59 protein-coding genes (2 of these 59 cut by a window edge) are annotated in these 57,671 nt (G+C 38.8%); 9 read left to right on the forward strand and 50 right to left on the reverse strand.

Translation table 11 applies throughout. The features are described 5' to 3' along the window. Positions 1 to 395: the 3' portion of a manganese catalase family protein gene (locus PQ478_RS10155; RefSeq protein WP_012958760.1), read on the forward strand. The gene continues 463 nt to the left of window position 1, outside the view; 395 of the gene's 858 nt are visible here — the last part of the coding sequence; its start codon lies off the left edge, out of view; its stop codon occupies positions 393 to 395. A gap of 145 nt (positions 396 to 540) precedes the next feature. Here PQ478_RS10155 and PQ478_RS10160 read toward each other — a convergent pair whose 3' ends face one another. The 7 genes from PQ478_RS10160 to PQ478_RS10190 all read right to left on the reverse strand — a co-directional run bounded on the left by PQ478_RS10160 (position 541) and on the right by PQ478_RS10190 (position 4,565). Further along, a complete protein-coding gene (locus tag PQ478_RS10160) occupies positions 541 to 786 on the reverse strand; it encodes a hypothetical protein (protein ID WP_289236773.1) in 246 nt (81 codons plus the stop codon). A gap of 294 nt (positions 787 to 1,080) precedes the next feature. After that, positions 1,081 to 1,326 (reverse strand): hypothetical protein, encoded by a 246-nt coding sequence (locus PQ478_RS10165; protein ID WP_289236774.1) that lies wholly within the window; start codon positions 1,324 to 1,326, stop codon positions 1,081 to 1,083. Positions 1,327 to 1,544: 218 nt separating this feature from the next. After that, positions 1,545 to 1,781: a hypothetical protein gene (locus PQ478_RS10170; protein ID WP_075682391.1), complete on the reverse strand. Its 237-nt coding sequence runs from the start codon at positions 1,779 to 1,781 to the stop codon at positions 1,545 to 1,547. 222 nt (positions 1,782 to 2,003) lie between these two features. Then, entirely contained in the window at positions 2,004 to 2,789 is a 786-nt protein-coding gene (locus PQ478_RS10175) for an SDR family oxidoreductase (protein WP_289236775.1), read from the reverse strand. 89 nt (positions 2,790 to 2,878) lie between these two features. Further along, positions 2,879 to 3,280, reverse strand: a complete 402-nt coding sequence (locus PQ478_RS10180) for a hypothetical protein (RefSeq protein ID WP_289236776.1) — start codon at positions 3,278 to 3,280, stop codon at positions 2,879 to 2,881. An 18-nt stretch (positions 3,281 to 3,298) separates the two neighbouring features. After that, the gene (locus PQ478_RS10185) at positions 3,299 to 3,835 is read right to left on the reverse strand and encodes a GNAT family N-acetyltransferase (RefSeq protein WP_289236777.1); all 537 of its coding nucleotides are present in this window, start codon (positions 3,833 to 3,835) and stop codon (positions 3,299 to 3,301) included. Position 3,836: 1 nt separating this feature from the next. Continuing rightward, positions 3,837 to 4,565 carry a hypothetical protein gene (locus tag PQ478_RS10190; RefSeq protein ID WP_289236778.1) on the reverse strand — a complete coding sequence of 243 codons (729 nt, stop codon included), beginning with the start codon at positions 4,563 to 4,565 and terminating at the stop codon, positions 3,837 to 3,839. Positions 4,566 to 4,728: 163 nt separating this feature from the next. Between PQ478_RS10190 and PQ478_RS10195 the strand changes: the two genes are divergently transcribed. Continuing rightward, entirely contained in the window at positions 4,729 to 5,004 is a 276-nt protein-coding gene (locus tag PQ478_RS10195) for a hypothetical protein (RefSeq protein WP_289236779.1), read from the forward strand. Between the two features lie 78 nt (positions 5,005 to 5,082). Here PQ478_RS10195 and PQ478_RS10200 read toward each other — a convergent pair whose 3' ends face one another. From PQ478_RS10200 to PQ478_RS10315, 24 genes are all read right to left on the reverse strand, one after another. Then, positions 5,083 to 5,520 carry a VOC family protein gene (locus PQ478_RS10200; protein WP_012958768.1) on the reverse strand — a complete coding sequence of 146 codons (438 nt, stop codon included), beginning with the start codon at positions 5,518 to 5,520 and terminating at the stop codon, positions 5,083 to 5,085. A gap of 29 nt (positions 5,521 to 5,549) precedes the next feature. Next, the gene (locus tag PQ478_RS10205) at positions 5,550 to 5,882 is read right to left on the reverse strand and encodes a DnaJ family domain-containing protein (RefSeq protein ID WP_289236780.1); all 333 of its coding nucleotides are present in this window, start codon (positions 5,880 to 5,882) and stop codon (positions 5,550 to 5,552) included. A 100-nt stretch (positions 5,883 to 5,982) separates the two neighbouring features. Continuing rightward, positions 5,983 to 6,240: a hypothetical protein gene (locus tag PQ478_RS10210; protein WP_012958770.1), complete on the reverse strand. Its 258-nt coding sequence runs from the start codon at positions 6,238 to 6,240 to the stop codon at positions 5,983 to 5,985. A gap of 305 nt (positions 6,241 to 6,545) precedes the next feature. Beyond that, positions 6,546 to 7,208: a hypothetical protein gene (locus PQ478_RS10215; RefSeq protein ID WP_289236781.1), complete on the reverse strand. Its 663-nt coding sequence runs from the start codon at positions 7,206 to 7,208 to the stop codon at positions 6,546 to 6,548. A gap of 395 nt (positions 7,209 to 7,603) precedes the next feature. Next, positions 7,604 to 8,887, reverse strand: coding sequence for a hemolysin family protein (locus PQ478_RS10220; protein WP_289236782.1), 1,284 nt, complete (start codon positions 8,885 to 8,887; stop codon positions 7,604 to 7,606). A gap of 39 nt (positions 8,888 to 8,926) precedes the next feature. Further along, positions 8,927 to 9,733 (reverse strand): DUF368 domain-containing protein, encoded by an 807-nt coding sequence (locus tag PQ478_RS10225; protein ID WP_435521078.1) that lies wholly within the window; start codon positions 9,731 to 9,733, stop codon positions 8,927 to 8,929. Between the two features lie 578 nt (positions 9,734 to 10,311). Further along, positions 10,312 to 11,669 (reverse strand): IS3 family transposase gene (locus PQ478_RS10230; protein ID WP_435521046.1). Its coding sequence is split into 2 segments (ribosomal slippage): positions 10,312 to 11,198 and positions 11,198 to 11,669, totalling 1,359 coding nucleotides; the frame shifts between segments, so codons are not numbered across the junction. A gap of 319 nt (positions 11,670 to 11,988) precedes the next feature. Continuing rightward, positions 11,989 to 13,215 carry an ABC transporter permease gene (locus PQ478_RS10235; protein ID WP_289236784.1) on the reverse strand — a complete coding sequence of 409 codons (1,227 nt, stop codon included), beginning with the start codon at positions 13,213 to 13,215 and terminating at the stop codon, positions 11,989 to 11,991. Continuing rightward, the gene (locus tag PQ478_RS10240) at positions 13,208 to 13,897 is read right to left on the reverse strand and encodes an ABC transporter ATP-binding protein (protein ID WP_012958776.1); all 690 of its coding nucleotides are present in this window, start codon (positions 13,895 to 13,897) and stop codon (positions 13,208 to 13,210) included. Before PQ478_RS10240 ends, PQ478_RS10235 begins: the two co-directional genes overlap by 8 nt. Beyond that, positions 13,881 to 15,086 (reverse strand): efflux RND transporter periplasmic adaptor subunit, encoded by a 1,206-nt coding sequence (locus PQ478_RS10245; RefSeq protein ID WP_289236785.1) that lies wholly within the window; start codon positions 15,084 to 15,086, stop codon positions 13,881 to 13,883. The genes PQ478_RS10240 and PQ478_RS10245 overlap by 17 nt, the downstream gene beginning before the upstream one ends. Before the next feature lie 163 nt (positions 15,087 to 15,249). Further along, positions 15,250 to 16,497, reverse strand: a complete 1,248-nt coding sequence (locus PQ478_RS10250; RefSeq protein ID WP_289236786.1) for a hemolysin family protein — start codon at positions 16,495 to 16,497, stop codon at positions 15,250 to 15,252. A gap of 114 nt (positions 16,498 to 16,611) precedes the next feature. Next, positions 16,612 to 17,034, reverse strand: a complete 423-nt coding sequence (locus PQ478_RS10255) for a VOC family protein (RefSeq protein ID WP_289236787.1) — start codon at positions 17,032 to 17,034, stop codon at positions 16,612 to 16,614. Between the two features lie 89 nt (positions 17,035 to 17,123). Then, complete coding sequence (locus PQ478_RS10260) at positions 17,124 to 17,945, reverse strand: hypothetical protein (protein WP_289236788.1); 822 nt, start codon at positions 17,943 to 17,945, stop codon at positions 17,124 to 17,126. Positions 17,946 to 18,054: 109 nt separating this feature from the next. Continuing rightward, the gene (locus PQ478_RS10265; protein ID WP_289236967.1) at positions 18,055 to 18,858 is read right to left on the reverse strand and encodes a metallophosphoesterase; all 804 of its coding nucleotides are present in this window, start codon (positions 18,856 to 18,858) and stop codon (positions 18,055 to 18,057) included. 407 nt (positions 18,859 to 19,265) lie between these two features. Beyond that, complete coding sequence (locus PQ478_RS10270; RefSeq protein ID WP_289236789.1) at positions 19,266 to 20,051, reverse strand: ABC transporter ATP-binding protein; 786 nt, start codon at positions 20,049 to 20,051, stop codon at positions 19,266 to 19,268. Continuing rightward, positions 20,048 to 20,869, reverse strand: a complete 822-nt coding sequence (locus PQ478_RS10275) for an ATP-binding cassette domain-containing protein (RefSeq protein ID WP_289236790.1) — start codon at positions 20,867 to 20,869, stop codon at positions 20,048 to 20,050. Before PQ478_RS10275 ends, PQ478_RS10270 begins: the two co-directional genes overlap by 4 nt. Next, complete coding sequence (gene nikC, locus PQ478_RS10280) at positions 20,866 to 21,690, reverse strand: nickel transporter permease (RefSeq protein ID WP_289236791.1); 825 nt, start codon at positions 21,688 to 21,690, stop codon at positions 20,866 to 20,868. Before nikC ends, PQ478_RS10275 begins: the two co-directional genes overlap by 4 nt. A gap of 14 nt (positions 21,691 to 21,704) precedes the next feature. Continuing rightward, positions 21,705 to 22,664, reverse strand: coding sequence for a nickel ABC transporter permease (gene nikB, locus PQ478_RS10285; protein WP_083633425.1), 960 nt, complete (start codon positions 22,662 to 22,664; stop codon positions 21,705 to 21,707). A 68-nt stretch (positions 22,665 to 22,732) separates the two neighbouring features. After that, positions 22,733 to 24,286 (reverse strand): nickel ABC transporter substrate-binding protein, encoded by a 1,554-nt coding sequence (nikA, locus tag PQ478_RS10290; protein ID WP_289236792.1) that lies wholly within the window; start codon positions 24,284 to 24,286, stop codon positions 22,733 to 22,735. Between the two features lie 162 nt (positions 24,287 to 24,448). Next, positions 24,449 to 24,982 carry a dCTP deaminase gene (gene dcd / locus PQ478_RS10295; RefSeq protein WP_289236793.1) on the reverse strand — a complete coding sequence of 178 codons (534 nt, stop codon included), beginning with the start codon at positions 24,980 to 24,982 and terminating at the stop codon, positions 24,449 to 24,451. A 15-nt stretch (positions 24,983 to 24,997) separates the two neighbouring features. Then, positions 24,998 to 26,197, reverse strand: a complete 1,200-nt coding sequence (locus PQ478_RS10300; protein ID WP_289236794.1) for a GTP-binding protein — start codon at positions 26,195 to 26,197, stop codon at positions 24,998 to 25,000. Between the two features lie 156 nt (positions 26,198 to 26,353). Further along, complete coding sequence (locus tag PQ478_RS10305; RefSeq protein WP_289236795.1) at positions 26,354 to 27,781, reverse strand: aldehyde dehydrogenase family protein; 1,428 nt, start codon at positions 27,779 to 27,781, stop codon at positions 26,354 to 26,356. A 720-nt stretch (positions 27,782 to 28,501) separates the two neighbouring features. Next, positions 28,502 to 30,220, reverse strand: a complete 1,719-nt coding sequence (cysI, locus tag PQ478_RS10310) for an assimilatory sulfite reductase (NADPH) hemoprotein subunit (protein ID WP_289236796.1) — start codon at positions 30,218 to 30,220, stop codon at positions 28,502 to 28,504. A gap of 27 nt (positions 30,221 to 30,247) precedes the next feature. Beyond that, positions 30,248 to 32,068, reverse strand: coding sequence for an assimilatory sulfite reductase (NADPH) flavoprotein subunit (locus PQ478_RS10315; RefSeq protein ID WP_289236797.1), 1,821 nt, complete (start codon positions 32,066 to 32,068; stop codon positions 30,248 to 30,250). Positions 32,069 to 32,396: 328 nt separating this feature from the next. On the opposite strand from PQ478_RS10315, the gene PQ478_RS10320 reads away from it, so the two are divergent. From PQ478_RS10320 to PQ478_RS10330, 3 genes are all read left to right on the forward strand, one after another. Beyond that, positions 32,397 to 34,457 carry a HelD family protein gene (locus PQ478_RS10320; RefSeq protein WP_289236798.1) on the forward strand — a complete coding sequence of 687 codons (2,061 nt, stop codon included), beginning with the start codon at positions 32,397 to 32,399 and terminating at the stop codon, positions 34,455 to 34,457. Positions 34,458 to 34,477: 20 nt separating this feature from the next. Next, entirely contained in the window at positions 34,478 to 35,224 is a 747-nt protein-coding gene (locus tag PQ478_RS10325) for a MerR family transcriptional regulator (protein ID WP_289236799.1), read from the forward strand. A gap of 91 nt (positions 35,225 to 35,315) precedes the next feature. Then, positions 35,316 to 36,683, forward strand: coding sequence for a hypothetical protein (locus PQ478_RS10330; RefSeq protein WP_289236800.1), 1,368 nt, complete (start codon positions 35,316 to 35,318; stop codon positions 36,681 to 36,683). A gap of 108 nt (positions 36,684 to 36,791) precedes the next feature. Here PQ478_RS10330 and PQ478_RS10335 read toward each other — a convergent pair whose 3' ends face one another. The 14 genes from PQ478_RS10335 to PQ478_RS10400 all read right to left on the reverse strand — a co-directional run bounded on the left by PQ478_RS10335 (position 36,792) and on the right by PQ478_RS10400 (position 49,324). Further along, positions 36,792 to 37,760 (reverse strand): sugar phosphate isomerase/epimerase family protein, encoded by a 969-nt coding sequence (locus PQ478_RS10335; RefSeq protein ID WP_289236801.1) that lies wholly within the window; start codon positions 37,758 to 37,760, stop codon positions 36,792 to 36,794. Between the two features lie 15 nt (positions 37,761 to 37,775). Continuing rightward, on the reverse strand, positions 37,776 to 38,801 hold the full coding sequence (locus tag PQ478_RS10340) for a Gfo/Idh/MocA family protein (RefSeq protein WP_289236802.1): 1,026 nt from the start codon (positions 38,799 to 38,801) through the stop codon (positions 37,776 to 37,778). A 23-nt stretch (positions 38,802 to 38,824) separates the two neighbouring features. Next, the gene (locus PQ478_RS10345) at positions 38,825 to 39,919 is read right to left on the reverse strand and encodes a Gfo/Idh/MocA family protein (RefSeq protein ID WP_289236803.1); all 1,095 of its coding nucleotides are present in this window, start codon (positions 39,917 to 39,919) and stop codon (positions 38,825 to 38,827) included. 30 nt (positions 39,920 to 39,949) lie between these two features. After that, the gene (locus PQ478_RS10350) at positions 39,950 to 40,780 is read right to left on the reverse strand and encodes a carbohydrate ABC transporter permease (RefSeq protein ID WP_289236804.1); all 831 of its coding nucleotides are present in this window, start codon (positions 40,778 to 40,780) and stop codon (positions 39,950 to 39,952) included. Then, positions 40,777 to 41,712: a carbohydrate ABC transporter permease gene (locus tag PQ478_RS10355; RefSeq protein WP_289236805.1), complete on the reverse strand. Its 936-nt coding sequence runs from the start codon at positions 41,710 to 41,712 to the stop codon at positions 40,777 to 40,779. Before PQ478_RS10355 ends, PQ478_RS10350 begins: the two co-directional genes overlap by 4 nt. Positions 41,713 to 41,778: 66 nt before the next feature. Continuing rightward, positions 41,779 to 43,089, reverse strand: a complete 1,311-nt coding sequence (locus tag PQ478_RS10360; RefSeq protein ID WP_289236806.1) for an ABC transporter substrate-binding protein — start codon at positions 43,087 to 43,089, stop codon at positions 41,779 to 41,781. Between the two features lie 94 nt (positions 43,090 to 43,183). Further along, the gene (locus PQ478_RS10365) at positions 43,184 to 43,936 is read right to left on the reverse strand and encodes a sugar phosphate isomerase/epimerase family protein (RefSeq protein WP_289236807.1); all 753 of its coding nucleotides are present in this window, start codon (positions 43,934 to 43,936) and stop codon (positions 43,184 to 43,186) included. Between the two features lie 67 nt (positions 43,937 to 44,003). Beyond that, the gene (locus PQ478_RS10370; RefSeq protein WP_289236808.1) at positions 44,004 to 45,008 is read right to left on the reverse strand and encodes a LacI family DNA-binding transcriptional regulator; all 1,005 of its coding nucleotides are present in this window, start codon (positions 45,006 to 45,008) and stop codon (positions 44,004 to 44,006) included. 186 nt (positions 45,009 to 45,194) lie between these two features. Continuing rightward, on the reverse strand, positions 45,195 to 45,551 hold the full coding sequence (locus PQ478_RS10375; RefSeq protein WP_289236809.1) for a nucleotide excision repair endonuclease: 357 nt from the start codon (positions 45,549 to 45,551) through the stop codon (positions 45,195 to 45,197). 272 nt (positions 45,552 to 45,823) lie between these two features. Further along, positions 45,824 to 46,024 carry a cold-shock protein gene (locus tag PQ478_RS10380; protein WP_012958796.1) on the reverse strand — a complete coding sequence of 67 codons (201 nt, stop codon included), beginning with the start codon at positions 46,022 to 46,024 and terminating at the stop codon, positions 45,824 to 45,826. Positions 46,025 to 46,242: 218 nt separating this feature from the next. Next, positions 46,243 to 46,974 (reverse strand): hypothetical protein, encoded by a 732-nt coding sequence (locus tag PQ478_RS10385; protein ID WP_289236810.1) that lies wholly within the window; start codon positions 46,972 to 46,974, stop codon positions 46,243 to 46,245. A gap of 78 nt (positions 46,975 to 47,052) precedes the next feature. Beyond that, the gene (locus PQ478_RS10390) at positions 47,053 to 47,679 is read right to left on the reverse strand and encodes an alpha/beta family hydrolase (RefSeq protein WP_289236811.1); all 627 of its coding nucleotides are present in this window, start codon (positions 47,677 to 47,679) and stop codon (positions 47,053 to 47,055) included. A 92-nt stretch (positions 47,680 to 47,771) separates the two neighbouring features. Further along, a complete protein-coding gene (locus PQ478_RS10395; protein ID WP_289236812.1) occupies positions 47,772 to 48,545 on the reverse strand; it encodes a Cof-type HAD-IIB family hydrolase in 774 nt (257 codons plus the stop codon). A gap of 215 nt (positions 48,546 to 48,760) precedes the next feature. Then, positions 48,761 to 49,324 (reverse strand): NAD(P)H-dependent oxidoreductase, encoded by a 564-nt coding sequence (locus PQ478_RS10400; protein ID WP_289236813.1) that lies wholly within the window; start codon positions 49,322 to 49,324, stop codon positions 48,761 to 48,763. A gap of 114 nt (positions 49,325 to 49,438) precedes the next feature. Here PQ478_RS10400 and PQ478_RS10405 point away from each other — a divergent pair, with 114 nt between their 5' ends. The 4 genes from PQ478_RS10405 (at position 49,439) to PQ478_RS10420 (ending at position 54,454) form a co-directional block, all read left to right on the forward strand. Next, on the forward strand, positions 49,439 to 50,323 hold the full coding sequence (locus tag PQ478_RS10405) for a LysR family transcriptional regulator (RefSeq protein ID WP_289236814.1): 885 nt from the start codon (positions 49,439 to 49,441) through the stop codon (positions 50,321 to 50,323). Positions 50,324 to 51,024: 701 nt separating this feature from the next. Continuing rightward, entirely contained in the window at positions 51,025 to 51,864 is an 840-nt protein-coding gene (locus PQ478_RS10410) for a MerR family transcriptional regulator (protein WP_289236815.1), read from the forward strand. Between the two features lie 100 nt (positions 51,865 to 51,964). After that, positions 51,965 to 52,558, forward strand: a complete 594-nt coding sequence (locus tag PQ478_RS10415) for a flavodoxin family protein (protein WP_289236816.1) — start codon at positions 51,965 to 51,967, stop codon at positions 52,556 to 52,558. A 657-nt stretch (positions 52,559 to 53,215) separates the two neighbouring features. Next, complete coding sequence (locus tag PQ478_RS10420; RefSeq protein ID WP_289234220.1) at positions 53,216 to 54,454, forward strand: IS110 family RNA-guided transposase; 1,239 nt, start codon at positions 53,216 to 53,218, stop codon at positions 54,452 to 54,454. A gap of 252 nt (positions 54,455 to 54,706) precedes the next feature. Here the strand turns inward: PQ478_RS10420 and PQ478_RS10425 are convergent, their stop codons facing one another. From PQ478_RS10425 to PQ478_RS10445, 5 genes are all read right to left on the reverse strand, one after another. Beyond that, positions 54,707 to 55,081 carry a hypothetical protein gene (locus PQ478_RS10425; RefSeq protein ID WP_289236817.1) on the reverse strand — a complete coding sequence of 125 codons (375 nt, stop codon included), beginning with the start codon at positions 55,079 to 55,081 and terminating at the stop codon, positions 54,707 to 54,709. Positions 55,082 to 55,273: 192 nt separating this feature from the next. Beyond that, a complete protein-coding gene (locus PQ478_RS10430; protein ID WP_289236818.1) occupies positions 55,274 to 55,510 on the reverse strand; it encodes a hypothetical protein in 237 nt (78 codons plus the stop codon). Positions 55,511 to 55,710: 200 nt separating this feature from the next. After that, positions 55,711 to 56,367, reverse strand: a complete 657-nt coding sequence (locus PQ478_RS10435) for a YdbC family protein (protein WP_289236819.1) — start codon at positions 56,365 to 56,367, stop codon at positions 55,711 to 55,713. 236 nt (positions 56,368 to 56,603) lie between these two features. After that, positions 56,604 to 57,377 carry an alpha/beta fold hydrolase gene (locus tag PQ478_RS10440; RefSeq protein ID WP_289236820.1) on the reverse strand — a complete coding sequence of 258 codons (774 nt, stop codon included), beginning with the start codon at positions 57,375 to 57,377 and terminating at the stop codon, positions 56,604 to 56,606. A gap of 135 nt (positions 57,378 to 57,512) precedes the next feature. Beyond that, on the reverse strand, positions 57,513 to 57,671 hold the 3' portion of the coding sequence (locus PQ478_RS10445) for a hypothetical protein (RefSeq protein WP_289236821.1). 48 nt of this gene lie beyond the right edge of the window; only the last 159 of its 207 coding nucleotides appear in the window; the start codon falls outside the window, past its right edge; its stop codon occupies positions 57,513 to 57,515.

A 57,671-nucleotide genomic window follows, 5' to 3' on the forward strand; every position in this document is an offset into this window, starting at 1 on the left:
GGGTTTTGCAAAAATCTAGAATTTATGAGATGAGCGATAATAAGACATTACGTGAGACGATCGCTTTTCTGATTGTACGGGATAACGCTCATCAAAATGCCTTTGCTAAAGCGCTAGAAACATTAGGTGTTGATTGGGGTAAGCTCTTCCCTGTTCCAAATTATGATCTTAATAAATACCCTGAGTGCCGCAAATATGTCGAGATGGGATTCCATAATGCTCAGTTTAACTTCCGTTTGGATGAAACTCGCATGGGAGAAATCTTCCAAGGAACGTCTCCAAGCAGAAATGACGGTGAATTGGCTGTTACCCCGCCGCCTAAAGGGCATCCTGTTCCAGAAATGCCTGATATGCCAAATGAACACGCACCAGGTTTAACGGATTTAAATAATTAATGTAACATGTATGAGCACCCATGCTTAAGTGGGTGCCTTTAGCTTATTTTCAACCTGCTAAACCAGGACTGCCAGCAAGATCATCAGCATAAACAAAAAAGAAATTGGTACAAACCATTTCGTATGTATTCAAGATTGACGCCTCTTATTTTTCTAGGAATTCATCGGAAAAGCTCCCACCATGTGAGAGCTTCTTTTTTCTACCAGAAGAAAAGGTTACAGAAACATCTACGTCTATGGCAGCAGCGGCAGCAGCACTTTTTGCAGCAATGGTGATGGTGATGGCGACGGTCGTCACGCCTGTCATCGCGTCTATCACAACGATGGTCACGCCTGTCATCACGACGATCATCACGACGGTCGTCACGTCTATCATGGCATCCACAGTCATGGTGGTAACACATATCTACACCTCCTAAAAGAGAGATACTATATTATATAAACTCATATAATAGATGTATCCGCTATTGCTAGAGGTGTGAATAAATTGTGCTGATTACCATAGTGGTTCGTCTAGTAGTTAAACTATCTTTTCGGTTTCAGCCGTTGAAATAAACTGCATTATTCTTCTTTCATCGGTTGTTTTTTCTCGAAGGTAGTCTTCTTTGTCAAAATAGAGAATGGTGCTTATAGTAGCTAGGGATCCTTTAAACTCGTGTACACTCACGACACCACTCCTTTTTTTCTATTGCTCGGGAGTTTTCCTAACCTTTTCTCGAAGGAATAAAAGCACATAAACCGCTACACTGCATATGAGCATAATTCTCACGGCCCCAACCGTCACATCGAAATTTTGTTCAAGCACATAGAAAGTTTCATTTGGGTGCACATACGGTATATAGAAAAAGACCTCTTCTCCCCTGTACACGTACAATGAAATAATAAGACCGAAAATGATACCGCTAAAGAGAGACAGCCAACTCTTCTTCATCACCAATCCCCCTTCAAACGGAATTGTTAAGCCTTTGTTTTAATCAACTTTCTCAGTTTACCATCAATAAGTGGAAAATTTAAGAATAAATGTGCTATTTTAACTTCTTATTCTATGTTAAAATCATCGATACCTTCTATTTTTATCGATGGCAAGGATTTGATTTCATTAAAACTTTATGTAATCTTGAGCAAATGAAACCGCTCAAGAATGAAGTGTTATTCATTACAAATGACCTGGCAATTACCTGCATCATCACAGACAATATCGCAGTGAATCGTCTCTCCACCCTCCGCATAACAAACGAGTATACAAAATGGTCCATTACAAACTAGTTCACAATTATCAGGAATGTCTGCAATTGGGATGGTTCTAATGTTTAAAAGAGACTTAAACTGTTTTAATAGTTCACGAATCGTCTTTTTACAGCAGCAGCTCTTTCTTTTCTTAGACATGACTCTATCACCTCCTCTCTCTTAACCTATGCATCGCACAAGAGAAAGGTATAGATGTTTTAAAGAAGGATAAACAAAACGGGCTGCCCTCTCTTTTACATCTACTAGTAATAGACGAAAGAGACCTAATCATAGTAGATTTGGTCTCTTTATAGAGATTAGTATAGGTGATCTGAAAAATTTTAAAAGACGCAACAGTGATCCTGTTGCGTCATACCTTTCTTATATTTCTTTCGTCCAATTTTCTGCTTCCTCTTCACGCATTTGCTTTTCAGTTTCTGCTGGATAAACCGTTCTAAATTTATGAGAATCTTTTGGTATGATCTCGACCATTTTCGCAATCATTTCTTCAGGGTCAAATTGATCTTCTACACCTTTATCCTTTTCTTTCATCTCATCAAACGGCGAGTAATGGATGCCTTCACGCAGCCAGTCCCATTTCGCTTCAACCGCACGATCATTAAATCCTGTCGCAAACGGTCCTGGATTAATGGTAGCTACTTGAACACCAAAATAGTCCATTTCCTTTTGTAATGATTTAGCCACAGCTTCAAGTGCATGCTTGGTTGATGCATAAAGCCCTGCATAAGGACCCGCCATCGATCCGGCCATGGATGACATAAAGATGATCTTTCCTTTTCCTTTCTTTACAAACTTTTTCGCCGCAATTTGCGCAGTTTCAAGCGTACTAAATACATTTACCTCAAACATTTCACGAAAAATAGACATTGGTACTTCGCCTAGAGGTCCCCCTTGATTAATTGCTGCATTGGCAACAAAGATATCGAAGTCTCGGCTAGCCATCTTCGCTCTTTCTTCTGGGCAAGTAATGTCCATTTTGAACACATCAAGCTCAACCCCTTCAGCTTTAGCAGCCTCTCTAAGGGAAGTGACCTGGGCATCGATCTCTACTCCTGCCATAACTTGATGCCCAGCTTTCGCAAGGCCGATAGCGGTTCCTTTGCCAAGTCCTGTGCCAGCTCCTGTAATAAGAATTGATTTTGTCATATGTACCGCCTCCTTGAAATAGATGCTAATACCCATCTATTCCCTGGTAAGGATGAGATAAACGTATAATCAGAGGCGATGAGTTATCATTAGTTCGTTCTGCTTTTTTTGTCTAAGAACCATACGTTCACTTCACCTGCATCACCTATAGTGAGGGGAACTTGATCAACGGATGTGTTGTCATCTTGCTCCGAAAATCCCGCAATGATAAACTGTCCTTCCTTAACGGTGTCTATGTTGTCTAAGGAAGCTTCACCTAATTGTAATTCTTCTAATACAAACCAGCTTCCGCCTTGTTTCTGGACAGTAGATACGTTGATGGTCTCATTTGCGGAATAAGCGATTGCCATTGTTTCTTCATTAAGTGCAGCTTGAGAAAGAACGCTATCTGGTTGAGCAGGTAACGCGTCCTCTGGTGTTTCCCCTGCTTGCATACAGCCAGCTAACATAATAAATATCATAGAGGTTACAAAGATCGATTTTAGTTTCATTTGAATCACGTCCCAACATCATTTGTTGTTACTATATTCCCCAGACAGCACTCCCATATGTATAAGGTCATGCCATTTGCCTTCCCGGAATAGAACTTCTCGGCTCACACCTTCTTCTTTGAAACCGAGCTTTTTATATAAATGAATAGCCTTTTCATTCATTGAATAAACCTTAAGAGAAATACGATGTAGATTCACCTCATAAAAGGCATAGTCAAGCAATACAGTGAGAGCTTCTTTAGCGTAACCCTTTCCCCAATACTCTTTATTGCCAATGTCAATAATACATTCAGCATTTCTATTTTTCATATCAAGTTGAACTAAAGAAATGATACCTAGAGTTTCTCCGCTGGAAATGTCAACAATCATATAGCTTTTAGAATCAACAGAACCGATAAGAATATGTTGAACAAAGTTCCTAGTTTCTTCGAGTGTATAGCTATCTATATAAGGGCTCGTTGTTTTCATTACCTCCACGTCATTCCGCCAGCTGTGATATAACTCAACATCACCTTCTGTTACTTTTCTGAGGTGAATTCGTTTTGAACGCAACATGCTATTCCTCCACTCTTTTAGGTATTAATGAATTTCCCTTAACAAATGAAATACTTAAGATCGTAAGCCAGACAAAGAAAAGAATCCCAATGACCTCTGTTACATCGTGCATCACTTGGCTGCCTTGCATTAAGAAAAACCATGCAATGAAATAACCTACGATTAATAACCCTCCAACAATATAACCAAATAGCTTAAACCGATATGAAAAGCCCACCTCTTTAAGGGCTTGAGAATGTAAAATGATCCATATCCCAATCAAAAAGTTAGCTAATATGTAGATGCTTGTTGATAAACCACCTTCCATCATAGACCACTCTATGAGAAGGGCTGCAAATTGTTTAGTGGTTTCATCGACTGCTTGACTGTATAACTTAATGGCATAACTCACAGCAGCGGCTTGTAGAATGAATGATAAGGCATACACGATAAACCCAGCACTGCCACATATAAGAGCGATAAGGTTTTTCATCTGAAAAGAACGAATCCCGCTGCACAAGTGGTAGATTCCGATTGGTATGACAGAACTTATTAAAAGAATAATAGCTTTTGAGCCATGGTCAAACCCAAAATAACCTGGAAATTGACTGTAATAGTCAAGCACAGAGATTGAAAGTCTTGCTTCTTGATCAATAGCTATAGGATTCTGTATCTGAAAAACAATGTTTATCACCATCCACGTAACGAATCCTGCTACGTGGAATAATCCGATCCAACCAATAATCCTCAATGATGCTCACCTCTTCAATATGTATAAATATTATCTCACTTTCCTTATATTAGCAGATTTGAATGACAGTATGGGAATTTATACCTGGTTTTGCTTGATTTTATATGATTTGAAAGTCATTAATTAAAATAGAGAACAATTTATAGTAAAAGGAGAGATGCAAATGTACAGAATAACTGTAATATCAGTGCATATCCTTATTATTTTGTTTGCTACCATGATCGGTATAGCTGGGATATACAATCCTTCAGCTCCCGACCCTAACCGTACATTCACAACGTGGATCGCTGCCATTCTCATGTTTGATATACTTGTTATCCTATCTGCCTATATTCTTTTAAACGTAAAGAAAGGATGGTTATTTGCACTGTTTGTGTTCAGTTTATTAGGGTTGTTTTATGTCCTGCCTGCTATTTCGTTGTTTGTAGAAGGTTTATGACTGGGTAATCGATTCTCTTCGTAAGTTCAAGCCCGTTTAGTTCAAATAAAAAAGCTTGGAATAATCCAAGCAAGACGATCAAACTTTCAACATATTCTGTTCATCGAATTCCCACATTTCACCGTAAGCGACTTCCCAATAGTAGCCGTCTAGGTCTTGAAAATAACCACCGTATCCTCCCCAATCCGTTGGTGCTGCTTCTTTTATTACACTTGCACCAGCTTGTCTAACTTGGGTTAGTACCTTGTCTACTTCATCTTTTGATTTGGTATTGTACGCAAAAGTAATCCCCCGAAATCCACCTTGATTGATGGCAGGAGGTTGTTCTTTATTAATATCTTGTGCAAGATGTTCAATTGGATAAAGTGATATTTTTGAGCCTTCATTTCTGAAAAATACAATATCAGGGCTGTCAGGATCGCCTACTACTGTGGTCTCGAAACCAATTTCTTTATAGAAGTCATGCGCTTTGGAAATATCTTTTGTCCCTAAAGTAATCAGGTTAACTCGGTTCATCTTCTACACTCCTCATATAATCAATGTAATTACCAAACTTCTTTCGCCCTGTCTAGGTTGTTCACTGTGATCAGATGACGCTGCATCTGCGGTGGACATTTTATATTATGTTCCTTAATTTTTACATTAATCAGCTCAAGGTCACTTGCACTCCTGCATGTATGAATTAAAGCTGATATCTCCTTTTGAAGCTTTAACCAATGAGGCACATACCCTGCATCTTTTGCGATCTCCTGAAACTGCTGAAAGGTATCACGTTTCATATAGTCTGAGGATAAAGGCTGCCCCTTACCCTTTAAAGTATCCTTCTCGCCTTTCTCTTCTAATATGTCACCAATAAGGTCGTTATATGGTCGATCCATCACAATCCTCCCTTCATAAAATCACTATAAAAATATATTTCGATAATCCATTGAAAAAAGCCTTCTTAAAAAGAAGACTTCAAGGATTGTTCATAAACGATTATAAGAGGGCTGCTTGAATCACTAATGAAACATAGAAGAACGTAGCGCCTAAGGTGACGAAAAAACCAAATAGGAAGTGTTTATAATAAAACTGTATAAATACGCCAATCAACCAAACTAGAAATGGAATCATAAAATAGAGTCGATAGGTAGGTTCATTCGTTTCAGCTATACCAGGCCCGCTCATCCATAGGGAAAATAATAAAACAAAAGCACCCGAAAAGATCAGCCAGATGATATTTAAACCTCTTTTCACTTCCCCACCTCCCTTATATATGTTATCTAAAATTCTATGTAGGTGCTGCTTGACTCATTCTTGAGATGATCATCCCCTAACGTTGGGTTTGATCTATGCATATATGCAATTCGTTTATCGAAAGAATGCCTCTAAGATCTTCATATCAAAGTCTTCCACTATATAATCTTCTGAATTTATATTGGCTGTATAGTTACTGTAAATCGTAAATGCATCCTGCTAACAATGAAATAACCACACACGTGTATAAGAAGCACTTAATTTTCAATCACATCCCACCCAAACAGCCCATTCTATTTATTACTTCAGTCTATAATCTCTAAATCAAATAATTCCATTTCGGTGTTATCTAAAACCTTATGTAGGTGCTGTTTAACTAATTCGTTGACTTCCTCCTGCTTGAATTGCTGTTCATTTAGAAAAAATTCTAGATTTGCTGCTTCGTTTTCCAGCTCATTTTGCAGCTTAGGAATGATTATATCCATTAAATAATAACCTAAAGAAAAAAATTGAAATTCATATTCTACATCAGTTGTTTTTGAATGAATTTGCTGTAAATATCTAATCGACTCAACATCTATTGTAACGGGCTTCACAAGTATATTAGTAGAGTAATCGTCCGTTAGCTGTATTGGAATTACTTCTTCATAGGGAAATTCAGTAAAAAGGATTAAATCATCATCAGTCGTCAGAAGAACAGGATTTTCGTAGGAATGCTCTAAGATTTCATTGGAACCACTAATGACAGTCATATGATCATGCAGCCAAGCTTGTGAATATTGATTTGAAATGAACATGTGTGCAGGGATCATAATGATTAGGAAGACGATAGAGACCATCCATTTGTTTAGTTCAATTTTAAACAATTTAAGAAATAATACAGTCAACATTGTACAAAGCAGGGTGAATATTGTTTTAGAGGGTATGTTTAATAGGGTATATATCCACTCTGGAATAATGATGCTCAACGCTTTTCTCCTTCTACAAAAGTAATGACTCTATCATCATAGCACATTAACCTTCCATAATTAAGGTTTATATACACTAAATACCATGTGAAAGTGAAGATTCGCCCTTACTGACTCCCCGCGCATAGTTGCTGTCATTTCAATTGTATCTTTTCCCCTCGTTTATGCGTTGGGTGGAAAGGTAATTGCTCTCTTCTTTCGTGTAATAGCGTCGGTTGGGAGCTTATTTGCGTCAATCCCTTCCTATTGCGTCCCTTCAAGCTGGATATGCGCCGGTGCTGAGAACTATTGTATAGATTGAACCAATAAATGCGCCGGTTGACCTTACTCCCACCGCCTTCCCTTCTCACATCCACACAAAAAAAGAAGCTGCCCACAGGACAGCTCCTCTTCCCTTATATCGCAGCCATATGGCCGGGTTCGGTTGAGTTATGATTAATATTTAAATGAACTTGGCGTACTCGCTTCTCTTCTGCTTTTTCAATACGCAAGTTTAAGTTCTGATAATGGAATTCTTCGCCTTCTTTAGGAATGCGCTGAAATTCTTCAATCAGCCAGCCCCCTACTGTATGATGAGTAGTCACTGGAGGTGCGATATCAACAAGCTCAGCAAAATCATCAATCGAGTAATCAGCATCCACCACATAGCTCGACGGACCGATTTGTCGGACTTGATTAATACTGACATCATGCTCATCCCAAATTTCCCCTACAATTTCTTCAAGAAGATCTTCGAGTGTGACAAGACCTGATGTTCCTCCAAATTCATCAATAACAATCGCCATATGCACCTTTTTCTTTTGAAGTTCAGGTAATAACGATGAAATTTTCATAGATTCTACGACAAATAAAGGAGGTCTCATTAATGAGCGCACATTAAGTGTTTCCCCTTCTTCGATATACGCCGTAAGAAAGTCACGCTCTGAAAGGATGCCGACCACATTATCAATGGTCCCTTCATACACAGGGATTCTTGAATAATGCTCGGTCAAAAATACATGTTTAATCAACGCAATATCTTGGTCCACCTCAATCGCAATCATATCTGGACGAGGCTTCAAGATTTCTTGAACGATAATGTCATCAAATTCGAGTGAACGGTGCACCATTTCTTTCTCGCTTTTACCGATGACACCTTCGTCTTCACTTATTTGAACGAGCATTTTAATTTCTTCTTCTGTGACAGATGGAGTCTGATCTTTACTTTTTACAAAGAGTGAGATCACATTCTTAATTTGCAGAAACACCCAAGTGACTGGATAGAACACTTGAATGAGCAAAAATAAGAACCCTGATGTCTTAAGCGCATAGCCTTCTGCGTACTCTTTAGCCAATGATTTAGGGATAATCTCACCAAAAATCAACACTAAAATCGTAACAACAAATGTACTGATAAACACTCCAAGACTTGGACCAAACAATTGGATCGCAATTTGTGAAGATAGCGTTGCAGCCGCAATATTCACCAGGTTATTGCCGACCAAAAGTGTTGAGAGCGTCTTATCAAAATTCTCAGCTATCTGGACTGCCTTTCGCGCCCCTCTCCTTCCCTCATCCTCATAATGTTTCAAACGGATTTTATTTACACTCGAAAATGCCGTTTCCGCTGAGGAGAAAAAAGCGGATAACCCTAACAATATGATAAAAAACGCAATCAAACTCGACGGAACATCGTCCATCTATACATCACACTCCATAGTAGTATTACTTCTATTTTATTACGAATTCTGAATTTTCACCACTATTTTTTTATTCTCAGCAACACTCAACAGCTTTGCAGCCATCCAGCCTAAAATGATGGCTCCGATACTTAATAGATGGTCTTCGGTGAAACCCGGAAAAATAACGACAATTGATCCTGCTATAAAGCCAATCATGATCGCATACGTTTCAAGTTTAAAGCGTTCAAATAAAAACGTAATTAATTTACTCGTTAATACTAATCCAATTCCAATCCCTGCCCCTACCGTAAGAATGACTGGGATATTGAAGGAAGATAATGCGTTAACGACTGTCGGATAAACCCCGAATAGCAGGAAAATAAACGATCCACTCACACCAGGCAGAATCATTGCTGAGCTTGCGAGCCACCCTGCAAAGAATAATAGGATATAATCACTAAAGCTTAAACTAGTCATCACCTCTGCCAGCTCATTGCTTTTAAAGAAAAACGTTGAAGCAACAAGAAGCGCACCAATAGCTAATAATCCATAATGTCTGTTAGTAAAGTTCCGTTTATAATCAATCTCCTTTAATAAGGAAGGAATGATCCCAATGACTAGACCTAGAAAAAAGAAAAATGTCGGCTGCGGGTATTCCGCAAGCAGCCATTCAATTAGATGACTAATCGTCAGTAAGGCAATCACGATCCCCGTTCCTAGCGGGATTAAAAACATCAAATGCTTCTTCCAATCCTTTGTAAATAAGCCGTTGATTGCAGCGACAAGGTTTTGATAAATGCCTAGCACTAAGGCGATTGTTCCACCGCTGACACCAGGAATCAGGTCAGACACACCCATCGTCATGCCTTTAAAAATATTTCTCCACTCAAACAAAATTGTCTTCTCCTTTATAAATAATGATAAAGATTATCATAATCGATAGGCTTCAAACAAACAACTAGTTTGTCTATTTGTCCATAATTGTTCAAACCTGTGGAGAATATTGAAAGACAGACAGCAACAGCATAGAATCTCTAATAGAAAGCCGATCGATACTACTGAAAGTTCCACCACCTAAAGTAGTTGTTGATTCCCGCTGCAGGGACTCGCTTTCCGCGGGCGGTCCAGGAGCTTCTTCGGTATTTTTACACCTGTGGGATCTCACCTTCTCCCTCGTCCCGCTGGAGTCTCGTACCTTCCACTCCATTCAACAAAGGAAAAAGATTGTATATTGCCCCATCATTATAAGCAGCCTTATTAAACTAAGTTGTCGATTTAAGTTTTTTTTATTTGAACTGACCCATAAGCAAATCACTCCACTGAATAATTACAGAAAGCAATAGCCCAGCGGATGAACTATACGGAGACTTCTACGGGGCCTAGAGCAGGAGTGAGATCCCACAGGGCATTGCTGTACTGCACCCATAAAGTTGGACACTTTTTTAAGCAGCTTTTTGGGTACTGAGTCGATAAGCTACTGGACTTTTCCGGTTCAATCTTGATTTAATTCTCACATGGTTGTAGTAATAGATGTATTGTTCTAACTCTTCTTTGAAGTGTTCAATACTATCAAATTCGTTTAAATAAAGGAACTCCGATTTCAGGATTCCAAAAAAGTTTTCCATGACAGAATTATCGTGACAGTTGCCTTTTCGAGACATACTTTGTGTGATGTTATGTTCTTTCAGTTTCCTTACGTAAGGGGCCATTCGATAGTGCCAACCTTGATCAGAATGAATCAAGAGATCATCGCCTTTATTTAGGTGCTTTAACCCTTGGTCCAACATCGTATCGACCAAATCATACGTTGGTCTTGATTGGAGCGTATAGGTTATCAGTTCGCCGTTAAACAGGTCAAATAGTGGAGACAGATAGAGCTTCTGTCCAAACAATTTAAATTCCGTAATGTCTGTCACCCACTTTTGATTAGGCTTCTCGGCTCTAAAGTTACGGTTTAGGATGTTTGGAGCTGCTTTTCCAACTTCTCCTTTATATGATTTGTATTTTTTCATTCGTACAAGGCATTTAAGCCCTAGGTCTCTCATCATTCGAAGCACTTTCTTTTTGTTAATCGCATATCCCTTTTCCTGAAGGAGGTCTGTAATACGACGATAGCCATATCGACCAAAGTGCTTATGGTAAATGAATGCAATTCTTCTTTTCCATTTTCGATCAGGATCTGGTTCGCTCCATTTTTTTACAAGGTTATAGTAAGTGCTTCTAGGCATCTTGGCTATCTTTAACATTCGAATCACCGGGAATTCGTTCCTTAGTTCATATACTACTTTCGCTTTGATTTTGTTGGTGATTGTTTTTCCTGAACTAAGGCTTTCAGCTTTTTTAAATACGCATTCTCCATACGCAGGTGTTCCAGTTCTCTTTTCATCTCTTCTATCGATTGGGTTGAAGAGTCGCTGTTGCCCTTGTTTTTATTCTGATTAGAAGTCATTGTAGAAAGCCCCTTTTCTCTTGGTTCAAGGGCATCTTCTCCAGCTGTTTCCCACTTTTTCTTCCATCTGCGAAGCATACATGGAACGGGAATATGAAAAATGGCTGATGCCTCTCGAATGGAGTAATTCTCTTCGGTCATAAATTGAATTACTTTCAGTTTAAAGGCAGCTGAATAGTTTGTATAGGGAAAGGTAAAAGCTTGATCTCCATGATAGCGAACTAACATCACCCAATATCGCAGCGTCGAATCATCTACGCCCACTTGATTCGCAAGTTCTCGATAACTGATGATTTCATTTAGATAACGTTTAGCCGCTTGAAGTTTATATTCCTTAGTGAACGTGGTCATTGATGAAGGCACCTCCTATTGTTGATTGAGGTGTCCAACAATAGGGGTGCAGTACAATTGCCCGAGGAAGCTCACTAGCTTCCCGTGAAAAGCGAAGTATAGTTCAGCAGCGTTGAATCCGCTATAGCCCATGTTTAGGGTATTTGGAGTTAAATAAGCTTTGAAGCGATTACTATATCACTCCACATAATATTTACAAAATGCGATAATCTAGCGAAGCCTAATTCAGTAGCGGCGAGTACGCTCTTGCCACGCGTTTGACAGCTTTTCAGTGGACAAAAGCCGACCCATTAGTGAGCCGGCTAAAATAACGTATTTATTATTCATACCTTAATGCATCTACAGGCTGTAGATTTGACGCCTTTAATGATGGTAAAATTCCAAATACAATCCCTACTAACATGGAGAATATCAGTGACCCAACAATAGCAGGAATCGAAATCATAAATGGCATATTAATAATTGTTGATATAATCTTTGCAATGCCGATCCCACCAGCAATTCCAAGGACACCGCCTATACTAGTCAGCACGATCGCTTCCGTTAAAAATTGCAAGAGGATGATGTGACGCTTTGCACCAAGTGCTTTTTTGATGCCGATCTCTCTAGTTCGCTCTGTGACGGATACGAGCATAATATTCATGACCCCGATTCCCCCGACAAGCAAGGATATACTTGCGATCCCTCCGAGCAATAGGGCAAAAGCCATGTTAAATGCGGCGATCTCTTCTGCAATGGCTTGCAAGTCCATGACATTGTACATCGCCGTTTCCATCTCGGCAGGAGACAGGTCGCTATTTAACAAATCAGCTGCAATCATACCCGCTTCTTGTATATGTTCTGAAGATGTAGCTTGCACAGCAATCTGAGTCGGGGCATCAAATCCTTCGATAAACGGCCAAACCCCACGTGGGAAGTACATTTTTGGCTCCGTCCAACCCCCGTAAAACATGCTTTCCTCTGTCATCTCTGTGAATATTCCTACGACGCGAAACGGGATCCCTTTGACTTCTATAAATTCACCAAGCGGGCTCTTATCTGGGAATAATTCTGTTTGAACATCTTCATTAATCATGACGACTTGAGCTGTTCCGGTTAGCTCATTTTCGGTGAGAGGTCTGCCTTCTACGATGGTGATAGGAAAAAGATCAAAGTAGGCTTGATCCACTCCAATTGCTCTTGGGTAGGAAAACTGCGTTAAATGAAAGGCAGGTGCATTCCATGACTCATGATACAAAGAAATTCCATTTACTATATCGAGGCTCTCGATTTGTGCAACGGTTTCTTCTTTTACAGGGGGAGCAGAAAGGTAGGAAGAGGTATTATAATACCCTTCGCCTATCATGCTCTGCTCCTCATACACGACGTTTATCGTATTATTTCCCATCCCAACTAAGTTGCTTTTAAGCGCCTCGCTCTGTCCTTCAATCATGGACACAATCGCAATGATTGCCGCAATCCCAATGATGACACCAAGCATAGTTAGTGTGGAGCGCAGCTTATGAGCGAAAATGGATTGAAACGATATTCGAATATTCTCAAGCACTTGGGATCGCTCCCTTCTCACTTACTAGTAATTCGCCGTCACGGATATAAACGACTCGATCCGCTTGATCAGCGACTTCTTGGTCATGCGTAATCATAATGATCGTAACGCCTTCTTCATTTAACTCTTTAAATAGCTGCAGAATTTGTGCGCTTGACTTTGAATCAAGTGCTCCAGTTGGCTCATCCGCTAAGATAAATTTAGGCTCGTTCACTAAGGCTCGAGCAATCGCTACCCGCTGCTTCTGGCCGCCTGACAGACGAGTTGGGAGGAAAGAGACTCGATCACTCAAGCCGACCTTACTCAGCACTTCTAACGCCTTTTCTCTTCTTTCTTTCTTCTTTACTTTGCTGTATATCATCGGAAGCTCAACATTTTGCAGAGCACTCAGCCTTGGCAGAAGGTGAAAGGTTTGAAACACAAAGCCAATTTGCTGGTTCCGAATATCAGCTAGCGCTCCTTCTCGACTTGCTAACACATCTGTTCCATCAAGTTGATAGATACCTGTTGATGGTTTATCAAGGCATCCTAAAATATTCATTAACGTCGATTTACCAGAACCAGACGGGCCCATAATGGCAACAAATTCCCCAGACTCAACCGTGAAATCGATATTTTTGAGAATCGTTACATCCTCTTTTCCTAGCTTGAAGGTTTTATAGATTTTACTCAAATGAATCATGGTAGATCGTAACCTTCTTTCCTTCAGTTACAGATGGATCTGGGTAGACTAAATAATCATCTAGGGAGATCCCGCTAACAATTTCGATTGTATAATCCTCTTCAAATTCAGCCCCTGTTTCTACGACTTGTTTCGTTGCTTCCTCTTCTTCATTAACTAGCCATACATAAGGTGCATCATCTTCAAATACCACAAAATCACGCATCACTCTTATGGCATCTGCCTCGCTGCTTGAATCTTCTGAGACAGGTTCTACATTCACATGAAAGCCGATTTCTAACCCGTCATGCTCCTCAATAAGCACGGTAAAAGGATAATTAGATGATTGGGGGTTCGACTCGCCGTAATAATCCATCATCGGATCCCCTTGGTCATTACCTACAGGCAGTTTCCCAATTTCAATAATTTTACCTAGCCATTCTTCCTCACCGCCTGCTTTTTTGGTGATTTTCACCATTTGGTCAACTTCAATAGAGTCTAATAAAAATTCATTGATCTGACTTTTAACTAAGTAAGAGCCTGTAGAAACGATTTGAATAAATGGACCAGGCGCCTGTTCCATGCTAGCCCCGTTCATCACATCTTCATTGACAGACTGTACAATACCTTGACTATTACTAACGACGGTTGTTGAATTTTCTTCCTCTTCCATATTAGCAATTTGCTTTTGCAGCTGAGCAGCTTCAAGATTACTCATGCGCAGGTCAAATGAAATTTGGTCAAGTTCTTCTTGGATTAGTTCTTTTTCCTCTTTATCCTGTGTTTCTTTAAGGCTTTTCTCTATTTTTTTCTTTTTCTTATCTGTTTGGTTGATCTGAAGATAAGACATCTCAAGCTGCATTTTTAGCTGCTCTAGTTCAAGGGTGGAAGAATCAAGCGGTTCATAGACAAAAAGTTCGGTTCCTTCATCGATCAAATCTCCTTCTTTTACGAAAATCTCTTCAATTTTCCCTTTTTCTGCTTCATAGTATATTTTTTCATGCTTTTCAGGCTCTACTTTTCCTGAAAAGGCGGATGAAGAATAGTCGTCATAAAAAGTCATATTCGCTACTTGTTCCACCCACGGTTCATCTAGCATCGCATTGACTTCTCGATCAGTGGAAAAATATAAGCCACCTCCAATCGCAGCAGTTAAAGATACTGATAATGCGCAAATTCCTACAATTAATTTTGTCTTCTTTCTCATCATATGACCCCTGTTCTATTAGAAAATATTTCAAATAACTAGAAATATTATCTAGTATATTCTAATAATTTACAATATATTTTTTGAAATGATATAGAACGACAAAAAAACCAAACAAGTTTCCCCTGTCTGGTTCTCATAATTTATCCTACTGGCACCTTGCAGTTTATCCTGCCGGGCTGACCTTTACCTTCTTCACCCTTCGATCTTCGCTGTCTGTAATGGTTAACTTCAATCCGTCATAAATTATTTCTTCATCTATAGTCGGTACATAATGAAACCTTTCCGTTAACCAGCCTCCAAGCGTATGGTTCCGGCTGTCTGGCAGTTCAACTTTAAGCATTCTTGCAAATTGATCAAGCGGGTAGTCACCAAAAAATTCATACTCATTCGGGCCTAGCTCTGTCACGTCTTTAATCTTTTCATCATGTTCATCCCAGATCTCGCCGACAAGTTCCTCGAGTATATCTTCAAGGGTAATGATGCCAGAAGTGCCGCCGAATTCATCAATCACAATCGCCATATGAGCACGGTCCTTTTGCAGCATCGGAAGGAGCTTAGCTATTCTTAATGTCTCAACAACAAAATACGGCTTCCGCATGATGGTTCTGATATCCGTTTGTCCTTGAGTGACTAGAGCGGTAAGAAAATCTCGTTCAGATAATATGCCAATAATGTTATCAATCGTGCCTTCATACACTGGGACTCTTGAAAAACGCTCTTTTATTAAAAGGGCCGTAATTTCTTCGATGTCCATATCAATGTCAATGGCAACGAGCTCTGTTCTTGGTGTTTGAATTTCGACAACTTTAATATCGTTAAAATCCAGCGTATTGTGAAGGAGTTCCTTTTCATTTGGATCAATGACACCTTCAGCATGACTTATGGTAAATATTTCTTTTAATTCTTCTTCCGTTACTGATGGCTCGGCCTCTGAGTTTGAAACGTAACGGGTAGTGACCTCTTTTAATTTTACCAACAGCCATGTTACAGGTGTAAAAAGCTTCATTAAAGCAAGTAAAATAACGGATATTTTCAGAGCGAAGGATTCCGCATTTTCTTTGGCTAATGATTTTGGCAGTACTTCTCCAAATACTAAAATAAGAATAGTCATCACAATCGTTGAAATCAACAATCCGGTGTTGCCGCCAACAATCGCGGTAGCCACTTGAGCTGAAATAGTCGCTGCAGCGATATTGACTAAGTTATTACCAATTAAGATCGTTGAAAGCGCATGATCAAAATGCTGTGCAATATGATAAGCTTTGGCCCCGCCTCTTCTGTTTTCATCAGCATAACTTTTCAGCCTCATTTTATTCGCACTTGAGTAGGCTGTCTCAGCTGATGAGAAGAAGGCAGATAGGATGAGCAAAAAAAATAAGATAAGGACTAGGTGTAATGGGATTTCAGACAAGATAAACCTCTCCCGTGTTAAAAGTAGTAAGGTTATTTTGTCCCAATGAGGAAATGATCATGAATATAAAAAGCATGCGTAAGAAGAATCCTCCTTAAACATGCTTCGTTACAGTTATTCTACTTCCGTAGTAATCTGCCAGCTCACGCCGAATTTATCAGTTACTTGTCCATATGACGGACTCCAAAAGGTTTCCTGCAGCTCCATCGTCACATTGCCGCCATCACTTAATTTGCTGAACACTTCTTTTGATTTTTCAACATCAGTTAAAATCATCGCAATCGTTACTTGTGATCCTAATTCGTAAGGCTGTCCTGGAAACGTATCAGATATCATTAATCTCGTGTCCCCCACTTGCAAGGCTCCGTGCATCACACGATCCTTCGCTTCTTCAGGCAATGGATATTCCGGGTTTGGGGGCATGTCACCAAATGTCTGCACACCAATAAGTTCAGCATCGAAAGCATTTTTGTAAAATTCTACTGCCTCTTGACCATTTCCATTTGTCACAATATACGGAGCTAATGCTTTAATCATGTGGACACCTCTTTTTATTATAGTATGTAAGTCTGGAACATTTGTTCTTGTTTAGTTTACCATAACTTAACCAATAATTGTAATCATTTTTACCGCCAATAAATTTTTTGATTCCCCCATACATATAGGAACCTGCCTCTCATAAATATAGGTCCATAAATTCGCTTGCCTTCTTTATCAATCATGTTGATTTTATCGCTTGGTGAGAGCGTTCTCTTGTTTATTTTATAGCGGGTTAATATTTGCCGATCTTTTTGTGCGATGAGGCCATATTCATCAAACATAAACTGATCAAAACCATCCGACCCTTTAACTTGATAGCGTAAAGCCTCTTGTCCGTTTGTTAAATGAACGAGATGTAAATCATCATAATAATGAAAGAAAACATTAGATGAATTAGTCACATTTAAACCGCAGCAATCAACCATAGAATATCCTTTAGCTTCCCATACCTTTTCACCTGAAATAGAAAAGGATGTTAATCCACTGTGCCCAATCGGATCCTCCCAGCCGAAATTGCCGAAAATCCCTTCATCAAAATAACTAACCCAAATCGTATCGTTCTCGTCTATTTGCACAGTATTAATCCCATCACCAAGGGTAAACGCATCAATCAGTTGTCCATTAATATTGTATCTTCTTGCATTTCGTTCAATTCTTTCTCCATCTTTGAAACAACGTGATTGAACAAGTAAAATCGATCCGTCCTGAAAAAGATCGATTCCAGTTGGTATGAGGGGAACATTTTTTAACTCTATCGTTTGCATTATTCCATCTTTAATGATCCGAATGATCCAAGTGTTTTTCGTAACTGGTCGCTGAAAATAGTCCAATTCAAGGACATCACTCTCAATCAAAAGCAACGTCCCATCTACTGTCACGTTGCCGCTGATAAAATGTAACGAAGACATGAAATCCATATTGTTATGTAACTGTAGCTTCTCTATTTTGATCACCTCAAAGCTATCAAATTATTTCAAAGTGTACTGTTTGCTTTAATGCTGAACCATCACTTAGGCTTTATTCGTTTTTAACTGAATTTAGCTTCATTTCGATCATCTCAGGCCGATTAAATACTCTGAGTGGAATAATACTATTTCCAAGGCCTCTATTTACGATCATCGTGGTTTCATTCATCGTGTATGTTCCTGCTGTATAAGTTGGCAGCATCCCTTGACTTGGTGCGACTAGACCTCCTATAAATGGTAATCTTACCTGTCCGCCATGAGCGTGGCCAGAAAACACTAAATCAATCGGGTAAACACTATATAAAGCCAGCCACTCTGGCCTGTGTGAGAGGAGAATGGTAAAAGCATTCTCATCAGGAGCATTTGCTAATGTTTGCTCAATTCCTCTTGTTAACTCCTCTTTATCCTCGTGTGGGGATATGGCTGGGTCATCAACTCCTAATATTCGAACTGACTGATTTCCCCGTGTAATCTCAGCTGCCGTGTTTCTCATCACTATTACACCTAGGTCTCCAAGCTTCTCCTCAAGCGAAGAAAAAGTCCCTGCCCACCACTCATGATTTCCTGTTACAAAGTAAACAGGTGCACGCTTCACTAATTCCTGCATCAGCAGGAGACTTGCTTCTTCATCATAGTTTTTTGAGTCGATTAAGTCCCCTGTAAATACGATCAGGTCAGGCTTGGACTCATCGACTTTTTCAAGCAAGAGGCGCTGATCTTTGCCAAAGGATTTACTATGAAGATCGGATAATTGAACGATTGTATACCCGTGAAATTCGGCAGGGATCTTGTCAGAGTCTATATGTATTTCAGTTGTAGTAATGGAATTATTTTGAAAGTGGAAAAAGAAAAGCATTAGCAGTGCGGTAAAAATGCTAAGAGTAAATATCTTTATGATACGTTTTGTCAAAGGTTCACCTCAAATCAGACCAATCAAATCAGACCAATCAAATCAGACCAATATTTGTTAAAAATATAGTCCTTAATCTAGCGCAGCACAATAAATTTTTTGTAACCTAGCGCATGTTTTATGCGTCCGATTTAATTGTATTTTTTCATCCTGTTTATGCGTCAGTAAGAATGATAATTGAACGCATTGATTAAGCTATTGCGCCGGTTGCCGGCTGAATTGCATCGATTGAATGTAATTGCGTCAGTTCAAGCAGGATATGCGTATGGATCAGGTGGAATTGTATACATTCGGCAGGTCATTGCGTCGTTGCACTAACAAGAAAAAACTGCCCCACGTCAGTACAGGGCAGCTCATGAAACGCTGGCAGCTTGAATTAGTGATTTCGTATAAGGATGGCGTGCCTCATCATAAAGTTCATCCCGTTTAAAGGTGTCAACCATTTCCCCGTTCTTTAACACAATTATTCTTGTACATATATAATACACAGCACGAACATCATGGGAAATAAATAAGATTGACAGATTGTGTTGATTTTGAAGTGCTTTTAGCAAGTCTAGAATCTGCTTTTGGACCGTGACGTCAAGGCTGGCTGTCGGTTCATCACAAACGAGTAAAGAAGGTTCTAAGCTGATAGCGCGTGCAATGCCGACTCGCTGTTTCTGTCCTCCGCTTAACTGATCGGGATACATCAAAGCCATTTCTTCTTTAAGCCCGACCATTTTCAAGAGGTCTCTTACGATTTGCTGCTCTTTTCTTTTTTTAGGGTAAGAAGATACATCTGCATAAGAAGGAATGATATCAGGATAATTACTTAAAGGTTCCATAATTGACTGCTCTACTCGCAGTCTCGGATTAAGTGCACTCGTTGCATCTTGAAAAATCATTTGGACTTTTTTGCGGTAAGACGACATTAATTTGCGTTTTTTTCTATTTAAACTCTCTCCGTCTAAAGTAATCGTACCGCTGGTAGCTGGCTCTATTCCAGTGAGGATTTTTGCTAGTGTACTTTTACCACTCCCGCTTTCTCCAAGGACACCAATACTTTCCCCTTTTTGGATGGTAAAGGATAATTTGTTTAATGCATGCACATTTTTATTATAGAACTTAGAAATATTTTCTATTTTTACGTGGCTCATAAATTCACTGAACTCCTCATGCTGTGCTCGATCTCATTTGAGGGAAGGGGCAAAACTGCTGAATTCAGTTGTTTTGTATAATAGTGCTGCGGTGACTCTTTGATCTTACTTGATGGCCCTTCCTCAATAACTGTTCCTTCCTTCATAATATAAATATAATCAGCTCTTTTGTAGGCTTGTGTCAGATCATGTGTAATATAAAGGACAGCACAGTTTGTTTCAATTTGAACACGTTCTAGATAATCTAAGACGATTTCGCCGCTGATCATATCAAGGGCAGAAGTAGCTTCATCACATATTAGTAATGAGGGTTTTAGCAGCATCATACATGCAATGGCTGCTCGTTGGATTTGACCTCCGCTCAGTTGAAAAGGGTAACTATGATAGACTCTTTTAGCAGGTAGATTCATCTGATCCAAAACGAACAGTGCTTGATCTTTTGCCTTTTTTCGGCTTGTTTTCTCATGACTTCTAAGGGCTTCTACCATTTGACTGCCTACTTTAAGGTATGGTGTGAAGCTCCCGCGATAATCTTGGTGTATTAGAGCAATCTCTTTTCCGAGGAGAGACCGTCTCTCTTTTATAGTCATTTCAGATATAGATTCTTCTTTAAAAGTGATTCTTCCAGACCTTTGAATCAGGCCTTTTGGAAGCATTCCCATGACTGATTTTGCAGTTAAACTTTTCCCGCTTCCGCTTTCACCTATTAAAGCCGCGGTTTCTCCTTTCTTTATGCTTAGATTCACCTTATTCAACAAGGGCGGTTTATTTGAAACGCATACGACCAAGTTCTTTATTTCAAGTAAAGCTGTGCTCATCCTTTCTCCCTCCTAGAAACCTGATTGATTCCATCTCCTAATAAGTTGAAACATAACACGGTAAACATTATGGCAAGCCCCGGATAGACCATTAATGCAGGATGTACTTGAAAATAAGCACGTCCATCATTCAGCATGGCGCCCCATTCAGGAATAGGTGGTTGAGCTCCAATACCGATATAGGATAAAGCGGAAATCATTAAAATGATTTTACCTACATCAATAGCAGCCATAGAGACAAGGTCAGAGGATATATGAGGGATAATGTGCATTCGAATGATTTTAAATGTTCCTGAATTTGCTGCCTTCGCAGCAGTGATGAAATCCTTCTCTTTTTCTGCTAAAACTAACCCTCTTACTACACGGGTGTATGTAATCCATTTCACTAAAATCAGAGCAATGACGATATTTGTTAAGCTAGGACCGAGTATACCAGCTAAAGCGATCGCTAAAATAAAGTCAGGAAAAATTAAAATTCCATCAACAATTCTCATGAAAAATTGATCGACTCGACCACCAACATATCCAGATATCAAGCCTAAAGGTACGCCAATAGCAAGAGATATAAGAATCGTAGCCAATCCTAAACCAATAGTAATTTTCGCACCATACAGCATTCTCGATAAGACATCTCGCCCCAATTGGTCTGTTCCAAGCCAATGTACCATTGAGGAAGATTGAAGACGGTTAGTCATATCAATAGAGAAAGGATCATATGGGACTAAGAAGGTTCCTAATATGGTTATCGTTAGCAAGATTAAACTTAAACCAATTCCTATAAAAAGTCCTAGGTTCCGTTTAATTGATGTTCGTGGTCTCATCAGAAGTGCCTCCATTACAGTCCCTCCTTTCCATACCTAATTTGTGGATGTAAAACGGTATATAATATATCTACAATTAAATTAGCTGTGACAACTAAGATTCCTATGACGAGAATATAGCCTTGAATGACCGGATAATCTCTTTGCATGACTGCTTGCACAATCAACTCACCCATTCCTGGCCAGGAAAATAACACTTCGACGACAGTAATTCCTCCTAAAAGACTGCCAATACTAAGACCAAGCAATGTGACAATCGAAATAAGACTCCCCCTTAACACATGTACAATGAGGATTCTGCTTCTTCTAACGCCTCTTGCTTCGGCTGCTTCAATATAGGGGCTTTTGAGTGTATGGATTAGTCGTTCTCTGAGCAGGCGGATATACATGGGTGCCATCGCAATACCTAATGTGATGGAAGGTAAAATATAATGAGCAAATGTTCCACGACCCATAACGGGAAGAATCCCCAGATGAAGAGAAAATAACTGAATTAACAATAGTCCAAGCCAAAAGCTTGGCATGGATGCACCTGCTAGAGCGATCAATCTGCTTAGCCTATCTGGCCATTTGTTTTCATAGACGGCACCAAGCATCCCTAAAGGTAAAGCAATTATAAATAACATGACTATCCCCCCTGCTGCAAGGCCAATTGTTGCTGGGAGTCTGGAGGTGATCATATCCATGACAGGGCGATTTGTAATAAGGGAATCTCCTAAATCTCCCCGTACCGCGTTTGACAGCCATTCTCTGTATTGAACAAGGATAGGTTGGTTAAATCCATAAGCCTCTCTTAATTCTTGCTCTTCTTCAAGCGTAACACCCACATCATCCACTTTTAAAATGGTCCTTATCGGATCTCCTGGAGTGATCTTCATTAGAAGGAACGTAACGAAAGAAAGCACTAAAATCATAATGATAAATTGCAGCAGCCTTGAGCTTACTACTTTTACTATTTGTTTCCGCCAAGTCACATCTTCACTTCCTCTCCACAAAAACAGAAACAGTGAAAGTGCTTATTTCACACTTTCACTGCAAACGTTTATTCAACATCCAACGTATTTGTAATTAAATAATACTCTTCAGAACCTGGCTTCCAGTTCTTAACACGTTCATTGACTCCTACAATAATATGAGGATGAAGGAGGAATGAGTGAGGAACTTCTTCCTGAATTACACTAACAGCTTGTTTCTTCAACTCATTACGAGTTTCTGGGTCAGCCGTTCTATTAATCTGATGAGTTAGTTCGTTTAGCTTTTCAATATTGATCTGCCCAGGGTTTAGTCCACCATTCGGCAAGTATGCTACATTTAAGAAGTAACCCCCATCTCCTCGTGGTGCAGTAAGATTACTGTAAGTTGCAATGTCCCATTCATCTTGTTTTTCAAATAAATAGCTGTCAATATCTTCAATCGTTACAATATCAACCTTCACCCCTAGATTAGCAGCTTCAGCCTGGAAGTACTGTGCCATTAAAGGAAGCTCTGGTCTGCCTTGATACGTGGCAATAGTAAGTGAGAGTTCTTTTCCGTCTTTTTCAAGATTTTCTTGATCATTTTTAGTATATCCTGCCTCTTCTAACAGAGCCTCAGCTTGTTCAGGATCATAGTTAACTGTTAAGCTATCTCCTGCAAATGGAAAGTCAGGGTTAAATGGTCCACTGGCAGCTGTTGCATGTTCATTCATAATTTCTTCTACCATTACATCTCGGTTCACAATAAGGTCTAATGCTTTTCTGACTCTATTATCTTGCAGCGATTCGGATGCTTGGTTGTAGAGCAAGAAATGTACTCGCAGGCTAGGCACGGATTCGACCCGATGCTTATTGCTTGATTCAATCGGATCCAGTGCTTCAGGTGGTAGGTGGTAGGCGATATCTGCTTCACCGGACTGAAGACTTAATGCGCGTACATTGGCATCAGAATTGAATTTTATTGTTACTTCATTAAGCTTAGCTGGAGTATCCCAATACTCTTCATATCTTTCAAGGTTTATTTCACTCTCGGAAATGAAGCTTTCCACCTTAAAAGGACCAGTAGCAATTGGGTGTTCACTGATGTTATCAGCATCTGTCTTAATAATCGATGCATTTGTATGTACTAGCTCACTAACAAAAGCTGGGTAAGGTTCTTCATTTGTAAATGTAACTTCCATACCATCCGCTTCAATCGACTCAATTTTAAGCGCAGAAGCAACAGCAGCGTTCTCTTCTACAGCACGTTCAAATGAAGCCTTCACAGCCTCTGCATCAACAGGTGTACCGTCATGAAACGTAACTTCCTCTCTAATCTTGAATTTCCATGTCTTCTCATCGACCTGTTCGTACTCTTCAGCGAGCCACGGCTGGATCTCTAAATTTTCATCAATTTTTACTAGAGTTTCTGCAATCCCTGCACGAACTCCCATGAAATCTTGATGAGGATCAATGGATGAAGAGGCAAAGCTAAAAAGCATTGTTAAAGATTTTCGTTCCTCTGAATTTGTATCTGTGCTCGCATCACTTTCATTTGAGGATGTCTCCTCTCCCCCGCACGCAGATAAAAGTAATAAAATAAAGGACAGGAACAAGATTGAATGTAAACGTTTGAGGCCCATATAAATCTCCCTTTCATAAACAAAAATCGTAATCATTTCGATTTACATTGTATATGAATCCCTTCCTTTTGTATATATTTACTTTAAATTATTTTAAGCAGCTTTCACTACCTTCTTTCCTTTTTCTTCTTAATGAGAGTGGTTCTTGTGGGTTTGATCATTTTAATCCTTATCATCAAATATTTTGCTGTATGTTGCCCCTTTTTGGTTAAGGTATTTCCCTCTGTATGGGACGCCCTCCTCTGTGACTTCTGCAAATACCAGCTGGCATATTCTTCTGCCAGGTATGAGTTCAATCGGCAATCGATTAGCATTGTATAATTCCAATGTGATTTGACCGCTAAACCCTGGGTCTACCCAGCCTGCATTCTGAATAAATAAGCCGAGTCTACCTATTGAACTCCTTCCTTCAACAAAAGCTGTTAATGTATTAGGCAGGTGGATTGTTTCGAGCGTGGTTGCTAGTAAAAAGGTCTGAGGTGGTAAAATGAGCTTGTTATCCTCAGGAATTATTTCGCTATACGATACGGGTTTTGTTAAAGATAAAGTGTTCTCTTTATATTCATCAATTGTTAAAAAATGCGTTCCAAGACGCAAATCCAGTGAAGCCGGCTGAATATGCTCTTTTTCAAAAGGGTCAATGCCCAGTTCATTATTCTCAATTTTTGTTTGGATTGTTTTGCTGGATAAAATCATTATGTCCCCACTTTCTTATGCGTTTTGAAGCTTCCATCCGAATGGATCTTCTAACTCGTCCCAGTCTGACATTAATTCGCTATCGGTTAGCAGACACCTGTCTAGTTCTTGGGTGATCTCATCTTTATCTATATTTGTACCAATAAAAACAAGCTTTGTATGACGATCTCCAAATTCAGGGTCCCACTCATTCAGTAAATGAGGGTTCTCTTTAATGATATGTTTTTTCTCTGCTTCAGGAAGGCTTGCTACCCAATATGACACCGGTTCAAATTGAACAGCGGGTCCTGCTTGTGACATAAGAATAGCAAGGTTATTTCTTGAGGCGCACCATGCGATTCCTTTAGCTCTTACAACATTTTCAGGCAAATTGTGGATCATATTATATAGTCGGACTGAATGAAAAGGCAATCTCCTGCTATAGACAAAGGATGAAATATTATACTCCTCTGTTTCAGGGGTATGAGCTTTGTGACCAGCTGTAAGCTCTTTAATCCATCCGGCAGATTGATTCGCTTTTTCAAAGTTAAATAGTTTTGTATTAAGTACTTCCTTAGGGTCGACTTTGGCCTGCATGGTTTTAATTAATGTTACATCGGGTTGTAATGTGCGTAAAACCTTCTCTAATTTCTCAAGTTCATCCTCATCTACCAAATCACATTTATTTAGCAGGAGTACATCACAGAACTCTATCTGATCAATGAGTAGGTCAGCAATTTCTCGTATATCATCTTCCCCTAGAGATTCTTTTCGATCTAGAAGTGTTTCTCCAGAGCGAAAATCGTGCCAGAATCGGTTTGCATCCACTACAGTAACCATTGTGTCCAGCCGGCAAAATTCAGTCAGGTCAATATTAAGTTCCTCGTCAATATAAGAAAAAGTTTGAGCAACTGGGACTGGTTCACTAATACCTGTAGATTCAATGACAATATAATCAATATTTCCTGTTAGTGCCAGTTTCTTTACTTCGATTAACAGATCTTCTCGCAGTGTACAGCAGATGCAGCCATTTGACATTTCTACTAGCTTTTCATCTGTACGTGATAACTCGCCACCCTGTTTGACTAACTCTGCATCGATATTCACTTCACTCATATCATTAACAATAACAGCGATTTTCAGCCCATCTCTATTCTGTAATAGATGGTTTAATAGAGTGGTTTTTCCTGATCCAAGATAGCCGCTTAAGACCGTTACTGGGATAATTTTATTCATAATAGCCTCCTGTTATGTAAATCGTAATAATTACTATTTACATAATATCTTGTCTGAGTTCTTCTGTCAAAACTCTAATTTAGGATACTAAACGTGATATTTACATCCCATACCTCATAAAAAATACCAGCACAGTGTGTGCTGGTATTTTTCCATTTATGATTTAGGCATGCCATGTACTGATTTAACTTCTAAATATTCCTCGATGCCAAAGTCGCCCCATTCGCGGCCGATGCCTGACTCCTTGTAGCCGCCAAATGGTCCGTTAAAATCTGTTTCGGCATTATTAACGACAATCCGGCCGGCTCTAATGCTTGAAGCCACATAGCTGAGTTGTACAGGGTCTTGACCGACTACATAGCCTGCTAACCCGTATTTTGTATCATTGGCCTTCTCGATTGCATCTTCTACGTCACTATACGTAATGATGACTGATACTGGGCCAAAAATTTCTTCCTGTGCAATAACGGAATCGTTTGATACATCGGTGAAAAATGTTGGTTTCGCATAATAGCCAGTTGGTAATCCTTCAGGCTTTCCTGCTCCGCCGACAAGCAGTTTCGCTTCTTTTCCACCTTTTTCAATGTAGGATTGAACGGTCTCCCACTGATCCTCAGAGACAAGCGGGCCAGTTGCGACTCCTTCTTTACGAGGATCTCCGACTGGATAATTCGGAAGCAATTCAACGACCTTCTGTTCAAATTCCTCTTTCATAGATTCCGGAATCAATACTCTCGTCCCGGCTGAACAAACTTGTCCAGTATTTTTTGTGATATGAGAGATAGCAGTCTTCGCTGCATCTTCCACATTTGCATCATCAAGCACGATAACAGGTGATTTGCCACCAAGCTCGAGTGCGACTTTCTTTTTCGTTTCCGCTGCCTTTTGCATGATCGTTTCACCAACACCGCCAGAACCGGTGAAGGAAACGAAGTCTATGTCAGGATGTGAGCTGATTCCATTTCCAATGACAGAACCTGACCCATTTACAAGGTTAAATGCACCTTTTGGCAAGCCTGCTTCATGGATGATTTCAGCGACAATAATCGCAGCAAACGGTGTTTTAGAAGCCGGCTTTAAGATCACTGGACTTCCTGCTGCAATGGCACTAGCAATTTTTGTTGACAGTTGATTAGTCGGAAAGTTCCATGGTGTGATCAGCCCACTTACTCCAATAGATTCTTTTAATAGGGTGTGCCCTCCTTTATCTTCAGTAAAAGAAAAGTCAGAAAGGGATTCGATAGCCTGTTTAAAGTGCCCGACCCCCATTGGATAATGAACCTCTTCAGAGACTGATAACGGTGCACCAAGCTCATCGGTCATCACTTCAATAAGCTCCTCTTTTCTTTTTTCATAGCCTTGTACGATTTTTTCGAGCCATTCGATTCGCTCTTCTTTTGTTGAGCGGGAGAATGCTGGGAATACCGCTCTTGCAGCCTTTACCGCTTTATCTAAATCTTCCTCTGTACCTGAACAGATTTTACCCATCACTTCCTCTGTTGCTGGATTAATGACTTCAATTACTTCAGAGCCAGTCGACTCCGTCCATTCACCATTAATATAATGCTTCAGTTGATTTCGCATGGGAAAAACTCCTTTTTAATATGTTGATGTTCAATTAAACTTCTAAAATACGTGTACAGCATGTATATTCCCAGCATGTTTGTTTTTTAAACAAATAACAAATATCCGTTATTGGAAAATTGCCGCTCCTGAAATATGCTTCGCTTTCCGCGGTGAGCTGCTGAGCTTCCTCGGGTTTATGCCCTGTGGGATCTCAGCCTTGCTCTAGGCACCGCTGGAGTCTCCGCATATTTCATCCGCTAGGTTATGTGCTTATTCAAGAAATGTTGTGAGATTGAGTAGGAAGTAAGCGCAGTTCTAATAACTATTGCTTTAATCTGCCTCAGCGTCTGTTAGGTTTAGAAGCTGCTTATAATGAGTGAGCACTTTACAACATCCTTCCGCTGTTGATTGGAGCGGAAGGGACTTGACTCCTGCGGGATGTGCGTGGCCAGCGGGTACCCCACAGGAGCGTGCGACGAGGAGGCTTCCGGACCGCCCGCGGAAAGCGAGTCCCTGCAGCGGAGATCAACCATTATGGCAGGGGAGTTCATTTTTACGTGGCTATTAGGTATCCTGCTAGATCGTAGCGAGGAGGAAACTCCCGGAATGACCGCAGTAGAGTGTGCCTGCAGCGGAAATCAACACCTAATGTCAGAAGAAATATTTTCATTGGTTTCACTGATTCCTATTACACAAAACACAAAAAAAGACAGGGATGCATCCCTGTCTTTCTCCTATTTATGCATGAAAATTCGTTCCGTCAGTCGTCGCGTTAATAATTCCTGCTCGGATGACAAAGTCACCGAAGTGTTCGCCTTCTTGGCGTTCGTTTGCATAACGTGGAAGAATGTCACCAAGCTCACGCAGGATTTCCTCTTCCCCGATATTTTCACGGTACATTTTGCTTAGACGGCTGCCATCAAAGGCTGCTCCAAGATACATATTGTATTTGCCTGGCGCTTTTCCGATAAAGCCGATCTCGCCTAATGCGTGGCGGGCACAGCCGTTCGGACAGCCAGTCATACGAATCGTGATCTCTTCGTCACGAAGACCGTTTTCATCAATTATCGCATCAATCTTATCAATTAAAACTGGTAAATAACGCTCTGCTTCTGCCATTGCAAGGCCGCATGTAGGAAGCGACACACAGGCAATGGAGCTGCGGCGAAGAGCAGAATGGTTTTTTCCGTCTGTTAATCCATATTGCTCGATAAGTGCCATAATCTGCTTCTTATTCTGAGTTGATACGTTAGCGATGATTAAGTTTTGGTTTGCTGTAAGACGGATATCACCCGTATGAACCTTAGCAATTTCGCGCACAGCTGTCTTTAACTTGTATTCTTCCGTATCAACAATTCTACCGCCTTCTACAAACATCGTGAAATGCCATTTGCCGCGAACACCCTTCACCCAGCCGTAGCGGTCACCGTTGCTGTCAAATTGGAAAGGCTTTGCTTCCTCAAGACTCCAGCCAAGGCGGTTTTCTAGTTCCTCTTTCACATTCTCAAGACCAAGACGATCTACTGTGTATTTGAAGCGGGCATTCTTACGTTCAGAACGATTACCGTAATCACGTTGAATCGTAATAATTTTTTCAGCAACATCAACAATTTGATCTGGTTTGACGAATCCAATCACTTTAGCAAGCTGCGGATACGTCTCTTTATCACCATGAGTCATACCCATACCGCCGCCGATTGCAACGTTAAAACCAATCAGCTTCCCGTCTTCAATGATAGCAATATAGCCAAGGTCCTGTGAGTACACATCAACATCATTTGACGGAGGGACAGCAATCCCTATTTTAAATTTACGCGGTAAATAGAGCGGGCCATACATTGGCTCGACTTCTTCTGCATCAGGTGTAGAAGCTACTTTTTCTTCGTCCAACCAAATTTCGTGATACGCTCGTGTGCGCGGCAATAGATCATCACTTATTTTTTTGCCCCACTCATACACTTCCGTATGGATTTGAGATTGGTCTGGGTTAGAAACGCTCATCACGTTACGGTTAACATCTCCGCACGCGGCAATCGTATCAAGCATCGATGCATGAATCTCTTGGATCGTTTTCTTCATATTCCACTTTAAGATCCCGTGCATCTGAAATGTTTGACGAGTCGTCAGCTTTAGTGTGCCGTTTCCGTATTTATCTGCAAGCTCATCCATCACAAGCCACTGTTCGGGTGTTGATACCCCGCCTGCCATACGGACACGCAGCATGAATTGATATGCTGGTTCAAGCTTCTGCTTTTGACGTTCATTACGCAGGTCACGGTCATCTTGCAGGTAGCTGCCGTGGTGCTTCATCAGGCGGTTATCATCATCTGGAATGCCCGCACTGATACGATCTAGCATTACTTCCTTTAAGGTACCACGCAGCAAATTACTCTCCTGTTTAATTCGCTCCACATCACTTGGAGGGCCGTCTGGCGCTTTTAATTTCTCGTTAGCCATGTTGTCTGTTCTCCTTCCGATCCAAAATCAATATACATCACGTTGATAACGCTTTTGCTGCTGCATATCAGCAAGATACTGCTCCGCACTCTCACGGCTCATTTGCCCTTCTTTTTCAATAATATCGATCAGAGTCATATGTACATCATGGGCCATATGCTTCTCATCTCCGCAAATGTAAACAACCGCTCCTTGTTCAAGCCACTCATATAATTCCCTACTCGCCTCAAGCATACGGTGCTGCACGTAGACTTTCTCATCTGTATCACGTGAGAATGCAACATCCATTTTTGTTAATGTACCGTCTTTTAACCATTGCTGCCACTCTGTTTGGTAAAGGAAGTCTGTGACGAAATGCTGGTCGCCAAAGAATAACCATGACTTTCCATCGGCTCCTGCTTCCTCACGTTCTTGAATAAAGGAGCGGAATGGTGCAATCCCTGTACCTGGCCCTACCATAATAATTGGTGTCTCTGGATTTTCAGGGAGCTTAAAGTTTTCGTTATGTTGAATGTAAATAGGAAGCGTGTCACCTGGCTCTAGACGCTCTGAACATAATATCGAGCAAACTCCGCTTCGATCACGGCCGTGTGATTGATAACGAACAGCGCCGATTGTTAAATGAACTTCATCAGGATTGGCTGATAAGCTGCTTGCAATCGAATAGAGACGGGCTGGCATTTTGCGTAAGATGGAGATGAAGTCTTGTGCAGATCCACTCCATGGACCATACGTTTGAACTAAATCAAGCAAATCACGGCCTTCAATAAATTCTTTTAGTTTCTCATTACCTGTTGATAAAAGCTCTGTCAGGTCTTGATTAGCAGATAGCTTTGCTGCCTGCTCAAGAAGCGGCTTTGTTAACACGGTAATTTCAAAATGAGAAGTGAGCGCTTCTTTAAGCGGACGAACATCCCCTTGTTTATTGACCGTTACAATTTCTTCTGGATCCCAGTTCATTTCTTTGATGAGTAAATCTACTAATACAGGATCATTCTCAGGATAGATTCCTAGACTGTCGCCTGGTGCATACGTAAGTCCTGATCCTTCAAGCGATAATTCAAGATGACGCGTTTCCTTATTAGAGCCGCGGCCATTTAAATTAAGATTTTCTAATACTTCCGCTTTAAATGGATTCTTTCTTGAATATGCTGATTCACCACTTGCAGGTGCAGCTGCTGCTTGCGTTGGTGCACTGCTTGCGCCTTGTGCTTCACTTAAACCGCTAATGACTCCATCAAGCCATTCTGCTGCTGGATCATCATAGTCAAGGTCACAATCGACACGAGGATGAATTCGTGTGCCGCCAAGCTCTTCTAAGCGCTGATCAAATTCTTTACCTGTCTGACAGAAAAATTCATAAGAACTGTCACCTAGTGCTAAGACAGAGAAACGTAGATCGTCAAGCTTTGGAGCTCTTCTGCCGTGAAGGAATTCATGGAATGTCAGTGCACTATCCGGAGGCTCTCCCTCACCATGTGTACTCACAACGATCAAAAGATTTTGAATTTTTTTCAACTGATTCGGCTTAAAATCATTCATTGATGTTACGTTTACTTGGAAGCCTTTTTCCTCAAGGGTCTTCCCTGTCTGTTTTGCAAGACCTTGAGAATTACCCGTTTGCGAACCGAAAAGAATGGTTACTTCTTTGGAAACGGGCTGCGGGGAACTTTCTGAAGAAGCTTGAGCTGCCGGAGCTTCTGGTGCAGCCGTGGCTGCAGCTGATTGGGATGCAGCTAAATAACCCGTCAACCAAATTTTTTGCGACTCTGTTAACGTTGGCAGAAGTTGATTAAGGAGATCCGCCTGCTCCTGACTAAAAGGACTGTTAACTACCTGAAGTTGCAACGATATCCACCTCACAAATATGAACTTATCATCAGTCACTATATTGATAGAGACTACCTTTCATTCGTCTTTTCATTAACTGAAAATAAAAATAATGGTTGAATTAATGGTAAACTCATAAATCCTATAAGTCAAGTATGATTTAACACAATACAGAATGAAAGTGCATTCAATTTGAACCTCTTTTGGCTAATATATTAGGCGTGTGAGTAATGTGTGTCACTTCAAATAGAAGTTTCAATCTCATTTAAACCAAACCCTCCAATAAGCCACCACCCTTTCCTTTTTTGCTAAGATGGTTGCTGTGTTTAATTTAAGGAGGGATAAAATGACTAGATTTCCTGATGAGATCATTTCTTTATCAACGATTTTAACCAAATTGCATAAAGCGTATGAGAAAAAAGCCGGCAAGCTTGAAAATTATCATGATGATTATAAGGACTTGAAACAATACATGGTCGATTATCGAAATGAAATGGATGCTATGGAGGCGTTTAGTCATCAACGCTCTCTTACGACAATTGATAAAACTGGGGTGATGGTTGAAAAAAAGCTAGATCAGCTAGGGAAACTGATTGAATCCCCATACTTTGGCCGTATTGATTTTATTTATGATGGAGAATCTGCGGAGGATACTGAAATCTTCTATATAGGAAAGTTCTCGTTTACAGATGAAGATGGATCTATATGTATTTATGATTGGCGCGCCCCGGTCTCAGGGATGTATTATGAGTACGAGCTTGGTCCTGCCTCGTATCAGTCATTAAATGGATTGATTTCAGGTGAACTCACAAGAAAGCGTCAATTTAAGATTACAAACAGCGAGCTTGAGTACGTTCTAGAAAGCTCCACTAATATCCACGATGATATTTTGCAAAAGGAATTAAGTACAACTGCTGATGATCGCATGAAAACAATTATTGCAACCATTCAACAAGAACAAAATAAGATCGTACGAAATGAGAAAGCACATACGCTCGTTATTCAAGGCGTGGCAGGCTCCGGCAAAACGTCTATTGCTCTTCACCGCATCGCCTATTTATTATACAAAAATAAAGAAACACTCTCCTCTGATCGGGTGATGATTGTTTCTCCTAATAAAGTGTTTGCCGATTACATTTCAACTGTCCTGCCCGAGCTTGGTGAGGAACCAATTAAAGAGAATACGATTGAGGATATTGCCCGTTCAATTATGCCAGCTAAATTCTCCTTCACCACAAAATACGATCAAACCAAACGGCTGATCGAACATCATGACCCATCGTTTGCAGAGCGGATTTCGTTCAAATCATCAACAGAATTTTTCAGCCTTTTTAAAGACTACTTAACACAACTGGATACAGAAATGTTCGAACCGACAAAAATTACAATCCAAGAGATGGAGTTCACGCAGGACTATCTTAGCCGCCGTTTTAAAAGCTATAGCCGTTATCCAGTCAAGCAACGTATGGAGTATATAGCAAGGGATATCCTCGAAGTTATGAAATCCAAAAGAATGGGCGAGATGAAGCTTCCCTCAATGGGAGAAGTAACTAAGAGGCTAAAAAAGCGACTTCGCTTTAATGATCCTATGCAGCTGTATAAGTCCTTCTATGCACATTTAAACCGAACTGAGCTCTTTACCATGAAGAAAAATCAGTTAGAATTTGCAGATGTGTATCCATACCTGTATTGTATTGATTATCTAGAAGGCATCGACACGTTTGATGTGGTTGATCATCTTGTTGTCGATGAAATGCAGGATTATACGCCAGTAGAATATATGGTGCTGCAAAAGGTATTCCCGTGCAAGAGAACGATTCTTGGAGACTTCAGTCAATCACTGAACCCTTTCTCCTTGCATACGGAGACAACATTTAAGCCGATCTTTTCAGAGCCTGAGTTTGTCGAACTAAAGAAAAGTTATCGTTCCAGCTATGAAATTATCGAATTTACGAAACAATTCCTCCCTGAGAATGCTATTGAAGCAGTCAAACGTCATGGAGATAAGCCAAGGATCATCACGTATCACAGTGACGATGAGCAGGTAGAGAAATTAATAGCCTCTCTCCATCAATTTGAACAGAGCGAATTTAAAACGTGTGGTATTATTTGCAAAACAGAAGCTATGGTACAAACGTTAGATGGAGTTTTGCGTGAGAAATTTACGTTCACACGACTAGATGAAGAAAGCTCTAGCTTTTCAGAAGGAATTACACTTACTACCGTTCAGCTGGCTAAAGGACTTGAATTTGATCAAGTAATTGTTCCTTTTGTGAGTGGCAGTGCATACAGAAATGAGTTTGAAAAAGGATTATTGTATGTGGCTTGCACCCGTGCTATGCATCAACTCATTGTTATGCAAGACGCAGACGATCCGTCGCAATTGATTATAGAGAATCAAAATTAAACCGTAAGCAGGTGGTTGGGGTGTATCGAACAAAAGAAATGGCACAATTAGTGGGCGTGCACCCTAACACTGTGCGGATTTATGAAGACTGGGGCTATATCTCCCCTGTTCCTAGAAAAGAAAATGGATATCGAATCTATTCAGAAGTCCACTTGCTGCAAATGAAGATAGCCCGATTATTGTTTACATGTGAAATTGTGCAAGGAGATATGAGAAATCGAGCAAGACAAATCGTATATGCTTCAGGTAAAGAAGATTTCCAAGGCGCCCTGCAGTTAACAATCCAATACATCACTCATTTGGAGATGGAGTATCACCATGCTGTAAAAGCGGCAGATGTTGTGGAGAAATGGCTGAGGAAAGAGTCCGTACAAGGTAATCAAACGTACTCCAGAAAAGAAGTGGCCAAGCTTTTAAGTGTCACACCTGAGGCATTACGTAATTGGGAACGGAACGGTCTAATTTCAGTCCCGCGGCTTGAGAATGGATTCAGAGTTTATGGTGAAAAGGAAGTGGAACAGCTGCGTGTGATTCGCAGTTTGAGACAAGCTCATTATTCTCTCAATGCGATTTTAAGGCTGTTTAGTACAATTAAGCCTCCAGGTTCTGCAGTAATTGAGATCCTTGATACACCATCAGAAAGCGAAGATATCGTTTCTGTGACAGATCAATTAATCACCTCTTTAACACTGGCTATTACATATGCTGATGATGCCAAAAAAATATTAGTTGGTTATCTAAAAATGAATAAGACGACTGCAAAATGACTTAAATTGAGTAACAAATTAGGCATTTTACACATGTTTTAAACGACAGCATACATTAATTGAAACGAATAAAAGAGGAGTGAATGTTATCTTGAGAAATGGATATTTTAGGCAAGCTGGTCCTTCTTTTACTTCACAGCCACACCATTATTCCTATCATCCTTCTTATACATTTCAACCTAACTACACACCTTTATCACAGAATTATGCTTACCAAACCTCTCCTTATGTACCTAATCAAATAAACCAAACTAGTGTGCCAAACTTACCATTATCGCGAAATCAAACGGACCAAACCTCTTTTAATGTACCTCATCCCGGTCCTCATCAAAATTGGATTTATCAACCAAGTGATACGTACTTTTTCTTGGGAGACCATAACGCGAGCTACTACATTTTTCCGTATGAAGCTGATCCCACTACCGAAATTGTCATCAGAGGGCGATATCCCTATGCACGCTATTTCACCTTTAATGTAGCAAATATTCCAACTCATCGTTTAGTTGATGCCATAGTTGGTAAGGATTTAATTCCTGATCCAGGCAGTACGAACCCCTTTTTGCCTGGTGCGAATTGGGATGCAACAAACCGTAACTATACGTTGAAAATCCGTTTTACTGAACCTCCTGAGGGATCAACTCTTTTTGTTCCTGATGCGGGTAATAATGTTATTTATGCTGGGTCTCTTGAAAGTGGTGCACCAAATAGAACCGGGTTTATTATATTAAGAATTTACGTTCCGAGTATAGGCTATGATAAAACAGGAGGTGTCGATCTTCCTTTTATCACTTATGCACAAAATAGCAGTCTCCCCTCTGTTGCATTTCAAACCACAACTCAGCAGCATCAGCTGGATTTTTATGACTTTATGAATCTAAATGAAGTTGCTAATATGATTACAAGAAATAACATAGAGATCGACTTTAGAGAGAACGTCGATTTAACATGGAAGCGTTTTGGACCAGAATTTCTTCAGCCTGAAGGAAATACCATCTATACCATTTCCAACCTAATTGACAGGGGCCCTAATAAGTTGTTATATATTCGCTGGAAAGCTCCTACGTTCCCGGATACGTATCATAATTTCGGGATCACAGGCAATGAAGATATGCAATATTGGAGCATGAATTTTGTCACACCAGTTGGTATGTTGGGACTATATACTATTTCAGATTATCAGACAATTATTGATCATGAAGGGTATGTAAATCTAGTGATAAGCTTTGGAGCCCCACGTCCATCATCTGTCACCTCCGAGAATGGTTATACTTGGATTGACGCTAGCCAGCTTCCATTAGTCCCTCTTTTCCTTATTTACAGAAATAATCAAATATCTGAAGACTTCATTCAATATACAGCGGCCGATATTCCTCCGGGCGAAATCGTGACACCTCAAGACATGGGAGAATACTATCAATCTGGTATATACTTAGATCCTATGGATTTTGAGCAGATATAATAAAGAGTGTTGGCATAGCTTGCCAACACTCATTTAGCATTTCTCCACCTAGTCTATAAGAAAAGGCAGACTGTAATAGCGCAGTCTGCCTTCTCGTGCATTTATTAGTTATACCCACCACATGTTCCCTGGTTGTTCACGGATTAATACTGACTGCAAATTTCTAACGGCTGTTGCGAAGCCTTCGTTGATCGACATAATTGGGTCTTCATGTTCAATACTGACCACATAATCATAACCATATGTTCGTAATGCGCTGATAATATTGGACCATTCATGAATGCTATGACCTAAGCCGACCGAGCGGAAGTTCCATGCCCTCGTTTGAATTTCACCGTATGGCTGCATGTCCGTTAGACCATACATATTTACATTATCTTGATCAATATAAGTATCCTTTGCATGGAAATGATGAATAGCATTTTTCTTTCCGAGAATTTTAATGGCCGCTACTGGATCAATACCTTGCCACCAAAGGTGACTTGGGTCTAGGTTTGCTCCAATGGCATCACACGTTTCTTCTCTTAACTTCAGCATCGTGTGAGGGGAATGAACTAAAAATCCTCCATGTAATTCTAGACCAATTTTTACTGAGTGCTCTTCTGCAAACTGGCCAACTTCTTTCCAATAAGGGATTAACTTCTCTTCCCACTGCCATTTTAAGATGTCACTATAATCATTTGGCCAAGGGGCAATCGGCCAGTTTGGGTATGTGGCATTCTCACTATCTCCTGGTGTTCCAGAAAAACAATTAACAACAGGGACATGTAGGAGTTCTGCTAATTGAATGGTTTTTATAAGTGTCTCATGGCTCTCTTTGGCAAATGATTTATTAGGTGTTAATGGGTTGCCGTGAGCACTGAGCGCACTGATCATTAATCCTCTTGATTCAATCGCTTGCATGTATTTTTTTCGTTCCTGTTCTGAATCAAGCAGAACATCTAGTGGACAATGATTGTTGCCAGGATAACCGCCTGTTCCGATCTCAATAGCATCCAGACCTGCTTCTTTTACGTAATCTAGCATGTCTTCAAAAGACTTTTCAGCAAATAAAACAGTAAAAACTCCTAATTTCACTTTTCCAACCTCCCTCTAAAGTTGTACAATCGTTTTTGTTTTCTTTGATTCTAGTGCTGCTAATATCACTTTTAAAGATTTATAGCCTTCTTCACCAGGTACAGGTGGTGACGTGTTATTTTTTATAGCATCAACAAATTGATCGATTACATGGGTTGTTGTTTGACCGCCCGCTTCATTAGATTGAATTTTTGCTAATTCATAATTGACGGTTTCCCCATTTTGATATTGCAGAATCAGCGAGTAGTTCGGATCATCTTCAAGTCGGATAATCCCTTTTTCTCCATAAATCACGGTTGAATTATCAGCTACAGGTGAATACGCCCAGCTGGCCGTTAAGGTTCCGATGATTCCACCTTCCATTTTTAAAATACAAACCGCATTATCATCAACTGTCGTATCTTCCTTTGCGTTGGTCTCTACCATTGCCCCTACTTCGAGAACTTCTTTTCCGAGAATATAACGGATTAAATCAGATTTATGAACACCTAAATCACCCATTGCCCCAATAAAGGCCTCATCCTTCCTAAAGAACCAGCTTCCCTTTCCATCAATACTCCAACCCTCAGGCCCTCCATGTCCGAATGTTGTCCGGAAACTATACACCTTACCGATTTCTCCTGCTTCAATTAACTTTTTTGCCCTTTGGTGCGAAGCCACGAAACGCTGATTGTGGGCAATCATTAATTTCTTACCATTTTCCTCTGCAGCCAGAATCATCGCTTCTGCTTCTTCTTTAGACGTAGCCATAGGCTTTTCACATAATACATGCTTGCCGCTGTTTAAAGAGGCTATGGTCACCTCGGCATGTAGATAATTGGGTAAACAAACACTGATTGCATCCAAGTCTTCGTTTGTCAGTAACTCTTTATAATCAAAATAGGCTTTAGCTTTGTACTCGTTTGCGACCTCGTAAGCTCGCTGTTCATTGATGTCACAGACTGCTGCAATTTCCACCTGGTTGTTTGCCTCGTATTCAATCAGATGACGTTTTTGTGCAATACTACCGCAACCAATAATTCCTACTTTTAATTTCCCCATTACTATTCCTCCCACGAACGAATTTATTTGATTAAGAAATCTTTCTGTGGTACTAATGTTGGCTTTTGACATGTACTTTCTAGAAAGTAGTGACTATTTGTTTCTGATGCCATAAGCAATCCATGCATGATTTCAAGTACATGTAAGGCAAGTTCACCATTCGCTCGATGCTCATCATTCTTTCTAATGGCCAGCGCCATATTGCCGACTCCAATTCCTCTACTATTCTCGGTAAATTGAAATAAGATCGGGATCTCTTCCCACGTGTTCGCCCCAGGCCGCTTTAATAGAATTGGTCCACCAAATGTATTAGGATCAGGGACACTTAGCGTTCCTTCCGTACCATGAATCTCCATCCTTGGCACCTGAGATCCCCAAACATCGAAGCTGGTAATTAAAGTTGCAACGGTACCTTCTTTGAAATCGAGTACTCCAGAAATATGAGTTGGAGTATGTACTTGTATCTTTTTACCATATAAAGGTTTACTTTTAATCGTTCTCTCACTAACTGAGATACTTGCTGACGCTGTTACACGCTTAACTGGACCTAGTAAATAAATTAACGTTGTTAAATAATAAGGCCCCATATCAAATAATGGCCCTCCGCCTTCTTGATAGAAAAAGTTTGGATTCGGGTGCCATGCTTCCGGACCATGCCCCATCATAAATGCATTGGCGGCAACCGGCCTCCCTATCCACCCGTCATCTATCAATTTCCGGCACATTTGAATGCCTCCACCAAGAAAGGTGTCAGGAGCAGAGCCAACCAGCAAGCCCTTTTCTTTTGCTAATTCTAGTATTCTTTTCCCGTCCTCCACTTTTATAGCGATAGGTTTTTCTACGTATACGTGTTTTCCGGCATGAAGTGCTTCTAAACACAAGGAAACATGGGCAGCTGGAGGGGTTAAATTGATTATTAATTCAATATCTTTGCTGTCTAGCATTTCTTGTACAGTGTAAACATGTTCAACTTGATGTTTAGCTGCAGCCTGATGTGCTTTTTCTAGGTCTAGATCCGCACAGGCAGCTACCTCTAGAACATCTAGCTCTTTGCAATTAGTGAAATAGATGTCACTAATATTTCCACAACCGACTATACCAACCTTTACTTTATCCACTCTTTTTAACTCCTTTTTTATAAGTAACCGTTATCCTTTCACAGCTCCTCCAGTAAGTCCCTTTACTACACGTTCTTGTGCTAGGATGAATAAAAGCAGTACTGGTAAACTTGCAAGTGTCAATGCAGCCATTAACCCTGGTACATTGATCATGAATTCCCCATAGAAATTTTGCAGCCCTAAAGGCAATGTCATATTACTTGGGCTTGTAATGAGGATTAAAGCAAAGATAAATTCCGTCCATAGAAAGACAAAGTTGTAGATGACAATCGTAGAAATGGCCGGGACGATATTTGGAAAGATGACCTTCCAAAAGATTTTCCAATGATTCGCACCATCTAATTGCGCTGCCTCTTCTAGTTCCTTAGGAATCTCTTGCATAAATTGCGTTAAGATAAAAATCGAAATGGGCAAACTGAATGCAACATACGGACCAAGTAAGGCTAGTAACGTATCATAGACGCCCATCCCTTGAGTCAATACAAAAATTGGAATTAATGTTGCGTGAATTGGCAGCATCATTCCTGCAACAAAGAGGAGAAATAATGGCCGATTCAAGCGAAATTTCATTCGACTTAAAGGGTAGCTTGCTAGAGAAGCAATCATAACGGTAATGACAACTGCTGATGTTGTGATAATCATACTGTTTAGAAAGTAATTCGATAATCCCATATCAAAAACAGAAAAGTAATGTTCGATGGTAAATAACTCGGGAAAAATTGAGTACGGATTGACGAAAAACTCACTCATGCTTTTAAAGGATGTTCCAATCATGTACATGAACGGATAAAACGTAAAGATTAGCAGCGAAATGGCTAAGACATACAATAGAATTCTCTTTATTAGCTGTAATGGTTTCATGAAAATAACCCCCGCTTCTTTCGCTGGTATTCAATAACCTGAATTATGATGACGCAGGCAAATGCAATTAAAAACATGACTGCAGCAATTGTACTTGCATAACCCATACTAAAATTAATGAAACCTTGTTTATACATATAGGTTCCTAGTATCTCAGTCGCTCCTCCTGGGCCTCCACCAGTCATAATGTAGAAAATATCAAAGGCCTTGAGTGATCCAACTATGGCTAGTATGGAAGAAGTAACAAATGTTGGAATTAGAGCTGGCAATGTCACATAAAAAAACTTTTGTAATTCATTTGCCCCATCTATACTTGCTGCTTCATACAATTCATCAGGAATTCCTACCATTGCAGCCTTAAAGAGAATCATATAAAAAGGAGAGAACTGCCAAATAACGACGATTAAAATTGCGATCATTGCGGTATTTTTATCAGCTAACCATGGTATTGCATTGAAACCAAACAATTGAACAATTTGATTAACTGGGCCATTGATTGGGTCATACATGAATATCCATAATAAGCCAATTGCCACCGTTGACATTAAGTAAGGTAAAAAGAAAATGACATTCAAAAACTTCTTCCCCATAATTGGGCTAAAAAGAACCAATGCCATAATTAATCCAAGCGGGATTTGAACAAAGACTGACACTAGTACTAGCAGCATGTTATTCTGTAGTGCTTGCCAAAAAGTAGAATCAGAGAATAAGGTAAAATAATTTTCAAGGCCTATAAAAGTCTTCTGTGCTTGAACGCCGTTCCAGTTATACATACTGTAGTTAAACGTAGCTATAATGGGGTATAGAATAAAAATCGAATAAACTAAAAGTGCTGGCAAAACAAACAGAAGAATCGTTTTTCCTTTTTTCCGTTTATTCTTCTTTTGCTCTGGACTAATCATAATGACATCGGTATCAACAGCCGTCTTCATATCGTTCCCTCCCTTATACATGTAGAGGAGGAGCGTGAGCGGCTGCCCCTCCCTATTCATGTTGTTTTAATCTAATGTTTCTTTAGCTTTCTGTTCCATAAGGTCTGCTGCTTCTTGTGGTGTCATTGTTTTACCAAATAACTCTTGCGTAGTATCTTTATGAAGCTCAGCAAGAACTGGAGGGAGAGTCTGATCATATGGCATATGAATATCATTTGCTTCTACTGCCATTTCAGCAAATTGTTGAACAAAAACATCGTCTGTTGGAACGTCTATAAGCGCAGATAAACTTCCAGTACGATTGACATAATCTTCTGCTGTCTCGAGTGTCGTTAATTCTTTCATTAACTCAATGGCCAACTCAGGGTGTTCTGTTCCTGAATAAGCAGACCAAACTGGACTTGTTGCTCCACCAACATTTGATGGATCACCTTCTCCATCAGGTAGAGTTGGGAATGGGAACATACCTAGCTTCTCTTCAAATTCAGGAGCTTCTGAACGGACATTAACGACAAGAGTGTTCGTCATAAGCATCATTGCTGATTGACCTGAATACAATAATTGTCTGCCTTGACCAGCATCATAAGGAACGCCGTTAAAGCCTGGGTTAAAGGCATTACGGTCAACGAGCTCTTGAATGTATTCCCCAGCCCTTACGTAGTTAGCATCATCAAATCCCTTACCGTCTCTATTAAAAGCACTTTGGAATAATTCCTCACTGCCCAAGCGATCAGCAAAGTACATTAAATAATAAGCACCAGGCCATTTTGTCTGATTCGTTAATGTAATAGGGATTACATCATTTTCATCCAATTCGTCAATTATGGCTAGTAACTCATCATACGTTTCTGGCTCTTCTAAGCCATGCGTTTCAAAGATTTCCTTGTTATAGAAGAAAAGTGTTTGGCTGAGTCCTAAAGGGAGCCCATATACTTTCTCGTCAAATGTTGTATTGTTTAGTGCCATTTCTAAAAAATGATCAAAATCAATATCTTCATTTGTTAGGTCCAACACCTGCCCGGCATCAGCAAACTCCTTCAGCCATCCGCCACCCCAAGAAGTAAATACATCAGGGGGATTCCCACCTGACATCGCTACTACCATCCGCTGCTTATAATCATCATTTGGAATTCGAAGCATGTTTACTTCAACGCCTGGATTTTTTTCCTCAAAACGCTCTATAGCATCTTGATACACTGCCTCTTTTTCTCCACTATCAATTTGCCAAAAGTCTAAAACGATTGTATCTCCAGTACTAGTTGCCTCATTAGAATTACCATCAGCTTCAGAAGAAGTTTCTTGATTTCCTCCGCCACATGCCGTAACAAAAAGAGAAAGAATTAGCGCGAATAGCATGACAGACCATTTTTTTCTCATTTAAATGTCCCCTTTGACTTTTTTGTAATCCCTCGCATAAACCTAGCAGAGTTCCCAATAATAGAGTTAAGGCAATGTAACCGGTTACATTTATCTATAAAAGATGATGACTTTTTAAGTAATCCATACTTATTTTTACACTTTCAAAAGGACTTTTCTTCGTCTGATCCTGCTCCACAACAAACCAATCAACACCAGCCTGCTTGCCTTCTTCAATCGCACCAAGGACATCAACCACACCTGTACCTAATTCAGCAAAAAATTGTTCAGAGTCGTTTGTCATATCTTTTAGGTGTAGCAGCGGTACTCTTCCTTTATAGTGATTGATCCACTCTAATGGATTTTCACCAGCCTTGGTAAGCCAGTAGATATCAAGCTCCGCATTCACCCATTTTGGATCTGTCTCATCTAATAGAATACGTAAGGGCTGCCTTCCGTCGAGATCTTCTAATTCAAATGCGTGATTGTGATAACTAAACTGAATCCCGTTATCTGAACATACTTTTCCAATTTCGTTCAACCTTTGAGCGAATTGACTATACTCACTAACTCCCCCGCGACGGTCTTCTGGTAAGATAGGGCAAGTAATATATCTACTATTAATTTCTTTTTGATATTGAATGACATCTTCTAATTCATTCTCTAGCATGTGCAGGGGCACGTGACTCCCTGCAGCTTGCAGGCTAAGTTCATCAAGAATCCCTTTCAACTCTCTTGCTTCAAGTCCACCCCAATGCCCGGCAAACTCAACACCGTCATACCCTAACTCAGATACTTTTCTTAATGTACCAACAAAGTCTTCATTGCAGGAATCTCTTAAAGTGAATAATTGAATGGCAACTTTCATTATTAAATCCTCCCCCAATTTTATTAAGTCATGTGAACAAAGCAATTATCCTTCCTCATCACCCCCTTCAAAGAGATCTATTTACTTTTTTACACGAATCCCTAATGACTAAATGGCTGTTTAGGACTACATGCATTTGGTCCAATGGTTTATCTTTTATTATGGTTAATAACATCTTCGCAGCATGAGTTCCAATTTCAATGGTTGGCTGTTCGATAGTAGTAAGAGATGGTGTAACATATTTCGCGACTTCAATATCATCGAAGCCAATGATTGACATATCCTCAGGAATTTGAAAGCCATGTTCCTTCAATGCTTTTATTGCTCCAATAGCCATATTATCTGAAACCGCAAAGATGGCAGTTGGTAATTGCTTTTCCAAAAGAAGTTGATTTGCTAATTGATACCCTGACTCTAACGACCAATCACCGCTAAATATCAAGCTTTCATCTATTTCTAAGCCGTTTTGAATAAGTCCATTTTTATAGCCTTTTAATCTCCTTCTTGCTCCCAATACATCAGGTATACCACCAAAATAGGCAATTCGTTTGTGACCTAAGTTTGCTAAGTAATTGACTGCTTTTTCAGCTGCCAAAAAATTATCAATGCTGACGGATGGAGCAGTGGAGATATTTTCACTCATATGATCAGTCGCTAGAACAATTGGAAGGTCTTTAAGCTTTTTATTAAATTCCTCCTCAGTCATTACAGCTGATAATAAGATCGCTCCTTCGACAGTTCGGTTCCTAATTAATTCAATAACAGATGGATCTACTCCGTTGTAGGTCTCAACAAGGATGACTTGATATCCTTCTGTTTTTAAGACTTCTTGAATCCCTCTGTAAATACTTGAAAATACAGCATTTGATAAATTCGGTATGACAACCACAATCATTTTCGATTGCATTTTACTAAGGTTTCTGGCCAATGTATTTGGTACATAATTTAACTCTTCGACCGCTTTTAAGACTTTTTCTTTTGTCTTTTGTGTTACGTTGCTATCTCCTTTTAATACCCGTGAAACAGTAGCAACAGAAACGCCCGAATATTTTGCTACATCTCTCATTTTCATTTCATTTCACCTTCTATTTATGTAACCGGTTACATTTATTTTAGTTAAGAGGAACTGAATTGTCAATAAATTCTTAATTTTTATTTAATTTAAGTTGGCATAGCTTGTGCCAACACTCTTTTTAAAGCGATGCTTGATTAAGCATCGCTTGTGATGTAGTCTATTTCATTACATAACCTTCAGGTTTCACTTGAATAACACTTTATCTACATTGTACTTCGCCTTGAGTTCATTAATAATAAATGTCTCATAGATTTCTCTATGAACAGGATCTTCAATAGTGCAAACATCAATTTTAGCAACTTTATCTCTATGCATTTTGATTGGCGATACCGTATCCTCAAAATGTTTTTTGATTCGTTGTCTTAACTTCCTTGCTTTACCTACGAACAATAACTCTTTCTTGTCATTATAAAACATAAAAATACCACCCTTATCTCTAGGGATTAGGTGAAAATCAGTAAATCCATAGATATTACTAAGCTCTGGATTATCTTGTTTGGTAATCGTCACATTCGGTGTTGGAATGGTTATATTAATCACGAAAGTTCACTTCCTTTTTAAATATTGCTATAAATGCTTTTCAACTATTTTCTGAGAGTATTTTATATAAATTGAAATAACCATTAGGTATTCTAAGCATTGTGTGGTATGCTTCATCTAACCATTTTACCACTTGTAGCATGTATGCCCCGAGGCTGACTAAACGTAAAATGCCAGCACCTTCCTTCTAAAGGTGAGGCATTTAGTAGTCAGCCTTTTTTGTATGGTTTATTCCGCTAAAAAAAGGACTCTAATCTAGAGTCCTTTCTTTATTATGCTTTGTTTACATTAACAGCTTGAAGTCCACGTTGACCTTGCTCTGTTTCAAATGTAACTTTTTGGCCTTCATCTAAAGATTTAAATCCTTCGCCTTGGATAGCTGAGAAATGTACGAATACATCATCTCCACCTTCAATTTCGATGAAACCGAATCCTTTTTCTGCGTTGAACCATTTTACTGTACCTTGTTCCATGTGTGTTTCCTCCTGCGGTGGACTAATTCCACCATTTATTACTATAGATGTTCAGTTATCAAAGGCGAAAAGCTTAACCACTTATTCATTCCTAAAATCGAACAAAAATAATTCTCCTTAAGAGTAACAGATAAAATTCCATAACGCAAATTGAATTTAAGTTGACTCAATAATCTTTCCAGAAAGTTAATCGTTATCATACACCTTTGTAACTGATATTAAGAGACCAGTAATAATAAAGCTATATATCCAATTGCTCCTAAGGAAAACGCCAATGTACTGCTTTCTCGATCTTCAGGTAGTTCCTCTTTTAGAACATTTAATATGATGGCACCTGATAGAAAGGCAAAAAATAAGGCTAACACTGATTCGGGGATTTCTGTTAAGACACCGATTGCCCATCCCAACAATACAGCTAAAGCTAGCAGCCATCGACCAACACGATTATAGATATCCTTATGATGAGTACGTAAGCCATAATCAACAACAATAAAATGCAGGGCCATAGCTATAACATATAAAATTAAACTTAACAGCCCTTCTGAATCTCTATGAATGAGTAAATATCCAATAAGTCCGTTATAAAAGGCAAAGGAACTAATATGCAGCCAAAAGATTCTTCTCGTTGGTTGATTTTCCCCTGTTTCTTGCTGGTTTTGTTTCTGAGATTCTTTGGCCGTTTTTTCTAAGGCATAAAATAATATAAGGCCAAGCATTGCGAGTAAGTAGGCATGATGTTCTAGATAAGAAAGCAAAAAGCCATGATGCTCTATTAGCTCTTGATGTTCCTTTAATTCAGGCAGGATATGAATAAATACATACCCAACAGAAACACCACCACCTAACGAAAGGAACCGACTTCTCGGAATGATTTGGATAAAGCGCATATTCTTAGCGAAGATATGCATACTTGCAAGTATTATGGCAAAGGCAAACGCTGTGATCTGCATACAGACTCCTCCTCTGTCTGCCTTTTACCCTTTCTCGTAAGATCTATTCAGAATTTTTCAATTAGCTTAATAGACGAATTAGTTGTCCACACTAAATTCATTTATCTTTGAAATTACTCTTTTCAATACATCAATTGACTCTAGTGGGTCATCATTAAGCTCTAAACTATGGTTTCCGCCTTCTACTATCTGTAGTTTAAGCTGTTCGTTGTGTTTAAGTGTGGCCATCCGTTCTTCGATAAAGCAGCTATCTTGATCTCCAATAATACAAAATCCTCTATGTTCACTTTTGCGCATAGCATTGAATACATCGTCTCTTTGTAATAATGGAGTCAACCATACTACTTTTGCATTTTTAAATGTTTGGTTGTTTAATAAATAACTTAATGTTATGGTTCCAATTGATTTGGCAACTATGTAATAATTATCGTATTGGTTGGTTTCTGATGCCTCATTAATAGCAAGCTGAACATCTTTAGCAAAATCCTCTTCACTTAAATCTGCTAACTCTTGTCTATTATATGTATAGTTAACATGTAATACATCGAATCCTTTAGTGTAGAACAGACCTGTTGTATAGTGTAATAATGGTGCCTGTGTCGTGTACCCAGCTCCAGGTAAAACAACAACTAAATTATTCGTTTTTTCTTTTTGTTCTATTAGTCTAAATGGGATCATTTTATAGTCACTTTTATATTCCGACAACCCTATCACACCTTTAATGTTGAGTTAGTATTATGTTGAGTTAGTATTACTTTTCACCAGTCGCATTCAGGGTAACTTAATATTTTTTGATCTTAAATAACTCCGAATTTTTTTAGTGCATAGGCTATACCATCTTCGCTAGAATTAAGAGTCACAAAATCTGCTACCTTCTTCAAACTGTCAGTTCCATTCCCCATTGCAATGCCCAAACCTGCTAATTCCAGCATATCTATATCATTCTCACCATCGCCAAATGCAATAGCTTCAGATTTATCGATTTTAAAATATTCAAGGGTTTTGAAGATAGCTAATGATTTCGATATATCTTCTTGTAGAACATTTAATATAAAAGGATGCCATCTTCTAAAAGAAAGATGAGGAAATTTGTGAATATATTTTTCAAGCATTTCATCGTCCGCAAACAGACACATTAGATATATTTCATCATTATGAAAAAGTTGGTTAATCTCTGGATAATGATTTAATGATAAAGTTTCCTTTAACGCTCTTAGTATATTGTCATCCTTTATTCCGTTCATATAAAAATTTTCAGAATAGAATGATAGTCCATGATTCTCTGCTTTTGCATATTCAACCACTTCTCGAACGATGTTTTTATCCATCTGTACTTTATGAAGGACTTTGTCATCATGCTTCACATAGGCACCATTCGCTGTTATGAAAGTGTCGATTCCTAATTCTCTTATTTCATTACACATTGATAAAGGTCTACCAGTTGCCGCTACAATCTTCAGCCCTTTATGTTTTAACGCTTTGATCGCTTCTTTCGTCTTACTCGAAATACTACCGTCCTCATGATTTGTAATCGTTCCGTCAATATCCAAAAATACAATCTTATAATCCATAAGAAACCCCTTATTATATATTGTTATGGTAAATATAAACTATTAATAAAATTTTATCATAATAAGTAATATATAAGAATGTTAAAAGGGTATCTTTGTTTCCATGGCTTCCGAATGACTTAAATTGCCCTATACTAACTAACTACTGTTACGGCTGGTTATGTAATGGCAAACGATCTAAATTTCAGGGAGAATATACTATGAAAAATTAAGTGTTATTCAAATGAATTAAACAGATGTTCCTGTAAGTGGTGTTTCAATTTTGTGATATATGAATCTAGCTCCGCGAGATTCATTGACGAATAAATTGAGAAGGTTGGTAATTTGTTAAAGCCGCAATATTCAAATGTCTTATGAATTGAAAGTAAAACCTGATCTTCACTTAACCCTTCTAAAAAATCGTCTTTCATGCCGTTAAACGCTGATTCCCTTGCCCCCCAAGTAACCGAGAGCATGTATTCTTTCTCATTGAACTTTCCACCTGTCCCAAACTTCTTAGCTTTTCCAAAGAACACATCTGGGACGAAGACATCATCTATATATTTCTTCAAAATACCCGGTAAGCTAAACCAATAAATAGGTGCTTGGATAATGACAACGTCTGCCCATTTAAACTTCTGAATCTCTTCATTTACGTGGTAGCCCTTTATAATATCGGTATGTATTACTTCATATCCCTTCGGTGTGAGTTCTGTAATATGCTTTACCATTGTATTATTTAACTGTCCTTGCGCCCTCTCGTAGTAATCATGTCCGTTAATGATCAATAGATTTCTCATATAGTACCTCCTTGAATAATTTGTAAACTAAGAGTACACTATTTATTGAAATCGTTACAGATGATTATTTCGATTGAAATGATCGTTATTTCCGATCGATGAGAAGGAGTACAAATGGACATTAAACAACTTCGCACATTTTTAGTTGCTTCAAAGACCTTGAATTTCACAAAAACAGCAGAGCAAATGCAATATGCTCAATCCAGCGTCACCGCTCAAATAAAAAAGCTAGAAGCTGAGTTTGACCTTAAGCTGTTTGAACGGCTTGGAAAAAGGTTAGTTCTTACTCAATCTGGAGAAAGCTTAAGACAATATGCTACAAAGATCGTACATTTAGAAGAAGAAGCTAGAAAATCCCTAAAAGCTGACCATAATGGAGGAACGCTTATAATTGGGGCACAAGAAAGTCAATGCACATATCGTTTGCCAGGCTTATTACGGGACTACAAACTAAAGTACCCATCTATTCAACTAATATTTAAAGCTGCTCATTCAGATGAAATGGCCACCAAAAGTTTGATGAAAGGAGAAATTGATTTAGCCTTTATAATGGATGCTCAAAAAATGAACCCCTATGTTCAATCGACCCCTTTAATCCAAGAAAAATTGCTTTTGATTTGCTCACCAACTCATTCTTTAGCTGCTCAAAGTACGGTTATCCCTGAAGAATTAGGAACTGAAACCATTTTGTATACAGAGAGTGGCTGCCCATACAGAAACACTTTCGAAGATATTCTAAATAATCATCAAGTCACTCCTAAAACTACTCTTGAATTTATTAGTTTAGAAGCGATAAAACAATGTGTAATCTCAAATCTGGGTGTGGCTGTTCTACCAGAAATGGTAGTTAAAGAAGAATTAAAAAAGACTGAATTGGTAGAGTTGAAATTCAAAGTAGAGATGCCCACTCTAACCACACAAATGGCCTTACATAAAGATAAGTGGGTAAGCCCGCAACTAGCAGATTTTATAGGTATGACAAAGGAATATTTTAAATGATATGTATGTTGTCTCATGTTCAATAATAGACAGGCCTAAGTACTTACAGCAAAGAGGTGATCGGGTGAAAAAAGAGAAACGTTCCTTTCGCGACTATAGCTATAAGGAGAGAGCAATTGCAAATAGTAAATTTACAGTAATTCTAGCACTATTTATTTTATTTCCAGAATACCCTTTATGGTTATATCTTCTTACTATGTGTGTAATGGGGATCGGGATCCTCTATAATATAGTCATGCACGTTAAAACAAAAAGAAAGAAAGCATCCAAATAGCTCTAAAGCGTTCGGTTGACGAGGAAAAAAGTGCAAATAATTGTGTCAATGGTATGCTAATCAGCATATATATTAACAACCAATTGGTCATGTAAATGGCAAGTAAAAAAGCTCAGATATCTGAGCTTTTTTATGATGTGTAATGACTATTCTTCTTCAACTAACGCACCCAATAGTTTAAGTGTAATTATTCACAATCTTTACTTTCGAAAAGTATCAGCTACTAAATTCACTTAAGTAGTAAAGGTGATTTTCTCTGCCATAGTTATATCGTTTGTTATACATTTTTAAATCAAGAGTAATGGTTTTTTGGTATTATTTAATGTTGTAGGCAAAGATTATAAGAATACATAAATTAGCCTCCGTTGATACAATTAGCGCAATTTTCACTTAAGTGGTACTGAGATTATTATTAAAGGAGTTATAAATGAAAATTCAAAAAAAATATTATCGCATTGGTGAAATATCAGACATATTCGGAATTCCAAAACAAACTTTAAGATATTACGATAAAATAGGTAAGTTTTCACCTGAATACACAGATGAAGAGAATGGATACAGGTATTACTCGCTAAGTCAACTGCAATATTTACACGCTTTAAAAGTTTTTAAAATTATGGGCGTCTCTTCTAGTGATATTGATAAATACATGTCTACAGATTGGGATTTGGAAAAATTAAAAGAAAATTACGAGATGCAAATAAAGCGTATTAATAACGATATTAGAAATCTAATTTCCATGAAAAAAAGCCTTAAGGGAAAAATTCATCACTTCAATGAATTAAGAAAGAATAATATAAACGATATTACTTTAGTTGAAAGAGATGAAAAAATAATTTATACAAAGGATGTACAGATTAATTCCGTTGAGGAGCAAGAAATAGAGTATTATAAAGCTTTTGAATCTCTTGCTGAAGCAAATCAGCTTATACAAGTTAACCCTGGTTTTATTGTCAAAAAAACATCTTTTGTAAACGATAGCACTATTGCTTCCTCACTTTTCTTAGATATACCTAACAACATTCCAAATGATTATAATACTTCTATAATTCCTAAAGGGTATTTTTTATCGCTATATATAGAAGATAGTTATTCAAATTCTCCTATTTATTATAAGAAACTTAAGGATTACATAGAAGAAAATGAAATAGAAATACTAAGTGATGTTTTTGAATTTTGTTATACGGTCTTACCATCAAAAGAAAATGATTTAAGTTCCTGGGAATTGTTAGTAAGAATTAACCCGTTGACCTTACAGTTACTGTAGGGTTTATAGTATAAACAACCACTTATTAAAATATTGGTTTAAAGTGGTTAACACAAGGTGAAAACCTAAAATAAAATTATAGATAAGGAGCCAAGAAAAAATGATTAAAGTAGCAATTGTTTACCATAGTGAAGGCGGACGAACTAAAAAACAAGCAGAAGCGATTCGTCGTGGTGCTGAGTCTTTAGAGGGGACAGAAGTTCTTTTTCTTACAACTCAAGAAGCAAGCGAACGTCTTGAAGATTTAGATAGGGCAGATGCGATTGTCTTTGGATCTCCAACCTATTTGGGAAGTATGTCTGCTGAAATGAAAAGATTTCTTGAATCTGGAATTGATCGTTGGTTTTCTAGAGCGTGGCAAAATAAAATTGCCGGGACTTTTACACATTCAACAAACTTCTCAGGCGACAAGGTGAATACACTTATTGGTATGTTATTTAATGCGATGCAACAAGGTATGATCTATGTTAGTCTTGGACAACTACCAGCTTCAAATGAACCTGATTCTATGAAGAGCCTTGTTGGTCCAAGTCCAGATGCTATCAACCGGATTGATGGAAGTATTGGCGCAATGGCAACAAGTTTTGAAGTTAAAGCTGATGAAGCACCATCGAAAGGCGATATTCTCACAGCAGAAGCATATGGTCGTAGAATTGCGGATATCACAGCACAGTTTGCTCGTGGTCGTCAGTAATTAACTTTTAATAAATAAAGCCCTTTTGATTTATATATCAAAGGGCTTTTTGTGTCATTTTTCAAAATAAGAGAAAAGTGAAAAGGCGTTATCAATCAACCGAGACACGAGCTTGTACATTTCTATTTGATATTATCTTCTTCAGTATAGATAGGAAATATTCAAGTGAAAGCATGGCAACAACAAGTGTCGGATTAGAATTTTCACTTGTAGAATACTGTAAGATCAAAGCTGGCGATATTATCCTCCTAATAGTGACCATGCTCCTACCAGTCCATCAAGATGCACAATATTAGTTATATCACCTTAGCCTCCTGTAAACACATAATAATTTTTCGTAGATTACAATAAAGAAATGTGGGGACATTCTCCACACTCTTTTTAAACTAACGCACCCGTTCGTAATATAAGGTTAGCCAGATAAGAAAATATTTCTGGTTGACCTTATTTTTTATGGTCATATGATAGCGGTAGTCGGGGTAGAACGTCGCACCCGTGGGACTCGATCCCGTTAGCTAAACTGTTCGCCCCCTACTTGTATGAACATGTTTCAGGCTGGTTGGGACATAGAAATGATCCCGTTTAACAAGCGAACCTATGACACTACAAGAAGCTCTAGGGGTTACCGACTAATTTATTTCTAGGAGTTGATAAACAATGAATCCAGTCATCGGTCTGGATGTCTCAAAAGGAGAAAGTCAGGTTCAAGCCTTCTTGGACAAGGGAAAGCCTTATCGTAAGAGTTTCAGTATTAAACATAATCGTGAGGGTCTCGAGACATTCTTGGCATTTCTTCAAGAAGTCGAACAAGCAGCACAAGGACAACCACCTTCTGTGGTTTTAGAGTCGACAGGTCATTATCATCTACCTGTGATTCAGTTTCTGGAGGACCAAAAGTATGTGTATATTGTCATCAACCCACTCATTTCGCATCGAGCGAAAAGTTCGAGCTTACGCAAGGTAAAAACAGATGCCGTTGATGCGTATCATTTGTGCGAGCTTTACTACAAGGAGGAGCTTGAACCCTATAAAAAACGAGGGATTCAACTCTTAAATCTTCGTAATTTAACCAGACAACAAGAGACGATCGCTGAAGTATCGGCGAATACGAAACTACAACTCCATTCCTTATTGGATCAGGTGTTTCCTGAATACAGAGGCGTATTTGGTAGTTTGTATTCGAAGGTATCGTTATTAACCCTGCAGGCTTTTCCAACTTCAGAGGCTGTCTTACAAGTGGATGAGTCTGAATTGGTCGAAAAGATCGCTTCGTTATGTAAAAGTCGTTCTGAGAGGTGGGCCATAGAAAAAGCACAAAAGCTGCGAGAGGCTGCCTTGCGTAACCCGTTTCAAAAGAATTTGTATGAGAGTCATATTTTTAATTTGGAGATGTTAACGAACATCGTTCTTCAATACCAAGAGCACCTATCCAACATCGCAACTGAAATAGATGCCCTTGCGAAAGAAATTGAAGAATATCAGATTATCCAATCTATTCCCGGAATTGGAGAAAAGATCGCCGCCACGATTATTTCTGAGATCGGTGAGATAGATCGGTTTAATCACCCAAAGAAGTTGGTTGCATTCGCTGGAGTCGACCCTAGTGTTTACTCTTCAGGAAAGTTTACAGCTTCCGTTAATCGGATAACTAAAAGAGGCTCTTCCAGACTGAGACATGCCTTATTTATGGCCGTTCAATGCGGGATTAGAGATTCTCGTAAGCAAAAGACAACCGACGAAATTATTGCACGGAACAAGAGACTCAGAGAGTTTTACGATAAAAAACGCGAAGAAGGTAAACCATTTAGAGTCGCTGTCATTGCTTGTGTCAATAAACTCTTACATTGGATTTATGCTTTACTGAAAAGCAAAACACCTTTCCAAGATGTAGCTTGATAGCTATATCTAACTAGATAGACCAAGACCTTCCAAAAAGTACAGATTGGTAGGTTATTTGGTATACTCATTTTTAGTATAGCATGTGTAATTTCATTTTTTTATTGAAATTGTTGACAAACTATTAGCTGGTTTACTTTAAGTACATTATTTCACAAAGCCATTAATCATTATAAAATCTAACTATGCTTGCATTGAAAATTAAAATAAGTCCCCAACTTCTGCACTAGCTACTTTTATAAATATATTAGTTTACCAACTGACTCCATAAGAATTTTGAAATTGTTCAGTCAATTGAGGGTGGTCTGTAAGGCTAAATACATCTAATACCGTCCTATTGTTTTGATAAACTCGAACTATAAACTCTTCACCGTCAGCCTTAGCTAAATAAAATTTTCGCAATTGTGGAGAGTCTTCTGTTCCAACATATTTAAATGATATCTCACTGCTTGAGCTAAGGACTTCAACCATATTTGCTTCGAGAGTCCTTTGTTGTTGAGCGTTTGCAAATGCAATTATTCCAACAAAAAATATTAAAGAAATAACAATAAAACCAATCATACCTTTAGCAATACTAACTTCATTACCAGTAACAACTTTGGGTTTTCTATTAACCTCCGTTTGCATACCAACACCTCCTATGCTATATTACTAAAAAAATTCCAGTTATACCATTTAATTAGCTATTATTCACTAAATTTCCTTAATTTAGAGTTAGCTACTAGTAAATTAAATTAACATGCTCCTTTAACTTAAAATCATTTTCATTTTATTGACAATAAAAAAAGCAATGCCATGTTCAGCGTTGCTCAGGTAGTGTTATTTTCTACTCGTTATGAATAAATTTTGAGAAAAATAGTAAGCTAATGTTGCGAGTGATAAAGTTGCCAGTAACGGGATTATAGAAGTCTGCCCAAACATTACTTCTTGATTTACACCAATCTTCGTTGAAGAAAAATCAGGAGTATAGAAAATCGTGAGAACCCACCCTGATATAATTTGTAATACGATAAATAGAAGCATAAAACTAAATATAAATACAATAAATTTTCTCATTTTATTCACTCCCTTTAAATTTTATACGAAACGCCTAGAAGTAAGGTTTCAATTTAATCCAATATTTAACAACATTGCCCTTTTGGTTTAATATTAATTTTCTTTTCGTTAACAAAGAGAAATGCATCCCTTATTGAAGGATGCTGCTTCGTTAATTCATTGAAAAATGGCGATAACCATTAATCAGCTATCGCACTCCGTTAGTTTAAATGACATTCTTTACTTAGGACACGCCACTCTTCTTCAACTTTGAATTGTTCTCCTGTAAGTTCGAATATATAATTCTGTGGTTTTGCAGTTTTAAATAATTCCGGAAAAATTTCTTGAGTATAGTTTTCGTGTAAACATGCGCTCTCCCAACCAGTAAACACAAGAAAACCATTACTTTCCCTTTGTAAGAAAGCGATTGTTCCTCCAAGCATCCCTTCGGACTCTATCATCCCTATATTCCAAACATTTTTTTGCATATCTATAAAGTTCTTAAGTTGGTCTTCTTTCACTTGTGTCAATGTCACACGTATATATTGACAATCTTTTAAAATATTAAGAATATTATCTTCTGAGCCTGGCACCTTTAGTTTCTCATCATATAATGTCACATCTATTGATTCATAAGTGTTTTCCTGGCCGGAATTGACAAAGATTTGATCATGTTGCCCTTTCATAAACTGTTGATAATCGACTTGATTCTCCCAAAAAGAATAGATCCATGCAGTTAATGGTTGTTTGATACTCCATCCACCAATTTGGCCTAAAAAACCTTTTACCTTACTAAGATGTCCCCATTGCTTTTGATATTCTTGAAATGCTTCTCTTTGATCATCTTTAACAATACATGAAATTCTCTTTATAATCATTGACCATAACCTCCAAAAACTTATACTGAATTTATTGTATAACCCGATAACTCGAAAAACCTTATTACCACATAAGTAAAAAGGAAAGCAAGGGGAATTATATTGCCCTTATCACAAGTTAAATTTTCGCACCCTTTACTTTTATTACAACAAGAAGAAACGATCACCCTTTATTGATCAAGTGCACCCGTTAGCTTAAGTGTAATTATTCACAAACTTTGGAAATATTATGATGTTTACAAACTTTTAATAAATTGATGGATGTGTTGGTTGACTTGTTCGGGATTATCCAGATTTGTTGCATGATGTGCATTATCAATAACAAAAAGTTGCGACCCTTTTATTCTATTATTCATATAGCCTTGTTGGCTTTTGGTCATGGTATCATTATCCCCATGTAAAATTAGAGTTGGACAAGTTACTTTATCTAAGTCATCACTACTATCCATCCTTGTTACAGTATTCCATATACGAACCCAGTTATTGTATGACATTGAACTAACTGCATCCTCAATATATTGTTTGTTATTACTATTAAACTTAGATAAACTACGAGCTTGGAGCTTTGCAGAAATAGTTATTGGTATTAAACGATTTGACCAACGATTGATAGGAACAAACATTTTTTCATACCAATTGAAATTCATTGTAAAAGGAGTACCAATCAAGATAAGCGATTTCACAAACTCCGGAAAGCGAATTGCGGTCTGTAAAGAAATATGCCCACCCATAGATAAACCACAAAGGTTAGCTTTCTTAATCTTTAAGTGATTGAGTAAACCGATTAAATCTTTACTAAAATCTTCAGAATCAACTTTTCCAGGAGGCAGCGATGAATATCCGTGTCCACGAACGTCCCATATAATTGTTTTATAAGATTTAGAAAAGATATCAACTTGTTGTTTCCATTGTTTATGATTCCATGACGCTCCGTGAGTAAATACTATAGGTTCTCCTTCACCTACAACTTCATAGTAAATCTCAGTATTGTTAATAATACACTTTGGCATTTTCCCCCTCCTTTTCATTCCTCATGTTCAATGAGCGTAGAGACAATTTTCCTTCGCTAAAGCTACTCGTTCCTTGAATAAGTTATTTAAAAGCATAGGATCTAGTTCTTATAATAATAGCTCCTAATCCATTTGCTATAATTTAATTAAAGGTTGTTTTGTTACATTTCTAAAAACCTGGAATAAACTACTTATTCCAATAATCACACCTAATACTATGTACATCATTGCTCTTTCCATTTCTTCGTATACTAAGACAGAAGAAACAATAACCCCTATTGCAAATAGAATTAT

The organism is Alkalihalophilus pseudofirmus, from assembly GCF_029094545.1.
GTDB lineage: Bacteria > Bacillota > Bacilli > Bacillales > Bacillaceae_D > Alkalihalophilus > Alkalihalophilus pseudofirmus.

Bases quoted from the DNA above. Each gene is read 5' to 3' on its own strand.
- PQ478_RS10160 (WP_289236773.1), bottom strand. From the start codon at position 786: ATGACTGTGGATGCCATGATAGACGTGACGACCGTCGTGATGATCGTC.
- PQ478_RS10165 (WP_289236774.1), bottom strand. From the start codon at position 1,326: ATGAAGAAGAGTTGGCTGTCTCTCTTTAGCGGTATCATTTTCGGTCTT.
- PQ478_RS10170 (WP_075682391.1), bottom strand. From the start codon at position 1,781: ATGTCTAAGAAAAGAAAGAGCTGCTGCTGTAAAAAGACGATTCGTGAA.
- PQ478_RS10175 (WP_289236775.1), bottom strand. From the start codon at position 2,789: ATGACAAAATCAATTCTTATTACAGGAGCTGGCACAGGACTTGGCAAA.
- PQ478_RS10180 (WP_289236776.1), bottom strand. From the start codon at position 3,280: ATGAAACTAAAATCGATCTTTGTAACCTCTATGATATTTATTATGTTA.
- PQ478_RS10185 (WP_289236777.1), bottom strand. From the start codon at position 3,835: ATGTTGCGTTCAAAACGAATTCACCTCAGAAAAGTAACAGAAGGTGAT.
- PQ478_RS10195 (WP_289236779.1), top strand. From the start codon at position 4,729: ATGTACAGAATAACTGTAATATCAGTGCATATCCTTATTATTTTGTTT.
- PQ478_RS10200 (WP_012958768.1), bottom strand. From the start codon at position 5,520: ATGAACCGAGTTAACCTGATTACTTTAGGGACAAAAGATATTTCCAAA.
- PQ478_RS10205 (WP_289236780.1), bottom strand. From the start codon at position 5,882: ATGGATCGACCATATAACGACCTTATTGGTGACATATTAGAAGAGAAA.
- PQ478_RS10220 (WP_289236782.1), bottom strand. From the start codon at position 8,887: ATGGACGATGTTCCGTCGAGTTTGATTGCGTTTTTTATCATATTGTTA.
- PQ478_RS10225 (WP_435521078.1), bottom strand. From the start codon at position 9,733: ATGACGATGGGTGTGTCTGACCTGATTCCTGGTGTCAGCGGTGGAACA.
- PQ478_RS10240 (WP_012958776.1), bottom strand. From the start codon at position 13,897: ATGATTCATTTGAGTAAAATCTATAAAACCTTCAAGCTAGGAAAAGAG.
- PQ478_RS10245 (WP_289236785.1), bottom strand. From the start codon at position 15,086: ATGATGAGAAAGAAGACAAAATTAATTGTAGGAATTTGCGCATTATCA.
- PQ478_RS10255 (WP_289236787.1), bottom strand. From the start codon at position 17,034: ATGATTAAAGCATTAGCTCCGTATATTGTGACAAATGGAAATGGTCAA.
- PQ478_RS10260 (WP_289236788.1), bottom strand. From the start codon at position 17,945: ATGTCTTCGTTACATTTTATCAGCGGCAACGTGACAGTAGATGGGACG.
- PQ478_RS10265 (WP_289236967.1), bottom strand. From the start codon at position 18,858: ATGCTTTTCTTTTTCCACTTTCAAAATAATTCCATTACTACAACTGAA.
- PQ478_RS10270 (WP_289236789.1), bottom strand. From the start codon at position 20,051: ATGAGCCACGTAAAAATAGAAAATATTTCTAAGTTCTATAATAAAAAT.
- PQ478_RS10275 (WP_289236790.1), bottom strand. From the start codon at position 20,869: ATGAGCACAGCTTTACTTGAAATAAAGAACTTGGTCGTATGCGTTTCA.
- nikC (WP_289236791.1), bottom strand. From the start codon at position 21,690: ATGAGACCACGAACATCAATTAAACGGAACCTAGGACTTTTTATAGGA.
- nikA (WP_289236792.1), bottom strand. From the start codon at position 24,286: ATGGGCCTCAAACGTTTACATTCAATCTTGTTCCTGTCCTTTATTTTA.
- dcd (WP_289236793.1), bottom strand. From the start codon at position 24,982: ATGATTTTATCCAGCAAAACAATCCAAACAAAAATTGAGAATAATGAA.
- PQ478_RS10300 (WP_289236794.1), bottom strand. From the start codon at position 26,197: ATGAATAAAATTATCCCAGTAACGGTCTTAAGCGGCTATCTTGGATCA.
- PQ478_RS10305 (WP_289236795.1), bottom strand. From the start codon at position 27,781: ATGCGAAATCAACTGAAGCATTATATTAATGGTGAATGGACGGAGTCG.
- cysI (WP_289236796.1), bottom strand. From the start codon at position 30,220: ATGGCTAACGAGAAATTAAAAGCGCCAGACGGCCCTCCAAGTGATGTG.
- PQ478_RS10320 (WP_289236798.1), top strand. From the start codon at position 32,397: ATGACTAGATTTCCTGATGAGATCATTTCTTTATCAACGATTTTAACC.
- PQ478_RS10340 (WP_289236802.1), bottom strand. From the start codon at position 38,801: ATGGGGAAATTAAAAGTAGGAATTATTGGTTGCGGTAGTATTGCACAA.
- PQ478_RS10350 (WP_289236804.1), bottom strand. From the start codon at position 40,780: ATGAAACCATTACAGCTAATAAAGAGAATTCTATTGTATGTCTTAGCC.
- PQ478_RS10355 (WP_289236805.1), bottom strand. From the start codon at position 41,712: ATGAAGACGGCTGTTGATACCGATGTCATTATGATTAGTCCAGAGCAA.
- PQ478_RS10360 (WP_289236806.1), bottom strand. From the start codon at position 43,089: ATGAGAAAAAAATGGTCTGTCATGCTATTCGCGCTAATTCTTTCTCTT.
- PQ478_RS10365 (WP_289236807.1), bottom strand. From the start codon at position 43,936: ATGAAAGTTGCCATTCAATTATTCACTTTAAGAGATTCCTGCAATGAA.
- PQ478_RS10370 (WP_289236808.1), bottom strand. From the start codon at position 45,008: ATGAAAATGAGAGATGTAGCAAAATATTCGGGCGTTTCTGTTGCTACT.
- PQ478_RS10380 (WP_012958796.1), bottom strand. From the start codon at position 46,024: ATGGAACAAGGTACAGTAAAATGGTTCAACGCAGAAAAAGGATTCGGT.
- PQ478_RS10385 (WP_289236810.1), bottom strand. From the start codon at position 46,974: ATGCAGATCACAGCGTTTGCCTTTGCCATAATACTTGCAAGTATGCAT.
- PQ478_RS10395 (WP_289236812.1), bottom strand. From the start codon at position 48,545: ATGGATTATAAGATTGTATTTTTGGATATTGACGGAACGATTACAAAT.
- PQ478_RS10400 (WP_289236813.1), bottom strand. From the start codon at position 49,324: ATGAGAAATCTATTGATCATTAACGGACATGATTACTACGAGAGGGCG.
- PQ478_RS10405 (WP_289236814.1), top strand. From the start codon at position 49,439: ATGGACATTAAACAACTTCGCACATTTTTAGTTGCTTCAAAGACCTTG.
- PQ478_RS10410 (WP_289236815.1), top strand. From the start codon at position 51,025: ATGAAAATTCAAAAAAAATATTATCGCATTGGTGAAATATCAGACATA.
- PQ478_RS10415 (WP_289236816.1), top strand. From the start codon at position 51,965: ATGATTAAAGTAGCAATTGTTTACCATAGTGAAGGCGGACGAACTAAA.
- PQ478_RS10420 (WP_289234220.1), top strand. From the start codon at position 53,216: ATGAATCCAGTCATCGGTCTGGATGTCTCAAAAGGAGAAAGTCAGGTT.
- PQ478_RS10425 (WP_289236817.1), bottom strand. From the start codon at position 55,081: ATGCAAACGGAGGTTAATAGAAAACCCAAAGTTGTTACTGGTAATGAA.
- PQ478_RS10430 (WP_289236818.1), bottom strand. From the start codon at position 55,510: ATGAGAAAATTTATTGTATTTATATTTAGTTTTATGCTTCTATTTATC.
- PQ478_RS10435 (WP_289236819.1), bottom strand. From the start codon at position 56,367: ATGATTATAAAGAGAATTTCATGTATTGTTAAAGATGATCAAAGAGAA.
- PQ478_RS10440 (WP_289236820.1), bottom strand. From the start codon at position 57,377: ATGCCAAAGTGTATTATTAACAATACTGAGATTTACTATGAAGTTGTA.